Annotated in this window: 50 protein-coding genes, 3 pseudogenes and 1 riboswitch (2 of these 54 cut by a window edge); of the genes and pseudogenes, 51 read left to right on the top strand and 2 right to left on the bottom strand. The window is 39.3% G+C overall.

The features are described 5' to 3' along the window. The 10 genes from topA to QEZ38_RS02230 form a co-directional block, all read left to right on the top strand. Positions 1 to 797, top strand: the end of a protein-coding gene (topA, locus tag QEZ38_RS02275) for a type I DNA topoisomerase (RefSeq protein ID WP_281334901.1). 1291 nt of this gene lie to the left of the window's left edge; the window shows 797 of its 2088 coding nt (coding positions 1292-2088); the start codon falls outside the window, past its left edge; its stop codon occupies positions 795 to 797. A gap of 254 nt (positions 798 to 1051) precedes the next feature. After that, positions 1052 to 1411, top strand: coding sequence for a YbaN family protein (locus QEZ38_RS02270; protein WP_045763427.1), 360 nt, complete (start codon positions 1052 to 1054; stop codon positions 1409 to 1411). Positions 1412 to 1504: 93 nt separating this feature from the next. Further along, positions 1505 to 2137: a copper homeostasis protein CutC gene (locus tag QEZ38_RS02265; protein ID WP_281334900.1), complete on the top strand. Its 633-nt coding sequence runs from the start codon at positions 1505 to 1507 to the stop codon at positions 2135 to 2137. A gap of 43 nt (positions 2138 to 2180) precedes the next feature. Continuing rightward, positions 2181 to 2837 carry an MmcQ/YjbR family DNA-binding protein gene (locus QEZ38_RS02260; protein ID WP_281334899.1) on the top strand — a complete coding sequence of 219 codons (657 nt, stop codon included), beginning with the start codon at positions 2181 to 2183 and terminating at the stop codon, positions 2835 to 2837. A 314-nt stretch (positions 2838 to 3151) separates the two neighbouring features. Continuing rightward, positions 3152 to 4714 carry a 2-isopropylmalate synthase gene (locus tag QEZ38_RS02255; RefSeq protein WP_281334898.1) on the top strand — a complete coding sequence of 521 codons (1563 nt, stop codon included), beginning with the start codon at positions 3152 to 3154 and terminating at the stop codon, positions 4712 to 4714. Positions 4715 to 4725: 11 nt separating this feature from the next. Further along, positions 4726 to 5763, top strand: a complete 1038-nt coding sequence (leuB, locus tag QEZ38_RS02250; protein ID WP_281334897.1) for a 3-isopropylmalate dehydrogenase — start codon at positions 4726 to 4728, stop codon at positions 5761 to 5763. Then, positions 5760 to 6029 carry a DUF1294 domain-containing protein gene (locus QEZ38_RS02245; protein ID WP_075231611.1) on the top strand — a complete coding sequence of 90 codons (270 nt, stop codon included), beginning with the start codon at positions 5760 to 5762 and terminating at the stop codon, positions 6027 to 6029. Before leuB ends, QEZ38_RS02245 begins: the two co-directional genes overlap by 4 nt. A gap of 3 nt (positions 6030 to 6032) precedes the next feature. Continuing rightward, complete coding sequence (gene leuC, locus QEZ38_RS02240) at positions 6033 to 7412, top strand: 3-isopropylmalate dehydratase large subunit (protein ID WP_248034378.1); 1380 nt, start codon at positions 6033 to 6035, stop codon at positions 7410 to 7412. A gap of 12 nt (positions 7413 to 7424) precedes the next feature. Continuing rightward, positions 7425 to 8018, top strand: a complete 594-nt coding sequence (gene leuD, locus QEZ38_RS02235) for a 3-isopropylmalate dehydratase small subunit (RefSeq protein ID WP_248034377.1) — start codon at positions 7425 to 7427, stop codon at positions 8016 to 8018. A 24-nt stretch (positions 8019 to 8042) separates the two neighbouring features. Continuing rightward, complete coding sequence (locus QEZ38_RS02230; RefSeq protein ID WP_248034376.1) at positions 8043 to 8822, top strand: L-threonylcarbamoyladenylate synthase; 780 nt, start codon at positions 8043 to 8045, stop codon at positions 8820 to 8822. Between the two features lie 352 nt (positions 8823 to 9174). On the opposite strand, the gene QEZ38_RS02225 is transcribed toward QEZ38_RS02230, so the two are convergent. Further along, on the bottom strand, positions 9175 to 10878 hold the full coding sequence (locus tag QEZ38_RS02225) for a thiol-activated cytolysin family protein (RefSeq protein ID WP_153225765.1): 1704 nt from the start codon (positions 10876 to 10878) through the stop codon (positions 9175 to 9177). 183 nt (positions 10879 to 11061) lie between these two features. On the opposite strand from QEZ38_RS02225, the pseudogene QEZ38_RS02220 reads away from it, so the two are divergent. From QEZ38_RS02220 to QEZ38_RS02160, 13 genes and pseudogenes are all read left to right on the top strand, one after another. Beyond that, positions 11062 to 11844: pseudogene (locus tag QEZ38_RS02220) on the top strand (5-methylcytosine restriction system specificity protein McrC); the annotation flags it as partial. A 171-nt stretch (positions 11845 to 12015) separates the two neighbouring features. Then, a complete protein-coding gene (gene guaC / locus QEZ38_RS02215) occupies positions 12016 to 12999 on the top strand; it encodes a GMP reductase (protein WP_248034375.1) in 984 nt (327 codons plus the stop codon). Then, positions 12992 to 13088, top strand: a riboswitch (purine riboswitch). Its footprint overlaps the gene before it by 8 nt. Before the next feature lie 76 nt (positions 13089 to 13164). Further along, positions 13165 to 13746, top strand: a complete 582-nt coding sequence (locus tag QEZ38_RS02210) for a xanthine phosphoribosyltransferase (protein WP_248034374.1) — start codon at positions 13165 to 13167, stop codon at positions 13744 to 13746. Then, positions 13746 to 15005 carry a nucleobase:cation symporter-2 family protein gene (locus tag QEZ38_RS02205; RefSeq protein ID WP_049504130.1) on the top strand — a complete coding sequence of 420 codons (1260 nt, stop codon included), beginning with the start codon at positions 13746 to 13748 and terminating at the stop codon, positions 15003 to 15005. Before QEZ38_RS02210 ends, QEZ38_RS02205 begins: the two co-directional genes overlap by 1 nt. A gap of 92 nt (positions 15006 to 15097) precedes the next feature. Beyond that, entirely contained in the window at positions 15098 to 17056 is a 1959-nt protein-coding gene (gene ligA, locus QEZ38_RS02200) for an NAD-dependent DNA ligase LigA (RefSeq protein WP_281334896.1), read from the top strand. A gap of 3 nt (positions 17057 to 17059) precedes the next feature. Next, positions 17060 to 18010, top strand: coding sequence for a diacylglycerol kinase family lipid kinase (locus QEZ38_RS02195; protein WP_281334895.1), 951 nt, complete (start codon positions 17060 to 17062; stop codon positions 18008 to 18010). A 31-nt stretch (positions 18011 to 18041) separates the two neighbouring features. Further along, on the top strand, positions 18042 to 20324 hold the full coding sequence (gene pulA, locus QEZ38_RS02190; protein WP_281334894.1) for a type I pullulanase: 2283 nt from the start codon (positions 18042 to 18044) through the stop codon (positions 20322 to 20324). A 397-nt stretch (positions 20325 to 20721) separates the two neighbouring features. Then, entirely contained in the window at positions 20722 to 22650 is a 1929-nt protein-coding gene (glgB, locus tag QEZ38_RS02185) for a 1,4-alpha-glucan branching protein GlgB (RefSeq protein WP_281334893.1), read from the top strand. Continuing rightward, positions 22640 to 23782 (top strand): glucose-1-phosphate adenylyltransferase, encoded by a 1143-nt coding sequence (locus tag QEZ38_RS02180; protein WP_281334892.1) that lies wholly within the window; start codon positions 22640 to 22642, stop codon positions 23780 to 23782. Before glgB ends, QEZ38_RS02180 begins: the two co-directional genes overlap by 11 nt. Next, entirely contained in the window at positions 23772 to 24911 is a 1140-nt protein-coding gene (glgD, locus tag QEZ38_RS02175; protein WP_281334891.1) for a glucose-1-phosphate adenylyltransferase subunit GlgD, read from the top strand. The genes QEZ38_RS02180 and glgD overlap by 11 nt, the downstream gene beginning before the upstream one ends. Continuing rightward, positions 24908 to 26341 carry a glycogen synthase GlgA gene (gene glgA, locus QEZ38_RS02170; RefSeq protein ID WP_075231597.1) on the top strand — a complete coding sequence of 478 codons (1434 nt, stop codon included), beginning with the start codon at positions 24908 to 24910 and terminating at the stop codon, positions 26339 to 26341. Before glgD ends, glgA begins: the two co-directional genes overlap by 4 nt. A 62-nt stretch (positions 26342 to 26403) precedes the next feature. Beyond that, on the top strand, positions 26404 to 27045 hold the full coding sequence (serB, locus tag QEZ38_RS02165) for a phosphoserine phosphatase SerB (protein WP_281334890.1): 642 nt from the start codon (positions 26404 to 26406) through the stop codon (positions 27043 to 27045). Between the two features lie 16 nt (positions 27046 to 27061). Then, entirely contained in the window at positions 27062 to 28177 is a 1116-nt protein-coding gene (locus QEZ38_RS02160; protein ID WP_281334889.1) for a glycerate kinase, read from the top strand. On the opposite strand, the gene QEZ38_RS02155 is transcribed toward QEZ38_RS02160, so the two are convergent. Next, entirely contained in the window at positions 28174 to 28620 is a 447-nt protein-coding gene (locus tag QEZ38_RS02155) for a DUF1694 domain-containing protein (protein ID WP_248034364.1), read from the bottom strand. The two genes, QEZ38_RS02160 and QEZ38_RS02155, sit on opposite strands and share 4 nt — an antisense overlap. A 164-nt stretch (positions 28621 to 28784) precedes the next feature. Between QEZ38_RS02155 and eno the strand changes: the two genes are divergently transcribed. The 28 genes and pseudogenes from eno to QEZ38_RS02020 form a co-directional block, all read left to right on the top strand. Beyond that, positions 28785 to 30089 (top strand): surface-displayed alpha-enolase, encoded by a 1305-nt coding sequence (gene eno / locus QEZ38_RS02150; RefSeq protein ID WP_000022825.1) that lies wholly within the window; start codon positions 28785 to 28787, stop codon positions 30087 to 30089. A 261-nt stretch (positions 30090 to 30350) separates the two neighbouring features. Further along, positions 30351 to 31691 carry an exodeoxyribonuclease VII large subunit gene (gene xseA / locus QEZ38_RS02145; protein ID WP_281334888.1) on the top strand — a complete coding sequence of 447 codons (1341 nt, stop codon included), beginning with the start codon at positions 30351 to 30353 and terminating at the stop codon, positions 31689 to 31691. Further along, entirely contained in the window at positions 31669 to 31881 is a 213-nt protein-coding gene (locus tag QEZ38_RS02140) for an exodeoxyribonuclease VII small subunit (protein ID WP_281334887.1), read from the top strand. Before xseA ends, QEZ38_RS02140 begins: the two co-directional genes overlap by 23 nt. After that, the gene (locus tag QEZ38_RS02135; RefSeq protein ID WP_281334886.1) at positions 31878 to 32753 is read left to right on the top strand and encodes a polyprenyl synthetase family protein; all 876 of its coding nucleotides are present in this window, start codon (positions 31878 to 31880) and stop codon (positions 32751 to 32753) included. Before QEZ38_RS02140 ends, QEZ38_RS02135 begins: the two co-directional genes overlap by 4 nt. Continuing rightward, the gene (locus QEZ38_RS02130; protein WP_281334885.1) at positions 32746 to 33561 is read left to right on the top strand and encodes a TlyA family RNA methyltransferase; all 816 of its coding nucleotides are present in this window, start codon (positions 32746 to 32748) and stop codon (positions 33559 to 33561) included. The genes QEZ38_RS02135 and QEZ38_RS02130 overlap by 8 nt, the downstream gene beginning before the upstream one ends. Then, positions 33554 to 33985, top strand: coding sequence for an arginine repressor (locus tag QEZ38_RS02125; protein WP_049526273.1), 432 nt, complete (start codon positions 33554 to 33556; stop codon positions 33983 to 33985). Before QEZ38_RS02130 ends, QEZ38_RS02125 begins: the two co-directional genes overlap by 8 nt. A 6-nt stretch (positions 33986 to 33991) precedes the next feature. Further along, a complete protein-coding gene (gene recN / locus QEZ38_RS02120) occupies positions 33992 to 35659 on the top strand; it encodes a DNA repair protein RecN (protein WP_281334884.1) in 1668 nt (555 codons plus the stop codon). Beyond that, positions 35660 to 36388 carry a metallophosphoesterase family protein gene (locus QEZ38_RS02115; protein WP_281334883.1) on the top strand — a complete coding sequence of 243 codons (729 nt, stop codon included), beginning with the start codon at positions 35660 to 35662 and terminating at the stop codon, positions 36386 to 36388. A 78-nt stretch (positions 36389 to 36466) separates the two neighbouring features. After that, a complete protein-coding gene (gene lepA / locus QEZ38_RS02110) occupies positions 36467 to 38290 on the top strand; it encodes a translation elongation factor 4 (RefSeq protein ID WP_281334882.1) in 1824 nt (607 codons plus the stop codon). Between the two features lie 292 nt (positions 38291 to 38582). After that, positions 38583 to 38804: pseudogene (locus QEZ38_RS02105) on the top strand (transposase); the annotation flags it as partial. Positions 38805 to 39018: 214 nt separating this feature from the next. Next, positions 39019 to 39216 (top strand): hypothetical protein, encoded by a 198-nt coding sequence (locus tag QEZ38_RS09780; protein ID WP_075230276.1) that lies wholly within the window; start codon positions 39019 to 39021, stop codon positions 39214 to 39216. 219 nt (positions 39217 to 39435) lie between these two features. Next, a pseudogene (locus tag QEZ38_RS02100) lies at positions 39436 to 39828 on the top strand (hypothetical protein); the annotation flags it as partial. 255 nt (positions 39829 to 40083) lie between these two features. Further along, entirely contained in the window at positions 40084 to 40560 is a 477-nt protein-coding gene (locus tag QEZ38_RS02095; RefSeq protein ID WP_061863128.1) for a PTS sugar transporter subunit IIA, read from the top strand. 39 nt (positions 40561 to 40599) lie between these two features. After that, the gene (locus QEZ38_RS02090; RefSeq protein ID WP_000590576.1) at positions 40600 to 40905 is read left to right on the top strand and encodes a PTS sugar transporter subunit IIB; all 306 of its coding nucleotides are present in this window, start codon (positions 40600 to 40602) and stop codon (positions 40903 to 40905) included. 44 nt (positions 40906 to 40949) lie between these two features. Further along, positions 40950 to 42425, top strand: coding sequence for a PTS galactitol transporter subunit IIC (locus QEZ38_RS02085; protein ID WP_248034357.1), 1476 nt, complete (start codon positions 40950 to 40952; stop codon positions 42423 to 42425). Positions 42426 to 42528: 103 nt separating this feature from the next. Continuing rightward, positions 42529 to 43422, top strand: coding sequence for an aldose 1-epimerase family protein (locus QEZ38_RS02080; protein ID WP_248034356.1), 894 nt, complete (start codon positions 42529 to 42531; stop codon positions 43420 to 43422). Positions 43423 to 43680: 258 nt separating this feature from the next. Next, a complete protein-coding gene (gene lacA, locus QEZ38_RS02075) occupies positions 43681 to 44106 on the top strand; it encodes a galactose-6-phosphate isomerase subunit LacA (protein ID WP_000029280.1) in 426 nt (141 codons plus the stop codon). 148 nt (positions 44107 to 44254) lie between these two features. Further along, complete coding sequence (gene lacB, locus QEZ38_RS02070; RefSeq protein WP_001216925.1) at positions 44255 to 44770, top strand: galactose-6-phosphate isomerase subunit LacB; 516 nt, start codon at positions 44255 to 44257, stop codon at positions 44768 to 44770. Between the two features lie 10 nt (positions 44771 to 44780). Then, on the top strand, positions 44781 to 45710 hold the full coding sequence (locus QEZ38_RS02065) for a tagatose-6-phosphate kinase (RefSeq protein WP_248034355.1): 930 nt from the start codon (positions 44781 to 44783) through the stop codon (positions 45708 to 45710). Between the two features lies 1 nt (position 45711). After that, a complete protein-coding gene (gene lacD / locus QEZ38_RS02060; RefSeq protein ID WP_281334881.1) occupies positions 45712 to 46692 on the top strand; it encodes a tagatose-bisphosphate aldolase in 981 nt (326 codons plus the stop codon). 234 nt (positions 46693 to 46926) lie between these two features. After that, entirely contained in the window at positions 46927 to 47763 is an 837-nt protein-coding gene (locus QEZ38_RS02055; protein ID WP_248034353.1) for a PRD domain-containing protein, read from the top strand. 34 nt (positions 47764 to 47797) lie between these two features. Then, positions 47798 to 48115 (top strand): PTS lactose/cellobiose transporter subunit IIA, encoded by a 318-nt coding sequence (locus QEZ38_RS02050; protein WP_248034352.1) that lies wholly within the window; start codon positions 47798 to 47800, stop codon positions 48113 to 48115. Further along, on the top strand, positions 48115 to 49806 hold the full coding sequence (locus tag QEZ38_RS02045; RefSeq protein ID WP_248034351.1) for a lactose-specific PTS transporter subunit EIIC: 1692 nt from the start codon (positions 48115 to 48117) through the stop codon (positions 49804 to 49806). The genes QEZ38_RS02050 and QEZ38_RS02045 overlap by 1 nt, the downstream gene beginning before the upstream one ends. A 282-nt stretch (positions 49807 to 50088) precedes the next feature. Then, complete coding sequence (lacG, locus tag QEZ38_RS02040; protein ID WP_281334880.1) at positions 50089 to 51495, top strand: 6-phospho-beta-galactosidase; 1407 nt, start codon at positions 50089 to 50091, stop codon at positions 51493 to 51495. 42 nt (positions 51496 to 51537) lie between these two features. Beyond that, positions 51538 to 51792, top strand: a complete 255-nt coding sequence (locus QEZ38_RS02035; protein ID WP_281334879.1) for a DUF3884 family protein — start codon at positions 51538 to 51540, stop codon at positions 51790 to 51792. A gap of 309 nt (positions 51793 to 52101) precedes the next feature. Beyond that, on the top strand, positions 52102 to 54585 hold the full coding sequence (locus QEZ38_RS02030; RefSeq protein ID WP_281334878.1) for a pneumococcal-type histidine triad protein: 2484 nt from the start codon (positions 52102 to 52104) through the stop codon (positions 54583 to 54585). Positions 54586 to 54740: 155 nt separating this feature from the next. Beyond that, a complete protein-coding gene (locus tag QEZ38_RS02025) occupies positions 54741 to 55670 on the top strand; it encodes a metal ABC transporter solute-binding protein, Zn/Mn family (RefSeq protein WP_281334877.1) in 930 nt (309 codons plus the stop codon). Positions 55671 to 55677: 7 nt separating this feature from the next. Further along, positions 55678 to 57671: the 5' portion of a pneumococcal-type histidine triad protein gene (locus tag QEZ38_RS02020; protein ID WP_281334876.1), read on the top strand. The gene runs 1306 nt beyond the window's last position; only the first 1994 of its 3300 coding nucleotides appear in the window; its start codon is at positions 55678 to 55680; its stop codon lies off the right edge, out of view.

The raw sequence follows: 57671 nt of genomic DNA, 5'->3' as shown, positions 1-57671 counted from the left end.
ATAAGAATAAGATGTTGCCGGATATGGCAGTTGGTGATGTCGTCAAGCAGGTCAATAGTAAATCTGAGCAGCACTTCACTCAACCACCAGCACGATATTCGGAAGCAACACTGATTAAGACTTTGGAAGAAAATGGTGTTGGACGTCCATCAACTTATGCACCTACCATTGAAACTATTCAAAAGCGCTATTATGTGCGTTTGGCAGCCAAGCGTTTTGAACCGACAGAGTTGGGAGAAATTGTTAACAAGCTCATCGTTGAATATTTCCCTGATATCGTCAATGTAACCTTTACAGCTGAAATGGAAGGTAAACTGGATGATGTCGAAGTTGGAAAAGAGCAGTGGCAACGAGTCATTGATGAATTTTACAAACCCTTCTCTAAAGAGGTTGCCAAAGCCGAAGAGGAAATGGAAAAAATCCAAATCAAGGATGAGCCAGCAGGATTTGATTGTGAAGAGTGTGGCAGTCCGATGGTCATTAAACTTGGTCGTTTTGGTAAGTTCTATGCTTGTAGCAATTTCCCAGATTGCCGTCATACACAGGCTATCGTGAAAGAGATTGGTGTTGAGTGTCCAAGCTGTCATCAAGGTCAAATTATTGAACGAAAAACCAAGCGTAATCGTATCTTTTATGGTTGCAATCGCTATCCAGAGTGTGAATTCACTTCTTGGGACAAGCCTGTTGGCCGAGATTGTCCAAAATGTGGCAACTTCCTCATGGAGAAAAAAGTCCGTGGTGGCGGTAAGCAGATCGTTTGTAGCAATGGTGATTACGAAGAAGAAAAAATCAAATAAAAAAATGAGTCCTGAAAGTAAATTTCAGGCTCTTTTTAGTAAAGGTTTGACAAAATTCATCATTGTATGCGAAACTAGAAGAAGATTATTTTATACTCAATGAAAATCAAAGAGCAAACTAGGAAGCTAGCCGCAAGCTGCTCAAAGCACTGCTTTGAGGTTGTAGATAGAACTGACGAAGTCAGTAACATATATACGGTAAGGCGACGCTGACGTGGGAAGAGATTTTCGAAGAGTATTAACTAGGAGAAGTTATGCGTATTATCTATCTGATTATTGGATTTCTGTCATTAGCTCTGGCTATTGTTGGAGTTGTCTTGCCTTTGTTGCCCACGACTCCTTTTCTTCTGTTGTCTATTGCTTGTTTTTCGAGAAGTTCCAAGCGTTTTGAAGATTGGCTTTATCATACCAAACTTTATCAGACTTACGTAGCGGACTTTCGTGAGACCAAGTCTATTGCGCGTGAACGTAAGAAAAAAATTATTGTATCGATTTATATCTTGATGGGAATTTCCATTTATTTTGCGCCTCTTTTACCAGTCAAAATCGGTTTGGGATGTTTAACCATCTTTATCACCTACTATCTTTTTAAGGTGATTCCTGATAAAGAATAGCTTTAATAAGTAACGATTTTCCTTGATAAAAACAAAAACATATTCGAAATAGTATGATATAATAAATTTAAAGTAATCTTCAAGGAGAATCAAATGATTTACGAATTTTGTGCTGAAAATGTAACCTTGCTTGAAAAAGCTATGCAGGCAGGAGCTCGCCGTATCGAGCTCTGTGATAATCTAGCAGTTGGTGGAACAACTCCAAGCTACGGAGTAACCAAGGCAGCTGTGAAGCTGGCGGCCGACTACGATACGACCATTATGACTATGATTCGTCCACGTGGTGGTGACTTTGTTTACAATGATCTAGAAATTGCCATCATGCTTGAGGATATTGCTCTAACTGCTCAAGCAGGAAGTCAGGGAGTTGTCTTTGGTGTCTTAACAGCTGATAAGAAGTTGGACAAGGCCAATCTTGAAAAGTTGATTGCTGCATCTAAAGGTATGGAAATTGTTTTCCATATGGCATTTGATGAATTGAGCGAACAAGATCAGTTAGAAGCTATTGATTGGCTCAGCCAAGCTGGAGTGACACGCATTCTGACTCGTGCTGGTGTATCTGGCGACTCGTTAGAGAAACGCTTTGCTCATTATCATAGAATTCTAGAACACGCTGCAGGAAAAATTGAAATTTTACCTGGTGGAGGGATTGACATGGACAACCGTCAAACCTTTATTGACCAACTGGGCGTGACACAATTACATGGAACTAAGGTTGTCTTTTAATAATTAGAAAGGAACTGCTAGCTTTTGGTAGCAGTTTTCGCTTATGTTTGAAATTTTTAAAGCTTATCAGTTTAATAGTAAAAAGGCTAAAGAGTATGGATTTGTAGAAAATCAAGGCGTATGGAACCATAGTTCAACTATCTTGCACGGAGATTTTCTCATGAGAGTTATAGTTGTGGACGGAGACTTATCTTTTCAAGTTTTTGACAAGGAAATTGGCGATCTTTATCCTCAAGTTCATATGGCAAGTATGAGAGGTACGTTTGTTGGAACTGTTCGAGAGGCTTGTTTAGAAGTTCTTTATGAAATCCGAAAGGCCTGTTTTGACGTACAGGGATTTCTCTGTCCTCAGACCAAGAGAATCATGGCAGTTGTTCAAGAAAAGTATGAAAATCAATTAGAATACTTATGGGAGAAATCCCCTGATACAGCTGTTTTGCGCCATGAGGGCAATCAAAAGTGGTATGCTGTTTTGATGAAAATCTCTTGGGATAAGCTTGAAAAGGGCAGAGAAGGACTAGTGGAAGCAGTCAATCTCAAACATGATCAAGTATCTGATTTGTTGGTAAAAAAAGTGATTTATCCAGCTTTTCATATGAATAAGCGCTACTGGATTAGTGTGCCACTGGATGACAGTTTAGCAGATGAAGAGCTGCTAGAATTGATCGAAAAAAGTTGGAACTTGACCTTGAAAAAGTAATTAGATTTACTTGATTTTTCAAATACTTTCAATTAGCAAAATATTCTTTACTGAAGAAATTTTCAGAAAATATTGGATTTTTTCTTGACATGTGTTTTTTCCTATGCTAAAATACTAAACAAGATATCAAACGAAGGAGAAAGTCAAACATGAAAACAGCTAAGTTTAATCAATTTGCTTTGTTGTTGAGGTACTCGGACTAGTGCAAAAGCATTAGTCCTGTTTGGCTTATCAAGCGGGAGTAAATCAACATCTCGCTTGGAACTCCGAGCGAGATGTTTTTTTAAAACCGAATTTAGAAAAGGGGAAATCTTATGAGAACAGTTGAATTTCTAGATACTAGCCTTCGAGATGGTGAGCAGACACCAGGTGTTAATTTTTCGATCAAGGAAAAGATTGCCATTGCAAGACAACTGGAAAAATGGGGAATTTCGGCAATTGAAGCTGGTTTTCCAGCAGCTAGTCCAGACTCATTTACTGCAGTTCAGGAAATCGCTAAAGTCTTGAAGAAAACAGCGGTGACTGGTTTAGCTCGCTCTGTTAAATCAGATATAGATGCTTGTTATGAAGCGCTAAAGAATGCTAAGTATCCACAAATCCATGTTTTTATCGCTACTAGTCCTATTCATCGTGAATTTAAGTTGAATAAAAGCAAAGAGGAAATATTGGAAGCTATTAAAGAGCATGTTTCCTATGCACGTAGTAAATTTGAAGTGGTAGAATTTTCTCCTGAAGATGCGACTAGAACTGAGCTGGACTTTCTCCTACAAGTCGTTCAAACAGCGGTAGACGCAGGTGCAACCTATATCAATATTCCTGACACGGTTGGTTTTACCACACCAGAGGAATATGGGAATATCTTCAAGTATCTGATTGACAATGTTAAAACTGATCGTCAGATTATCTATTCGCCTCACTGTCACGATGACCTTGGAATGGCAGTTGCCAATAGCCTTGCTGCTATCAAGAATGGGGCAGGACGTGTTGAAGGAACCATTAATGGTATTGGAGAACGAGCTGGGAATGCTGCTTTAGAAGAAATAGCGGTGGCCCTCAATATTCGCCAAGATTATTACCAAGCAGAGACAAGTATTGTCCTAAATGAAACCATCAATACGTCTGAAATGGTTTCTCGTTTCTCAGGAATTCCAGTTCCAAAAAACAAGGCGGTTGTTGGAGGAAATGCCTTCTCTCACGAATCAGGTATTCACCAAGATGGTGTTCTTAAAAATCCTCTCACTTATGAAATCATTACACCTGAATTGGTTGGTGCCAAGAGTAATAGTCTTCCACTCGGTAAATTGTCTGGTCGCCATGCTTTTGTTGAGAAACTAAGATATTTGGCTCTAGACTATACAGACGAAGATATCAAGCCACTCTTTACTAAGTTCAAGGCCTTGGCAGATAAGAAGCAAGAAATCACAGATGCTGATATTCGAGCTCTGGTAGCTGGTACCATGGTTGAAAATCCAGAAGGCTTCCACTTTGATGACTTGCAACTTCAAACCCATTCTGAAAATGACATTGAAGCGACAGTTAGATTAGCTAATTTTGATGGTGAGAAAGTTGAATTTAATGCAACAGGTCAGGGTTCTGTTGAAGCTATTTTCAATGCTATTGATAAATTCTTTAATCAATCTGTTCGCTTGGTATCCTATACGATTGATGCGGTAACTGATGGGATTGATGCCCAGGCACGTGTATTGGTAACTGTTGAAAACAGAGATACAGAGACTATCTTTAACGCAGCTGGACTTGATTTCGATGTGTTGAAGGCTTCGGCTATTGCCTACATTAATGCCAATACCTTTGTTCAAAAAGAGAATGCTGGTGAGATGGGAACAACAGTTTCCTATCGCGACATGCCTACCGTATAAAGGAGAAAGCTATGACAAGAAAAATAGTTGCCCTAGCAGGTGATGGTATAGGCCCAGAAATCATGGAAGCTGGTTTAGAAGTTTTGGAGGCTCTAGCTGAAAAAACAGGTTTTGACTATGAGATTGACAGACGACCTTTTGGAGGGGCGGGTATTGATGCTGCAGGACATCCCTTGCCAGACGAAACGCTCAAGGCTTCTAGAGAAGCGGATGCTATTCTACTCGCTGCAATCGGTAGTCCTCAGTATGACGATGCTCCAGTTCGACCAGAACAAGGGCTTCTGGCCCTTCGAAAGGAACTCAATCTCTATGCCAATATTCGTCCTGTAAAAATCTTTGACAGTCTCAAGCATTTGTCACCACTCAAACCAGAACGAATTGCTGGTGTAGACTTTGTGGTAGTGCGTGAGTTGACAGGCGGGATTTACTTTGGAGATCATATCCTTGAAGAGCGCAAAGCGCGTGATATCAACGACTATAGCTATGAGGAAGTAGAGCGGATTATGCGCAAGGCCTTTGAAATTGCAAGAAATCGGAGAAAACTCGTTACTAATATCGATAAGCAAAACGTTCTAGCGACATCAAAACTCTGGCGAAAAGTAGCTGAGGAAGTTGCGCAGGATTTCCCAGATGTTACCTTGGAACACCAGTTGGTGGACTCAGCTGCTATGCTTATGATTACCAATCCTGCTAAGTTTGATGTCATCGTGACAGAGAATCTTTTCGGAGATATCTTATCTGATGAATCAAGCGTTCTATCAGGCACTCTGGGTGTTATGCCATCAGCCAGTCATTCTGAAAAGGGGCCAAGTCTTTATGAGCCTATTCATGGTTCAGCGCCTGATATTGCAGGTCAAGGAATTGCCAATCCTATTTCCATGATTTTATCTGTTGCTATGATGTTGAGAGATAGCTTTGGACGTTATGAGGATGCGGAGCGTATTGAGCGTGCTGTTGAAGCTAGTTTAGCGGCTGGTGTTTTAACGAGAGATATTGGAGGACAGGCTTCGACCAAGGAAATGACAGAAGCCATCATTGAAAGATTATGAAGATAAATGAAGGAATCACGCTTGCCCTCTTGGTTTGGAATTTGCTTGTTTTCTTGATTTATGGCATTGACAAATCCAAGGCAAGAAGAGGTGCTTGGCGCGTTCCAGAGAAAATCTTACTCATTTTAGCCTTTACTTGTGCTGGATTTGGTGCCTGGTTAGCAGGAATGACCTTTCACCACAAGACTAGAAAATGGTACTTTAAAACAGTTTGGTTTCTTGGGATGGTGACCACGTTAGTAGCTTTATATTTTGTATGGAGGTAATGAATGGAAGGAAAATCAATTTTTGATAAATTATGGGACCTCCATGTGATCACAGGAGAAGAGGGACAACCTCAGCTTATGTATGTGGATCAACACTATATTCACGAGGTGACCAGTCCTCAGGCTTTTCAAGGATTGCGAGATGCAGGGCGTAGATTGAGAAGACCGGATTTAACATTTGGCACTTTTGACCACAATGTCCCGACGGTCAATATCTACGATATTCGAGATGTAATTTCCAAGGCTCAAATTGATAAGTTGGCAGAAAATGTTGAGGAATTCGGGATTGAACATGCGGCCCATGGTTCTGAAAAACAGGGCATCGTTCACATGGTTGGTCCAGAAACAGGACGAACACAACCAGGAAAATTCATCGTCTGCGGAGATAGCCATACGGCTACTCATGGAGCTTTTGGAGCGATTGCATTTGGAATTGGAACCAGTGAGGTCGAGCACGTCTTTGCAACTCAAACCATTTGGCAGGTCAAACCCAAGAAAATGCTGGTAGAATTCACTGGAGTTCCTCAAAAGGGAGTTTATTCCAAGGATTTCATTCTAGCCTTGATTGCCAAGTATGGTGTTGCATGTGGTGTTGGCTATGTGGTGGAATATCGTGGTCAAGCGATTGATGTACTCAGTATGGAAGAGAGAATGACTATCTGCAATATGTCCATTGAATTTGGCTCTAAGATGGGAATCATGAATCCAGATCAGACCACCTATGACTATCTTGAGGGACGTGAGTGTGTTCCCAAGGATTTTGATGCAGCAGTTGCTGATTGGAAAAGGCTGGTTAGTGATGACGATGCCGTTTATGACAAGGTTATCCGAATGGATGTCTCTGAATTGGCTCCTATGGTGACTTGGGGAACCAATCCAGCTATGGGTGTTGATTTTGATAGTAGCTTCCCAGAAATAAAGGATATGAATGATGAACGTGCTTATCATTACATGGATTTACAACCAGGTCAGAAACCAGCAGATATCCAACTTGGCTATGTCTTTATCGGTTCTTGTACCAATGCTCGACTTAGCGATTTACAATTGGCTGCTCGATTTGTTGAAGGGAAGAAAATTGCCCCTAACTTAACAGCTATTGTGGTACCTGGTTCTCGACCAGTCAAGCGAGCTGCTGAAAAGTTGGGCTTGGATAAGGTTTTCCAAGATGCCGGCTTTGAGTGGAGAGACCCAGGTTGCTCCATGTGTCTAGGGATGAATCCTGACAAGGTACCAGATGGTGTTCACTGCGCCTCAACTAGCAATCGTAACTTTGAAGATCGCCAGGGATTTGGTGCTAAAACTCATCTTTGCAGTCCAGCCATGGCTGCTGCGGCAGCAATTGCAGGGCGCTTCGTAGATGTTCGGAAAATGCCTGAAGCCTAGTAAGGAGAGGATATGGAAAAATTTACAGTTTATACAGGAACAACGGTTCCTCTTATGAATGATAATATTGATACCGACCAAATCCTACCCAAGCAGTTTCTAAAGTTAATTGATAAAAAAGGCTTTGGTAAGTACCTCATGTATGCTTGGCGTTATCTGGATGACAAGTATACGGAGGATCCAGACTTTGTTTTTAACCGACCTGAATATCGCAAAGCTAGTATTCTCATCACAGGGGATAACTTTGGCGCAGGGTCTTCAAGGGAACACGCAGCTTGGGCGCTAGCAGACTATGGCTTTAAGGTCGTGATTGCAGGATCTTTTGGAGATATTCATTACAATAATGAGCTCAATAATGGAATGTTGCCTATTGTTCAGCCTAGGGAGGTTAGAGAAAAGATAGCCCGATTGAAACCAACTGACCAGGTAACTGTGGACTTGGAACAACAAACAATCATCACACCAGTTGGAGAATTCACTTTCGAAATTGATAGCGAGTGGAAACACAAGCTCTTAAATGGTTTGGATGATATCGGTATTACCTTGCAGTATGAAGACTTGATTGCTGCTTACGAAAAACAACGACCAGCCTACTGGCAAGAATAAAAAAATAGAAAAGGAACTAGAACTATGACAAAACACATTCAATGGAACGGAACACTTTCACAAGAAGGCTATGAAATCTTGAAAGGTGAGGGCGGATGTATCGTTTGCCCTACAAAAGTTGGTTACATTATCATGACTAGCGACAAGGCAGGACTTGAGCGCAAGTTTGAAGCCAAAGAACGTAATCGTAATAAACCAGGAGTAGTTCTCTGTGGTAGCATGGATGAGCTTCGCGCTTTAGCACAACTCAACCCAGAAATTGAAGCTTTTTACCAAAAACATTGGGACGAAGATATTCTTCTTGGTTGTATCCTTCCATGGAAACCAGAAGCCTTTGAAAAACTCAAAGCTTACGGTGATGGTCGTGAAGAACTCATGACCGATGTGCGTGGAACTAGCTGTTTTGTTATCAAGTTTGGGAAAGCTGGTGAACAATTAGCTGCCAAACTTTGGGAAGAAGGCAAAATGGTATATGCTTCATCTGCAAACCCATCAGGAAAAGGAAATCGTGGTAAGGTTGAAGGAATCGGAGAGCGTATCGAAGGAGCAGTGGACCTTGTCATTGAGGCAGACGACTACGTTGCTTCAATCCAACCAGACAAAACAGTTGAAACTCGCTACGAGCAAGGTGTGATGGTGTCTATGGTCGATAAAGACGGCAAACTCATTCCAGAACAAGGTGGAGCACGCTCAACTTCACCAGCGCCAGTTGTGATTCGTAAAGGGCTTGACATTGATAAAATAATGATGCACCTATCGGATACCTTTAACTCATGGGATTATCGTCAAGGTGAGTATTATTAGGATGTAGAAGAAGTGAGGCTTATACTCTTCGAAAATCTCTTCAAACCACGTCAGCGTCGCCTTACAGTAGATATATGTAACTGACTTCGTCAGTCTTATCTACAACCTCAAAGCAGTGCTTTGAGCAGCCTGCGGCTAGCTTCCTAGTTTGCTCTTTGATTTTAAATGAGTATTGAATTGAGATAAGTTGAGTTAATTGGATTAAGAACCTCAAAAAAACAAAAAGGAAAGCATCTCATGAAAAGATGTTTTCCTTTTATTGTATAAGTTATCGAATAGAGTTATCTTAAATTCAGAAAGGTTCAAAAATGATATTTGATGAATAATGATACTCTACATTTTAACGATTTTATTAGTTATTTTCAACTTGTTCACTATATTTTGGTCTTAGTGTGGTTCCTGAATTGATAATAGTGCGTTTTTGAACTAAAGGCAATTCTGTACGATTATAAACTGTTCTCCAAGGTTCCCAAGCAAGACCTGTTTTTTCTTGAATTTTTACGCGAAGATTGCGAACATTTCCTCTAAATTGTAGTTCAGTTTGGAAACCAGCAGTTCTATTTTTTCCATTATCTTCCCATTCACGAGAGCGGATGCTTTCAATTCCATTTTCGTCATATGTGACTTCGTCCCAGTAAACGTAGTAACGAGCGACATATCCACCCTTATGTTGCAAATTGAGATAGCCATTCTTGTAAGAGGTAATTTTAGTTTCAATATAATCAGTACTGTTTTGGATTGTTGCAACTTGATTATCTCTTAAAAAGGCAGTTTTATAAGAAATAGGGACTGCAGGATTTTGTGTACTAAAATTAGCTCCTTCTTGAATTAATTTCTTGAGATCTTCAGGTGTTCCAGTAACTACTCGAGCAGCGCCATCAGCGTTACCGCCAACAATAACAGCTGTTACAGAAGTATTTTTCAAAACACGAGCCCATTCAGATTCAGGGTTAATAGGCACACCTTTAATGACAGCATTTATAGCTGCTTTAAGTTCTGTACTTGTACTTGTTGTTTCAAATTTAACATACATTTGACGGCCATAAGACATACTAGAAACATAAACAGGAGGTGTTTGTTCATCCAAGCCACGATCTTGTAAATCGTTGACTGTTACATTATCACCAAAGACATCTCCAGGATTTTTTGGTGCATCAAAGTTAGCGGTAAAGTAAATTTGTTTAAAGTCGACAACTTCAATTTGTTTTTCACCTTTTTGTGCAGCTTCAAAGTCAATTTTTAAATCAACCCCAATTTTTTCAAAGTTGCTACCAAATTTTGCTTTTAGTTGATTCATACTATATGCTGAAGTAGAATCGTATTGCATACGAGCAGGTGCGGGATTACTTGATGCATAATTTGCATTCCATCTATTTACCAGAGTGTTAATTCCTTCCTGCATACCACTGACTGTTGTGTTTGCATCAGTATAGCTATCTGATCCAGCCATTCCTGGAAGGTCCACGCTGATTCTACCCTGTTTTCTATCAATACTAACAAGTTGAGGTTTATTTTCTAATAACCCTTGATCTGCTCGGAACAAAGCGCCTAAGAAGATGTCGCTATTACCGTTAATTGAAACATCAGCTGAATTATTAGAAATACTCTTTTTCACTTTTTCAATTACAACAAACTCATTCCCTTGTTGTTTTGAAGATGTATTTGAATAATTTTCGATTGCTTCACCTCTACGAGTTAAAATATCAATTTTGTTGTAGTTTAATCCGAAAAGATATTTATTCAAGTCCTTATCTGCCTGATTAGTAGATCTCATGAGGTTTTCCATAACATCTGCTTTTGGTGCTTCAGTTACAGTAGTGGCATCTTTTTCTTCGGTTTTTGAATTGAGGTTTGGAGTACTTTCTTGTTCGTTTACTGTAGGTTCTGTTTTTGGATTAGAACTACTTGAAATTGAGGGTTCAGTAGCTTTTACAGTATTATTTTGAATAATCGAAGCTGTACTTAATAAAAAAGTTGCAATAACTACACCACAGACACCAATGCTACGTTTTCGGATAGAATAACGAAAACCTTTTTCAAGATTATTTTGAATCATATAAAGCTCCTAGTTTATTATTTCATTTTATTATCTCTTGAATGCGCTTTCTCGGGATAAAAATATTCTAGCAGAAATAAAAATCTTATGCAATCGTTTTCTGCGGAAATTAGACATATCTTTATATATGTTTAATTTTGTTTCGAAGATTTTAGCTTTTTAGTGTAATTTTTCTTTACTTGAGAATTCACCTATGATAATCCACTCATGCAGCTGATCCGTCATACAATTGAATACATGAAGAATCAGAAAAGTATAGGGAGGGGAGTTCTTGATAATCTCTCTATTAGTCGTGAAAATGTGGCAGAAATCGTACGAGTAACGCCCTCTTATAAATTAGCTGCTCGTGCTAAGATTATCAGACTAAATCAAACCAAACCTCTTCGTCATGCATACTTTCGAGAGTACAGAAAATTGCAAGAGCTTTGCCTGATGATCCTAAATAGAGAAAAGCATGGTTTAGGATATCAAGAGCAAAAAATCCATGGTATTCTTTTTGATGCTGCTTGGCTTTGGTAAGAGTATGTTCATACTTTGTTGCTAAAAGAGTTCATCCATCCTAGAAATAAGGATAAGACGGACGGTATTTCAGTATTTTCTAATCGTGAAAGAAAAATATTTCCAGATTTTTATCATAAAGAGTTAAAAATCGTTTTAGATGCTAAATACAAAAAACTGGAATTGACTGAAAAGGGAATCAATCGTGAAGATCTATTTCAATTGATTTCTTATGCTTATATTTTACAAGCTGAGCAGGCTGGGATTGTTTTTCCAAGCGAGGACAAGGTTGTTGATAATGAGATAGGAAAGCTAGCAGGTTATGGAGCCCAGTTGAAAAAATGGTCTATTCAAATCCCTAGACAAGCCGAAAGTTATCAAGATTTTGTCAAGAGGATTGAATCCTTTGAAAGAGTCTTTATCGAAAATATTGGTAAAGATTTGAAAGGCAAGACAAATACAGGGTAAATGTCTACTTAGTTATCTAAATCAAAAATTATAAACACGAACATTATTTGTTTTCGGTCATTACAATTGACAAAAAACGGACAATATTGTAAACTTGTTAAAGTAATTGTCTGGAAAAGACGAGGCTATTCCTAACTTTAGGAAGGTCTAAACAAGAGAAATGAGAGAAATATGTTAAACGAATTTCCGATCTTTGACTATGAAGATATTCAGCTAATCCCAAATAAGTGTGTCCTTCAAAGTCGAGCAGAAGCTGATACACATGTGACCTTGGGAAAACATACCTTTAAGTTGCCAGTTGTTCCTTCCAATATGCAAACAATCCTAGATGAAGATGTTGCTGAACAACTTGCTAAGGGTGGATATTTCTATATTATGCATCGTTTTGATGAAGAAGGACGCATTCCTTTTGTCAAACGTATGCACGATCAGGGCTTGATTGCTTCAATCTCAGTAGGTGTTAAAGACTACGAGTATGATTTTGTGAGTCAATTAAAGGAAGATGCCCCAGAGTACATCACCATTGATATTGCTCATGGTCATGCGGATAGCGTCATTTCAATGATTCAGCACATCAAGAAAGAATTACCTGATACTTTTGTCATCGCTGGTAATGTTGGAACTCCAGAAGCTGTACGTGAACTTGAAAATGCTGGTGCAGATGCTACTAAGGTCGGAATCGGTCCAGGTAAGGTTTGTATTACTAAGGTCAAAACTGGTTTTGGTACTGGAGGTTGGCAGTTAGCAGCCCTTCGCTGGTGTGCTAAGGCTGCGCGTAAACCGATTATTGCCGATGGTGGTATTCGTACACATGGTGATATCGCCAAATCAATTCGCTTCGGTGCAAGTATGGTCATGATTGGTTCACTGTTTGCAGGGCATATCGAAAGTCCTGGTAAAACAATTGAAGTGGACGGTAAACAATTCAAAGAATACTACGGTTCAGCTTCAGAATACCAAAAAGGTGCCTATAAGAATGTCGAAGGTAAGAAAATTCTTCTTCCTGCAAAAGGTCATTTGCAAGACACTTTAACTGAGATGGAACAGGATTTGCAAAGTTCGATTTCTTATGCTGGAGGTCGTAAGGTTGCTGATCTTCGTCACGTTGACTATGTCATTGTGAAGAACTCTATCTGGAATGGTGACGCTCACTAAAAATATGATTACTTATTTATGCCGCGAATTGGCGTGGCGTTTCTACAAGGTACCGTAAATACCTAACAATGAGTAAGCTGCAGAGATATAAGGATAGGTGTTAAATCTATTTCTTTATTTACTAGAGGCTTACTTAGTAAGTCTCTTTTTATTTCGGAGGTTATTGTGAAATTATTAGAAGAACGAATTTTAAAGGACGGAAACGTTCTTGGTGAGAATATTCTTAAGGTGGATTCCTTCTTGACCCACCAAGTTGATTATTCCTTGATGCGCGAGATTGGTCGCACTTTTGCAGAACATTTTAAAAATGCTGGTATTACCAAAGTCGTGACGATTGAGGCGTCAGGTATTGCTCCTGCCCTTTATGTGGCTGAACAGTTAGATGTTCCCATGATTTTTGCTAAGAAGGCAAAAAATATTACTATGAATGAAGGAATTTTGACTGCTGAAGTTTATTCTTTCACTAAACAAGTAACAAGTACCGTATCTATTGCAGGTAAGTTCTTATCTCCTCAAGATAAAGTATTGATTATTGATGATTTTTTGGCTAATGGCCAAGCAGCTAAAGGTCTGATTCAGATTATCGAGCAAGCTGGAGCTACAGTTGAAGCCATCGGAATTGTGATTGAAAAATCCTTCCAAGATGGTCGTGAACTGCTAGAAAAATCAGGTCATCAAGTAGTATCACTCGCGCGATTAGAGCGTTTTGAAAATGGAAAAGTTATCTTCAAGGAGGCAGATATCTAATGAAGCAACAGGAAAACCACTCACAGGCAGCCGTTCTTGGTTTGCAACATTTGTTAGCCATGTACTCAGGTTCAATCCTGGTACCAATCATGATTGCAAGTGCTTTAGGGTATTCAGCTCAACAGTTGACCTACCTTATTTCAACAGATATCTTTATGTGTGGGGTGGCAACTCTTTTACAATTGCAACTCAATAAACATTTTGGTGTCGGTTTGCCTATTGTTCTTGGGGTAGCCTTCCAGTCTGTTGCTCCTCTTATCATGATTGGTCAGAGTCATGGTAGCGGTGCTATGTTCGGAGCTTTGATTGCTTCAGGGATTTATGTTATCCTGATTTCAGGTATCTTCTCTAAGGTTGCCAATCTTTTCCCTGCAATCGTAACTGGTTCTGTTATCACAACAATCGGATTGACCTTGATTCCAGTTGCCATCGGAAATATGGGAAATAACGTTGAAAAACCAACTGGTCAAAGTTTAGCCTTGGCAATGATTACTGTTCTCATTATTCTTTTAGTTAATATTCTTACAAAAGGATTTATCAAATCTATTTCCATTTTGATCGGTTTGATTGCAGGTACCATTATTGCTGCTACTATGGGCTTGGTTGACTTCTCTCCAGTAGCAGAAGCTCCACTCGTTCATATCCCAACTCCATTCTACTTCGGTGCTCCACAATTTGAGATTTCTTCTATTGTAATGATGTGTATCATCGCTACTGTATCTATGGTAGAATCAACTGGTGTGTATCTTGCCCTTTCTGATATTACTAAAGATCCAATCGATAGCACTCGTCTTCGTAATGGTTATCGCGCTGAAGGTCTTGCTGTCTTACTTGGTGGACTTTTCAATACCTTCCCTTATACAGGATTTTCACAAAACGTAGGCTTGGTGAAACTTTCAGGTATTCGTACTCGTTTGCCAATCTACTATGCAGCTGGTTTCCTTATCTTACTTGGTCTTTTGCCTAAGTTCGGTGCCTTGGCACAGATTATTCCAAGCCCTGTTCTTGGTGGAGCTATGCTCGTCATGTTTGGTTTTGTTTCGCTACAAGGGATGCAAATCTTGGCGCGTGTAGACTTCGAACACAATGAACACAACTTCCTCATTGCAGCAGTTTCTATTTCTGCTGGAGTGGGATTAAACGGAAGCAATCTCTTCAATACTTTACCGACTGAATTACAAATGTTCTTCTCAAATGGTATTGTCATTGCAAGTACAGTAGCCATCGTCTTGAATGCTATTTTGAATCGTAAAAAATAAAAATAAGTGAGAAGGATAGAAATATCCTTCTCATTTTCTTTTTTAGAGCTTGAGTATTGTTTATAGAGTCCTTTTTATGGTAAAATGGTTCTATGAATGAAAGAATGAAAGAGCTCGTTGAACTGCTCAATCGCTATGCGACAGAGTATTATACAAGTGATAATCCATCTGTATCTGATAGTGAGTATGACCGTCTTTATCGTGAATTGGTAGAGTTAGAAAAAGCTCATCCTGACCAAGTTTTACCAGAAAGTCCGACACATCGTGTTGGTGGAAAGATTCTTGATGGGTTTGAGAAATATAGTCATCAGTATCCTCTTTATAGTTTGCAGGATGCTTTTTCACGTGAAGAACTGGATGCCTTTGATGCGCGTGTTCGTAAAGAATTGGATGATGTCACTTATATTTGTGAGTTGAAGATTGATGGTTTATCGATTTCCTTGACTTATGAGCAGGGAATTTTTGTTGCTGGGGCAACTCGAGGTGATGGCTCCATCGGTGAAAACATCACTGAAAATCTTAAACGAGTGAAAGACATTCCGTTATCATTACCAGAAAAATTAGATATTACTGTTCGTGGTGAATGTTATATGCCGAGAGCTTCTTTTGACCAGGTCAATCAATCTCGTCAAGAAAATGGGGAGCCAGAATTTGCCAACCCAAGAAATGCTGCTGCAGGAACCCTTCGTCAGTTAGATACAGCAGTAGTATCCAAACGTAATCTTGCAACCTTCCTTTATCAGGAAGCTAGTCCTTCAACTCGGGATAGTCAAGAGAAGGTTTTGAAACATTTAGAACAATTAGGCTTTGTGGTTAATCAAAGACGTCTATTAGCTCATAGTATGGATGAGGTTTGGGCGTTTATTCAAGAAATTGGTCGAGAAAGAGATCAGTTGCCTTATGATATCGATGGAGTTGTGATTAAGGTCAATGATCTAGCTGGTCAGGAGCAACTAGGATTTACAGTCAAAGCACCTAAGTGGGCAGTCGCTTATAAATTCCCAGCAGAAGAAAAAGAAGCGAAACTTCTTTCTGTTGACTGGACAGTAGGACGTACAGGAGTTGTGACTCCGACTGCTAATCTTACTCCAGTGCAACTTGCAGGTACAACTGTAAGTCGTGCAACTCTTCATAATGTTGACTATATCGCTGAAAAGGATATCCGTAAGGATGACACAGTCATTGTCTATAAGGCAGGGGATATCATTCCAGCTGTTCTACGAGTGGTAGAATCCAAGCGAGTGTCAGAGGAAAGACTAGATATTCCAACAAACTGTCCAAGTTGTGACAGTAAGCTTTTGCATTTTGAAGATGAGGTTGCCCTTCGTTGTATCAATCCGCGATGCCCTGCTCAAATCAAGGAAGGCTTGACGCACTTCGCATCCCGTGATGCTATGAATATCTCTGGCCTTGGTCCATCAATCGTTGAGAAACTATTTGCAGCCGATTTGGTTAAGGATGTTGCAGATATTTATCATTTGACTGTGGAAGATTTGCTCTTGCTAGATGGTATCAAGGAAAAATCTGCTCAAAAGCTCTACCAGGCTATTCAAGCATCCAAAGAAAATTCTGCGGAAAAACTCTTGTTTGGTTTGGGGATTCGTCATGTAGGAAGTAAGGCAAGTCAGTTGCTTTTACAAAACTTCCACTCAATCGAATCACTAGCACAAGCTAATCCTGAAGAAATTGCAAGTATCGAAAGTTTGGGAAGTGTCATTGCCCAAAGCCTACAGACCTATTTTGCTACAGAGGGTTCTGAAATCCTTTTAAGGGAATTGAAAGAATCAGGTGTTAATCTAGACTACAAAGGACAGACAGTTGCAGCAAATGCAGCCTTGTCTGGTCTAACTGTCGTATTGACAGGAAAGCTAGAGCGTCTTAATCGCTCAGAAGCTAAAAATAAATTAGAAAGTCTAGGAGCCAAGGTTACTGGTAGTGTGTCGAAAAAAACAGACCTTGTTGTAGCAGGAGCAGATGCTGGTAGCAAGCTCCAGAAAGCACAAGAGTTGGGAATAGAGATTCGTGATGAAGCATGGCTTGAGAGTTTATAAGCTATGAAAGAAGTAAGAAAACGCGCACGTCTCATTTATAATCCAACATCAGGCCAGGAAATTATCAAGCAAAATATCGCAGAAGTTCTAGAAGTGTTAGAAGGACTAGGCTATGAAACTAGTGCTTTTCAGACCAAGCCTGACCCTTTATCGGCCCAGAAAGAAGCAGAAAGAGCTGCAAAAGCTGACTTTGATTTGGTTTTGGTAGCTGGTGGCGATGGTACTATCAATGAAGTGGTTAATGGAATTGCACCTCTGGAACATCGTCCAAAGATAGCCATCATTCCTACTGGAACTACCAATGATTATGCAAGAGCATTGAAAATCCCTATGGGGGATCCAGTTGCTGCAGCGAAGATCATTGCTAAAAATGAAACCAAGCAAATTGATATTGGTCGTGCCTTTGGTGATAAGTATTTCATCAATATTGCTGCGGCAGGAGCTCTTACGGAGTTAACTTTTAGTGTTCCGAGTGAACTAAAGACGCGTTTGGGTTATCTGGCCTATGTTGCTAAAGGCATCGAGATGTTCCCAAAATCCAAAGCACGTCCTGTTCGTATTTACCATGATTGGGGAATTTTTACAGGAGAAGTTTCTCTTGTCTTTGTTGCCTTGACCAATTCTATTGGTGGATTTGAACAATTCGCACCTGATAGCAAGCTGGATGATGGCAATTTTACGCTTATTCTAGTAAAGACAGATAAAATCCTAGATATGTTGAGTCTACTAGTTCAGGCCATAAACGGAGGCCAACACGTATCAGATGTCAATGTTGAATATCTGAAAACTAGTAAACTCCGAATTGAAACTTTGGATCAGGAAGAGCCGTTTATGCTTAATCTTGATGGCGAATACGGTGGCGATACACCAGTAGATTTGGAAGTGTGCCATAATCACATTGAGTTTTTTGTGAATCGTGAGGCGATTGATCAAGGAATTATTCATGAAATATAAAATCAAATTAATTTAGAAATTAGGGAGAACCATGTACAATTATCCTGTACTTATTCATTATCATCGGAAGGATGAAGCCTATGAGGCTTGCAGTTTCAGTAAAAAGCCTCTAGATTCAGTAGAGCTTATCAAAGAAGAAGAATATTTTGGAGCTAAATTTTCACTGACTCAACCTGGTGAAGTGGTACTTGAGACCATGACTTTTACTGTTGAAAAAGATGGTGTCAGCAAAGAATATCCTATTCGCTTCAATTATTATCCGCTTTTGACAGAGGTTTGGATTTTGGATGGAGATGATACTGTTTATTATTCTGAAAATCCAGCCATTGCAAGTCCCCACTATAAAGACCAAAATCCTTTTGCCTTCGACAAGGCTATTAATAGTGCTAGTTTTGACCATCACTGGGGTTATCAAGGAGACTTGGGATGTCAGGTTACTGAAACTGAAACAAGCTTTAGCCTATGGGCACCAACAGCTACAGCTGTCCAAGTAGTAGTCTATGAATCTGCAAGCAATGACGCCCCTATCCTTAAAACTTTTGAAATGGAGCGTGGAAATAGTTATTCCTATAGCCACAAGTATAATACCATTGGAGTTTGGGGTTTAACAGTCCCAGAAAGCCTAGCAGGACGTGCCTACCACTACCAGATTGATTTTCCTCATCACCAGTCATTAACTCGTGATCCTTACACCATTGCAACGAGTCCTGATGGAAAACGTTCAGCCATTGTCTCAAATCAAGATCGTCATGTCGAAGGTTTTGAGGTTAAGCATGGTACAGAAGCAACTTGGCGCTTGGAAAATCCTTGCCAGGCTGTAGTCTATGAAATGCATATCCGTGATTTGACTAAGTCTGAAACTTCTGGTGTTACACCAGAATTAAGAGGGACCTTTTTAGGTGCAGCGCAAACTGGAACGGTCAACCAATTTGGTCAGTCAACTGCGTTTGACTACATCAAAGAACTTGGTGTCAACTATGTTCAGCTACAACCAATCGCTGACCGTCATAAAGAATATGAAGCTAATGGAAATGTAACTTATAACTGGGGATATGATCCACAAAACTACAATGCTCCAGAAACTAGCATGTCTACCAATCCAAATGATCCAGGTCAAGCTATCCGTGATTTGAAGGCTATGGTCCAAGCTTATCACGATGCTGGTATCGGTGTTATTATGGATGTTGTTTACAATCATACCTTCTCAACGGTGGATGCGCCATTCCAAACAACGGTTCCTGATTATTATTATCGAATGAACCATGATGGAACCTACCAAAATGGAACAGGAGTCGGTAACGAAACTGCCAGTGAGCACGAAATGTTCCGTAAATATATGATTGATTCTCTTCTCTACTGGGTAAAAGAATATAATATTGACGGTTTCCGCTTTGATTTGATGGGAATTCATGACGTCAAAACCATGCAAATGATTCGTTGGGCTATGGACGAAGTCGATCCGAAAATCATCCTGTATGGAGAAGGTTGGGATATGGGAACAGGTCTTGCTCCTTATGACAAGGCTAAGAAAGACAATGCCTACCAATTGCCAAACATTGGATTCTTTAATGATAATCAACGTGATGCGGTCAAAGGTTGTGAAGTCTATGGCTCTATCAAATCTGGCTTCGTCAGTGGAGCAGGTACTGAGCCGATTGTCGCAAAGGCTATCCTTGGAAGCCGAGAGCTTGGTTCATACCTTAGTCCAAACCAAGTCTTGAACTATGTAGAAGCCCACGATAACTACAATTTACATGATTTACTTAAAACCCTTCATCCGATGGAGGGTGATAAATGCATCATGAAGAAAGTAGAAACAGCAACGGCTATGAACCTCCTCATGCAAGGGATGGCCTTCATGGAACTGGGGCAAGAATTTGGCCGTACTAAACTCGTAGCTACAGGCGAAAATGGAGAATTGACTCACGCAGATCGTGAGCGAGCAATGAACAGTTACAATGCTCCTGATAGCGTCAACCAAGTCAACTGGAATTTGATCAATGAGCGTCAAGATAGTATCGAGTTTGTTCGTCAGATTATCCGACTTAAAACACAAACCAGTGCCTTTTCCTACCCTACTTATGAAGAAGTCTACCGTCATGTCTTTGTTCACACAGCCATTGAAAATAGTGGTTGGATTGTCTACGAGATTCATGGTGGCGAAGAGCACTTCTTGGTTGTATTCAATGCCAAAGGAGCTTCATATTACTATGAAAATGCAGGAAATCTTGAAATGCTAGTTACAAATAGCCGTTCTAACCAAGAAAATGTTATTGACGACGTCAGTGTGGCAGTTATGAATGTTTTATCCTAAAAAATAACCTAAAACTCAAGATTTATGCTTGAGTTTTTTAATATTTCTAGACATAAAAATAAAAATGGAACAATTACTAAAAATAGTTGAAAATTTCAGAAAATTTGGTAAAATTATATAAAAAGAGTTATCTACGAATATTATGTTATCAAAATCTAAAAATGTTCAGTTTTTAAGTAAGTTGTTTTATATATAGATAATGAGAGTTATTATTGTAATAGTAGCTAATAGAAAATTCCATCGCTTATTATCATTTATGAAAATTTTAGAAATGTTAAGATAACTATATGAAGATTTTCGAAAAAAATTTTAGGAGAATTCGGAAATTAGTTGAAAGTTTTCTTAAAAGGTAGTATAATAGAAATATAGAAAACGCTTACAATAAAAGGGGGATTCAATGGATAAATTTGAGGCTTTAAGAACTTTTACTAGTGGCGAAAATTTTCATCTTCAGCACTATTTGGGAGCGCATCGTGAAGAAAGAGACGGTGAGTATGGCTATACATTCCGTGTCTGGGCGCCAAATGCGCAGGCTGTCCATCTAGTTGGTGATTTTACTAACTGGGCTGAAAATCAAATCCCCATGGTTCGTAATGAATCTGGAGTTTGGGAAGTTTTTACAACTTTAGCTCAAGAGGGACATATTTATAAATATCATATTACTCGTGCTAACGGGCATCAGCTTATGAAGATTGATCCCTTGGCAGTACGCTATGAAGCTCGTCCGGGAACAGGAGCTGTTTTAACAGAGATACCTGAGAAAAAATGGAAGGACGGTCTCTGGTTAGCTCGTAGAAAACGTTGGAGATTTTTCGAAAGACCGGTCAATATCTACGAGGTGCATGCAGGATCTTGGAAGAGAAATCCTGATGGAACACCTTATAGTTTTGCTCAACTCAAAGAAGAGCTCATTCCCTATCTTGTTGAGATGAACTATACTCATATCGAGTTTATGCCTTTGATGGCTCACCCACTTGGTTTGAGTTGGGGTTATCAGCTCATGGGCTACTTTGCTTTAGAGCATGCCTATGGTCGTCCAGAAGAATTTCAAGACTTCGTTGAGGAATGTCACATCAACAATATCGGTGTAATTGTGGATTGGGTGCCAGGTCACTTTACAATCAATGATGATGCTTTGGCATACTACGACGGCACACCGACTTTCGAATACCAGGATCATAATAAGGCTAACAACTACGGTTGGGGAGCACTCAACTTTGACCTTGGTAAAAATGAAGTCCAATCTTTCTTGATTTCTAGCATTAAGTTCTGGATTGATTTCTATCACCTAGATGGTATTCGTGTTGATGCTGTAAGTAATATTCTCTATCTAGATTATGACAATGCTCCATGGACACCAAATAAAGACGGCGGCAATCTCAACTATGAAGGCTATTATTTCCTACAACGTTTGAACGATGTGATTAAACTTGCTCATCCGGATGTTATGATGATTGCAGAAGAGTCTTCTTCAGGTACCAAGATTACTGGCATGAAGGAAATGGGTGGACTTGGATTTGACTACAAGTGGAACATGGGTTGGATGAATGATATCTTACGTTTCTACGAAGAAGATCCCATTTATCGCAAGTATGACTTTAATCTTGTGACCTTCAGCTTCATGTATGTCTTTAATGAAAATTATCTCCTACCATTCTCACATGATGAGGTTGTCCACGGTAAGAAGAGTATGATGCATAAGATGTGGGGGGATCGTTACAATCAATTTGCAGGCCTGAGAAATCTCTACACCTATCAAATTTGTCACCCAGGTAAGAAATTACTCTTCATGGGTAGCGAATTTGGTCAATTCTTAGAGTGGAAGTCAGAAGAGCAATTAGAGTGGTCTAACCTAGAAGACCCAATGAATGCTAAGATGAAATATTTCACATCACAGCTTAATCAATTCTACAAAGACCACCGTTGTCTTTGGGAAGTGGATACAAGCTATGATGGGATTGAAATCATCGATGCAGATAATAGAGACCAAAGCGTTCTATCCTTTATCCGAAAAGGTAAGAAAGGCGAGATGCTAGTCTGTGTCTTCAATATGGCACCAGTTGAACGTCCTGATTTTACAATTGGTCTTCCAGTTGCAGGGATTTATGAAGAAATTTGGAATACAGAGTTAGAACAATGGGGTGGTGTGTGGAAAGAGCATAACCAAACAGTTCAAACTCAAGAAGGATTGTGGAAGGATTATGAGCAGACTTTGACATTTACCTTGCCAGCTATGGGAGCAAGTATTTGGAAAATCAAACGTCGCATCAAACCTACTAAAAAAGTCGCTAATAAAACTCAAAAAGGAGTAGAAAATGAAGAATGAAATGCTAGCTTTAATCCTTGCTGGTGGGCAAGGAACTCGTCTCGGTAAACTCACTCAAAGCATTGCTAAACCTGCCGTGCAATTTGGTGGGCGCTACCGTATCATTGACTTCGCTCTTTCAAACTGTGCCAACTCTGGTATCCATAATGTTGGGGTTATTACACAGTATCAACCACTAGCTCTCAACAGCCACATTGGTAATGGTTCTAGTTGGGGTCTAGATGGTATTGACACAGGTGTTTCTATCCTTCAACCCTACTCTGCAAGTGAAGGAAACCGTTGGTTTGAAGGTACAAGTCATGCCATTTACCAAAACATCGACTATATCGACAGCATCAATCCTGAGTATGTTTTGATCCTTTCAGGTGACCATATCTACAAGATGGACTATGATGATATGCTCCAATCACACAAGGACAATAATGCCAGTTTGACAGTTGCTGTCTTAGATGTGCCACTTAAAGAAGCTAGCCGTTTTGGTATCATGAATACAGATGCTAATAATCGTATTGTTGAGTTTGAAGAAAAACCAGCTGAACCAAAATCAACTAAGGCATCAATGGGTATCTATATCTTTGACTGGAAACGACTTCGCAATATGTTAGTTGCAGCTGAAAAGGCCAACCTAGACATGTCAGACTTCGGTAAAAATGTTATTCCAAACTATCTTGAAACAGGTGAAAGTGTCTATGCCTATGAATTCAATGGATACTGGAAGGACGTTGGTACTATCGAATCACTCTGGGAAGCAAATATGGAATACATCTCTCCAGAGAATGCTCTAGATAGCCGTAACCGTCAATGGAAAATTTATTCTCGTAACCTTATCGCTCCACCAAACTTCCTTGGAGAATATGCTCAGGTAGAAGACTCTCTTGTAGTAGATGGATGTTATGTAAATGGTACGGTGAAGCATTCAATCCTATCTACAGCAGCTCAAGTTCGTAAGGGAGCAGAAGTTGTTGATTCGGTTATCATGAGTGGAGCAGTTATTGGTAGAGGTGCTAAAATTACACGTGCAATCATCGGTGAAGGTGCAGTCATCGCTGATGGTGTTGAAATTGATGGTACAGAAGAAGTACAAGTAGTCGGATATAACGAAGTAGTGGGGGTAGCAACAGATGAAGATTGATAAATATTCAGCAATTTTAGGAAATACCGTTGGTTTCCATGATATGTCAACCTTGACAAGTAACCGTCCAGTGGCAACTTTACCATTTGGAGGAAAGTATCGTTTGATTGACTTCCCGCTTTCAAGTTTAGCTAATGCAGGCGTTCGTAGTATCTTTGGAATTTTCCAACAAGATAACATCAGCTCTGTATTTGACCATATTCGTTCAGGACGTGAGTGGGGTTTGAATACCCTTCTTAGCCACTACTATCTTGGAATCTACAATACTCGTGTAGAAAGCAGTACAGTTGGTAAAGAGTACTATCAACAACTCTTAACTTACTTAAAACGTTCAGGTTCAGACCAAACAGTATCCTTGAACTGTGATGTTTTGGTGAATATCGATCTCAATCAAGTTTTCCATTTGCATAATACAACAAAATCACCAATCACGGTAGTTTATAAGAAATTGCCTAAGAAGGACATTTCAGAAGTAAATGCAATCCTTGATATCGATGAAACTGACCACGTGCTTTCTCACAAACTCTTTGATAAAAAATCAAACCAAGAATACTACAACATGTCGACAGATATCTTTGTTGTAGACACTCAATGGTTGATTAAACGTTTGGAAGAAGAAGCTCAAAAAGAATATCCAGAAAAATTACGTTATGTTCTTCGTGATTTGGCAGCCAAAGAAGGTGCTTTTGCATATGAATATACAGGTTACCTAGCAAATATTCATTCAGTAGAAACATACTATCAAGCTAATTTAGATATGCTTGATCAGCATAAATTCTACTCATTGTTCTCTCCAAATCAAAAGATTCATACTAAAGTTAAAAACGAAGAACCTACCTACTACGCATCTGGTTCAAAAGTGAACACCTCTCAATTTGCTTCTGGTAGTATCATTGAAGGTGAAGTGGATAAATCTATTATTTCGCGTAATGTTCGTATCAATAAAGACAGCTTGGTTAAAGAGTCTCTTATCTTCCCTCGTGTTGTCGTTGGAAAAGGTGCACAAGTTGAGTATGCAATTATCGATAAGGGTGCTGAAATAGCTGAGGGAGTTGTTATTCGAGGTACAGCAGAAAACCCTGTTGTCATCAAAAAAGGCGAAAAAGTAACAGAGGATGTCCTTTCATGAAAATTTTATTTGTAGCAGCAGAGGGCGCTCCCTTTTCAAAAACAGGTGGATTGGGAGACGTTATCGGAGCACTTCCAAAATCATTAGTAAAAGCTGGGCATGAGGTTGCTGTTATCTTACCTTACTATGACATGGTAGAAGCCAAGTTTGGTGATCAGATTGAAGATGTCCTTCAATTCGAAGTCTATGTTGGTTGGCGGAGACAATTTTGTGGAATTAAGAAAACAGTTCTAAATGGTGTTACCTTCTACTTCATTGACAATCAATATTATTTCTTCCGTGGACATGTTTATGGAGACTTCGATGATGGTGAACGCTTTGCCTTCTTCCAACTTGCTGCCCTTGAAGCTATGGAGCGTATTGGATTCATACCTGACGTCCTCCATGCTCATGATTACCATACAGCAATGATTCCGTTCTTGTTAAAAGAAAAATACAGATGGATTCAAGCTTACCAAGGAATCAAGACTGTTTTGACCATTCATAACTTGGAATTTCAGGGTCAATTCTCTGAAAGCATGCTTTGGGACTTGTTCAGGGTTGGATTTGAGCGCTATGCTGATGGAACAGTTCGTTGGAATGATTGTCTTAACTGGATGAAGGCAGGTATTCTCTATGCAGATCGTGTATCAACCGTGTCACCGAGCTATGCTTATGAGATCATGACTACAGAATTTGGTTGCGGTATTGATCAGATTCTTCGTATGGAATCTGGTAAGGTTTCTGGTATTGTTAATGGTATTGATACTGATTTATACAATCCAGAGACGGATGCTTTACTCGAGTATCATTTTAATAAAACTGATTTGTCAGGAAAAGCTCAAAATAAAGCGAAACTTCAAGAAAGAGTTGGTCTTCCAGTACGTCAAGATGTTCCAATGATTGGTATCGTGTCACGTTTGACTCGTCAGAAGGGCTTTGATGTGGTGGTTGAAAGCCTGCATCGTATGCTTCAAGAGGATATTCAAATTGTTCTCTTGGGTACTGGAGATCCAGGATTTGAACAAGCCTTCTCTTGGTTTAGTCAAGTATTCCCAGAAAAACTTTCTGCCAATATTACTTTCGATGTGAAATTAGCTCAAGAGATTTATGCAGCGTGTGATATTTTCCTCATGCCGAGTCGCTTTGAACCGTGTGGACTTTCACAAATGATGGCCATGAGATATGGTACGCTTCCTTTAGTAAACGAGGTGGGTGGACTTAGAGATACTGTTCAAGCCTTTAATCCAATTGAAGGAACAGGTACAGGCTTTAGCTTTAACAACCTAACTCCATACTGGCTCAACTGGGCATTGCAAACTGCTTTGGACGTTTATCATAACCATCCTGACGTATGGAAAAACATGCAAGTTCAGGCTATGGAATGTGATTTCTCTTGGGATACAGCTTGCAAGTCATATCTTGATTTGTATCATAGCTTAGCAAACTAAATAGTTAAAATCGTATGATACCTTCATACGATTTTTTGAGATTATGAAAGTAAGGCAATTATATGAAAAAAATTAAAGGACTCTGTGTACTGGATGTTGATGGGACACTGATAGAAGAGGAAGTTATTGATTTGTTGGGGAAAGAAGCAGAGTGTGAAGAAGAAGTAGCCCTACTGACTGCCCAAGCTATGAGGGGAGAACTAGATTTTGAAGAAAGCCTGAGAAAACGTGTTTCCCTTCTAAAAGGACTTTCTATAGATACTTTTGATAAGATTTATCATGAACTACACCTTAGTAAAAATGCTGCGCAATTTATTAACACTCTGCAAAAAAATCAGATAGAAGTGGGTTTAGTTTCGGGTGGATTTACACCTGTGGTTGAAAGAATAGCAAAAGATTTAGGGATTTCATTATTTTCTGCTAATCAACTGGAAATCAGAGATGGTCATTTAACTGGAAATCTTGTTGGTCCTATTATAAGCAGAGAAGTTAAAAAAGAAACCCTAATAAGATGGGCTGATGAATTAGAGGTACCAATTGATAGAACAATTGCTATTGGAGATGGAGCTAATGATTTAGCAATGTTGAAGAGAGCTGGAATCGGCATTGGCTTCTGTGCCAAAGAAATCGTGAAAGAGGAAATTCCCCTTCAAATTGAAGAAAGAGATTTAACAAAAGTATTGAATCTGATAGATTTCCTTTGATGAGAAAGATGAGTGTATGAAAATTGTAATAGCACCTGACTCTTTTAAGGAGAGTCTCCCTGCAAGTGAAGTAGCTAAAGCTATTAAACGAGGCCTTAAAAAGGCTCTACCTGAATCGAAATGTTTTCTCTTACCTGTTGGCGATGGAGGGGAAGGAACAGTGGATGCCATTAAAAATTCACTTGGTCTTGTAGAAAAAACTGCTTTAGTGACAGGTCCCTTTGGAGATGAGGTTCAAATGACTTATGTTCAAAAAGGAGAACTTGCTCTTTTCGAGGTGGCTGATTTAGTTGGGCTTGCTAAAATTCCTATTGAAAAACGAAATCCCCTGAAGATTCAAACAAAGGGAATTGGTCAACTGATCCTATATTTACTCGAACAAGGAATGAAAGAGATCTATATAGGAGTTGGTGGGACATCCAGTAACGATGGCGGTATTGGAATTGCCTCAGGACTTGGTTACCAGTTCTATGACAAAAATGGAGATGAACTTCTAGCTATTGGTCAGTCTTTGTTTGAAATTACTGATATCTCAAAGGAGAAAGTTATATCTATTCCTTCTGATGTACGAATTAAAATCTTGGCAGATGTTACCAATCCACTCTGTGGAATTAACGGTGCTACCTATACATTTGGGAAGCAAAAAGGGTTGGAACCAGCTAAATTCCAAGACGTTGATATTGCTATTGAAAACTTTTACCGCAAAGTTGCACCTGAAATGTTAAAATTGGATGGTGCTGGAGCAGGTGGTGGCATTGCGGCTGGTTTGTGTGCCTTTGCAGGAGCAGAGATTGTATCTGGTATTCAAACCTGTTTAGATTTAATAAACTTCGATGAACAGGTTGCAGATGCAGATCTAGTTATTGTCGGTGAAGGTAGGTTAGATTCTCAAAGTTTATCTGGTAAGGCTCCAATCGGAGTAGCAAAAAGTACACCAAATGGTGTTCCAGTTATTGCTATTTGTGGGAGTCTGTCAGAGGATTTACCGCCCTTGCCATATGAAAATCTCGTTGCTGCCTTTTCAATACTAGAAAAAAGCGAACCGCTTGAGGATAGTCTAAAAAATGCAGCTATCTATTTAGAAGATACAGCTGCAAACATTGGTCAAATTTTAGCTTTGAAGAAAAATTAACCAAACCACTTTTTCCAAAGAGAAGTAGGAGCTTTTTTCATCTCTTTTTCCTGCCATAAGTCTGAAAAGGCCTTTCTGAGGTCTTTTTCACTTGTTTGAACAGGGGCATCGCTATGGATAACTAGGCCAAAAGGAGAAGAGTTATGATCTTCAGAAACGATGGTCGCTTGGCAGTCAGCATCTTTGGATTGTTTTAGATAAAAAACTTGTTTATCAAACTCTACCTGAGGAGAAATTTTGACAAATAGAGGTTGAGTCTCTTTTTTAAAGGTTTCTATAATTGTTAAAAATCCATTTTTAAATTTATCATCATCAGCTGTTTCAAGGTCCGCGTAGCCAAGGACACGTTCCTCAAATGTTCCGAGAAAACGTCTTTGTTCATCAGGATTTAGTTTAAGACCACCATTGGCCTTTTCTAGGATTTGTTTAGATAGATCAGTCATAAAAATAGTATATCATAAAATAAAGGAGAAAACAGATGAAAGAAAGCGATTACTTTATAAACTTAAGGAAAATTTGCACAAAGATAACGTTTTTCCTTGAAAAAGGTGTCTTTTTAAGGTATCATAGAGGTGTAAAAAATTTAACTCAATAAGGAGAGTAAAAAATGTCAATTATTACTGATGTTTACGCTCGCGAAGTCCTAGACTCACGCGGTAACCCAACACTTGAAGTAGAAGTTTACACTGAATCAGGTGCTTTCGGACGTGGTATGGTTCCATCTGGAGCTTCTACTGGTGAACACGAAGCAGTTGAACTTCGTGATGGTGACAAATCTCGTTACGGTGGTCTTGGTACACAAAAAGCTGTTGACAACGTAAACAACATCATCGCTGAAGCAATCATCGGCTACGATGTACGTGACCAACAAGCTATCGACCGTGCTATGATCGCACTTGACGGAACTCCTAACAAAGGTAAATTGGGTGCTAACGCAATCCTTGGTGTGTCTATCGCTGTAGCTCGTGCTGCTGCTGACTACCTTGAAATCCCACTTTACAGCTACCTTGGTGGATTCAACACTAAAGTTCTTCCAACTCCTATGATGAACATCATCAACGGTGGATCTCACTCAGATGCTCCAATCGCTTTCCAAGAATTCATGATCGTACCTGCTGGTGCACCAACATTCAAAGAAGCTCTTCGTTGGGGTGCTGAAATCTTCCACGCTCTTAAGAAAATCCTTAAATCTCGTGGTCTTGAAACAGCCGTAGGTGACGAAGGTGGATTCGCTCCTCGTTTCGAAGGAACTGAAGACGGTGTTGAAACTATCCTTGCTGCTATCGAAGCTGCTGGTTATGTTCCAGGTAAAGACGTATTTATCGGATTTGACTGTGCATCATCAGAATTCTACGATAAAGAACGTAAAGTTTACGACTACACTAAATTCGAAGGTGAAGGAGCAGCTGTTCGTACTTCTGCAGAACAAATCGACTACCTTGAAGAATTGGTAAACAAATACCCAATCATCACTATCGAAGATGGTATGGACGAAAACGACTGGGATGGATGGAAAGCTCTTACTGAACGTCTTGGTGGTAAAGTTCAATTGGTTGGTGACGACTTCTTCGTAACAAACACTGCTTACCTTGAAAGAGGTATCGCTGAAGGCGCTGCTAACTCAATCCTTATCAAAGTTAACCAAATCGGTACTCTTACTGAAACATTCGACGCTATCGAAATGGCTAAAGAAGCTGGTTACACTGCAGTTGTATCACACCGTTCAGGTGAAACTGAAGATTCAACAATCGCTGACATCGCAGTTGCAACAAACGCAGGACAAATCAAGACTGGTTCACTTTCACGTACAGACCGTATCGCTAAATACAACCAATTGCTTCGTATCGAAGATCAACTTGGTGAAGTAGCTGAATACCGTGGATTGAAATCATTCTACAACCTTAAAAAATAAAATAGTTCAGTGAACTATTTTATCCCGAACCTTGAAACTCAAAAGTTCGGCCGTTGATTTAACAACGTTTTAAGCCCCTCGGATTTTATCCGAAGGGCTTTTTTTCTGTTCAGGGGGCATAAAAGGGGCAAAACTTTTAAGAAATTATTTCACACATAAATTCTCTGTATTTTCACTAATCTAGGTTGAAAATAAAGATTTTTAAGCATATTTTTGGTATAATAATACCCAGGAAAAACTAGAGAAAAGAAGGAGGTAGAGATGGAAAAGTATTTATCTGTTACAACTTTGACTAAGTATTTAAAAATGAAATTCGATAAAGACCCCTACTTGGAACGGGTCTATTTAACTGGTCAAGTCTCTAACTTCCGTAAGCGTCCAACCCATCAGTATTTTTCTCTTAAAGATGACCGAGCGGTTATTCAGGCGACCATTTGGTCGGGTGTCTACCAACGTTTGGGATTTGACTTGGAAGAAGGGATGAAAATTAATGTAGTTGGTCGTGTCCAAGTCTATGAGCCAAGTGGAAGTTACTCGATCATTATTGAAAAAGCTGAACCAGACGGTGTTGGTGCCTTGGCTATCCAATTTGAACAGCTTAAGAAGAAACTGGCAGAAGAAGGTCTTTTTCAAGAGCGATTTAAACAATCTTTACCACAATTTTCAAAAAAAATAGGGGTGGTGACCAGTCGAAGTGGTGCTGTGATTCAAGATATCATCACTACAGTCAGTAGACGCTTCCCTGGTGTGGAAATTGTCTTATATCCTACTAAAGTTCAAGGTGAGGGTGCTGCAGAGGAAATTGCTCGTAACATAACTCGAGCCAATGAACGCGATGACTTAGATGTTCTGATTATCGGTCGTGGGGGAGGTTCTATTGAAGACCTTTGGGCCTTTAACGAAGAAATTGTAGTTCGAGCAATTTTTGAATCTCGTTTACCGATTATTTCGAGTGTAGGTCATGAAACAGATGTCACCTTGGCTGATTTTGTTGCTGATAAGAGAGCGGCAACGCCGACAGCTGCTGCTGAACTCGCTACACCAGTAACTAAGTTAGATCTTTTGACCTATCTTCAGAATCAAGAAAAACGCATGACTACAGCGGTTAAGCATACTTTGTCAAAGAAACAAGAAGCTTTGAGAATCCTCAGTCAATCGGTCATCTTCAGACAACCAGAGCGTTTATATGACGGTTATCTACAACGCTTGGATCAGTTACAGCTGCGACTGAAGCAAGGACTGAATGCTGAATTGGTTCGAAATCAACAAAAGGTGCAAGAACAAGTCCACCGTTTGGAACAATTATCACCAACCATCAAGATTCAGCGTTATCAGGATCGTATCCAACAATTAAAGAAACTGCTGCGAAGCCAGATGGCTGTGACCTATGATGCAAAAGTAGCAGAAGTAAAACGACTATCAGAAGCTCTCCTTATGCTAGATACTAGTCGAATTGTAGCCAGAGGTTATGCAATTGTCAAAAAGGGAGAAGTCGTAGTGGCTTCTGCGAAAGATTTGAAAGAAAATGACCAAGTATCACTGTTGATGCGGGACGGTCAAGTAGAATTAGAGGTAAGAAATGTCAAAACAAAAGAAATTTGAGGAAAATTTAGCAGAGCTTGAGACTATTGTTCAAAGTTTGGAAAATGGGGAAATTGCACTAGAAGATGCCATTGCTGCTTTTCAAAAGGGAATGCTCTTGTCAAAAGAATTGCAAGCTACTCTTGACAAGGCTGAAAAGACCTTGGTCAAAGTCATGCAAGAAGATGGAACAGAAAGCGAACTCCTATGAACAAGCAGGAAAAACTAGCTTTGGTCGAGTCAGCTCTTGAAGACTTTTATGGCAACCAACAATTTGCGTCCAGTTTAAGAGAAGCTGTTCTTTATTCCATACATGCAGGTGGAAAAAGGATTCGTCCTTATTTGCTTTTAGAAGTTTTGGACTCCTTGCAAGTGCCTATCACTCAGGAACATGCTCAAGTTGCAGCGGCACTAGAAATGATTCATACAGGAAGTTTGATCCATGATGATCTTCCTGCTATGGATAATGATGATTTTCGTCGGGGGCGTTTGACCAACCATAAGGTGTATGGTGAAGCTTTAGCTATTTTAGCAGGGGATGCGCTTTTTTTGGATCCCTATGCTTTAATTGCTCAAGCTAATTTACCGAGTCAAACAAAGGTAGATTTAATATCTAATTTATCCCTTGCTTCTGGAAGTATGGGGATGGTAGCTGGTCAAGTGTTAGATATGGAAGGTGAAGGTCAACAGTTAAGTCTAGAGGAACTTCAGACTATCCATGCTAATAAAACGGGTAAACTTTTAGCTTTTCCTTTCCAAGCGGCTGGAATCATTGCTGGATTGGATGAAAATCTTCAGAGGCAGCTTAAAACAGTTGGTGAGTTGATTGGCCTGGCTTTCCAAGTGAGAGATGATGTGCTTGATGTTACCGCTAGCTTTGAGGAAATCGGCAAAACACCCCAGAAAGATTTGCAAGCAGAGAAGTCAACCTATCCTGCATTGTTGGGATTAGATCAGGCGATAGCATTTTGCAATCAAACTTTGGATCAAGCTAATGCGAAACTTGAAGAGATTAGCCAAGTTGTGAGCTTTGACAAAGAACCAATTGTGAAAATAGTAGAAAGTTTGAGAATCAATGGCTAAGGAAAGAGTAGATGTATTAGCTTACAAACAGGGCTTGTTTGAAACGAGAGAACAAGCCAAACGTGGTGTTATGGCAGGTTTGGTAGTCGCTGTTTTAAATGGCGAACGATTTGATAAACCAGGAGAAAAAATTCCTGACGATACAGAGTTGAAACTCAAGGGCGAGAAACTTAAGTATGTTAGTCGTGGTGGCTTGAAACTTGAGAAGGCGTTAGATATTTTTGATCTATCAGTTGAGGGACAAACGACCATTGATATCGGAGCTTCAACAGGTGGCTTTACTGACGTCATGTTGCAAAATGGTGCTAAACTAGTTTTTGCAGTTGATGTTGGTACTAACCAACTGGCATGGAAATTACGTCAAGACCCTCGTGTGGTTAGCATGGAACAGTTTAACTTCCGCTATGCGGAAAAAACTGATTTTGAACAGGAACCAAGTTTTGCCAGTATCGATGTCAGTTTTATTTCCCTAGGCCTCATTTTACCAGCCTTGCACCGAGTTTTAGCTGCTCAAGGTCAGGTTGTAGCTTTAGTTAAGCCTCAATTTGAGGCTGGTCGAGAACAGATTGGTAAAAATGGAATTATCAGAGATGCCAAAGTTCACCAAAATGTTTTAGAATCAGTTACTAAAATGGCAGTTGATGAAGGATTTTCAGTCTTAGGATTGGACTATTCTCCTATTCAAGGTGGTCATGGGAATATCGAGTTTTTGGCCTATTTGCGAAAAGAAGATCACGCAATCAATCAGGTTACTTCTGAAATAGAAAAAATAGTGGAGAAAGCACATAGAGAATTTAAAGATGAATAAAAAAGAGAGACTTGAGAAGATTAGAAGATTTGTTACAGATTATCAAATCGGAACACAGGAAGAAATCGTTGAACACTTGAGAGAAGCGGGTATCTCTGCTACTCAAGCAACAGTCTCCCGAGATATTAAAGAATTAGGTATTGTAAAAATTCCATTGAAGGACAATACTTACATCTATGAATTACCAAAATCAATCGTTAGAAGCTTGCAGTTGGCAGAAAACAATATTATTCATGCTGAACGCATGGGGCATATGATCAATTTGCAAGTTATTCCAGGGAATACTATTTTCGTCAAGAGTCAGTTGATGACTGTTTTTTCTGACCAAATTTTTAGCTGTATTGCTGATGATAATTCCATCTTGATGGTATTGAGAAGTGAAGAAACAGCCAAAGATATTTTTGAGCAAGTTAAAAATTGGTAGGATTATATGTTACTGGAAATTTCGATTAAAAATTTTGCTATCATCGAATCAATTTCTTTGAACTTTGAACAAGGGATGACAGTTTTAACTGGTGAAACAGGTGCGGGTAAATCAATCATCATCGATGCTATGAATATGATGTTGGGAGCTCGAGCTACAACAGAAGTTATTCGTCATGGGGCTCCAAAAGCGGAAATTGAAGGTCTTTTTTCAATTGAAAGTAATCGCGCACTAGAAGAAATTTTTGATGAACAAGGATTAGAATTGAGTGATGAAATCATTATTCGTCGCGAAATTTTACAAAACGGTCGGAGCATCAGTCGTGTCAATGGACAGATGGTTAATCTTTCAGTATTAAGGACGATTGGTCAACAGCTAGTTGATATCCATGGTCAACATGACCAAGAGGAGTTAATGCGCCCCCATCGACATATCCAGATGTTGGATGAGTTTGGGGATGCTTCTTTCTTTGAATTAAAAGAAGCCTATCAGATGAGCTTTGACAACTATCGTCGTATGCGCAAGCAAGTGCTTGACATCAAAAAAAATCAGCAAGAACATAAGGCACGAATTGAGATGTTGGAATTTCAGATGGCTGAGATTGAAGCAGCTAATTTGAAAGCTGGTGAAGATGTTACTCTCAATCAAGAAAGAGACAGACTACTGAACCATAAACATATCGCTGATACTTTGACTAACGCATACAGTATGTTGGATAATGAAGAGTTTTCTAGTCTGGCAAATGTTCGTTCGGCTATGAATGATATGGAAAGTCTTGAAGAGTTTGATCAAGAGTATCGTGAGATTTCAAGTTCCCTTTCTGAATCCTATTATGTTCTAGAAGATATCACCAAGCGCTTGGAATCCATTATTGATGATTTAGATTTTGACGGTAATCGTCTGATGCAGGTTGAAAGCCGACTAGATTTGATTCACACCATTACCCGTAAGTATGGTGGTAGTGTAGATGATGTCCTAGAATACTTTGCCAAGATTACAGACGAATACAATCTTCTAACAGGAAATAATCTATCTTCTGAAGATATGGAAATCGAACTCAAGAAACTTGAAAAAAATCTTGTGGACCTAGCAGGTCAAGTTGCTCAAGCTCGCCATAAAATAGCGCAGGACTTAGAAGATGAAATCAAGCAAGAATTGCAAGACCTTTACATGGAGAAAGCACAATTTCAAGTTCGTTTTAGTCAAGGAAAATTCAGTCGTGAAGGTAATGAGAGTGTTGAATTTTACATCTCCACCAATCCTGGAGAAGATTTTAAACCTTTAGTAAAAGTAGCTTCTGGTGGAGAGTTATCTCGTCTCATGTTAGCTATCAAGTCCGCTTTTTCTCGTAAGGAAGGCAAGACCAGTATCGTCTTTGATGAGGTGGATACGGGAGTTTCAGGTCGTGTAGCTCAAGCCATCGCGCAAAAAATTCACAAAATTGGACAGCACGGTCAAGTATTAGCTATTTCTCACCTTCCGCAAGTTATTGCGATTGCAGATTATCAGTTCTTCATCGAAAAGATTAGCAATGAACATTCAACCGTTTCAACAGTTCGCTTGTTAACAGTTGAAGAAAGGATTGAAGAAGTCGCTAAGATGTTGGCTGGGGAGAATGTGACAGAAGCAGCATTGACTCAAGCGAGAGAATTATTACAAAGTAAGGAGAAATAAATGACAGACTATTATGTAATTGGTGATGTCCACGGAAAAGCTGGAATGTTAGAAGATTTACTTAAAACATGGGATGGCAAGACTCAATTACTTTTTCTTGGAGATTTGATTGATAGAGGAGAAGATAGCCGCCGTGTTCTTGAAATGGTCAAGGATTTGGTAGATAACCAAGGAGCTATCTGCTTATCAGGGAACCACGAGTATATGTTTTTAACTTGGTTGGATAATCCTGAAGAAAGCTATGACCACTATCGTCGTAATGGTGGGGATACAACCATTAATTCCATTTTAGGCCGTCCACTAGATGCACCAGTAGATGGAGTAGCAGATGCTAAGCGTGTTGAAACAGAAGCAGCCGACTTAGTGGAGTTTATCCGTCAGATGCCTTTTATCATTGAAACAGATAAGTATATTTTTGTTCATGCAGGTATTGATTTGACCTTGGAAGATTGGCATGATACCACAGATTATAAGAAAGTCTGGCTCAGAAAACCCTTCCATGAGGCAGAAAATCATACTGGGAAAACAATTGTCTTTGGGCATACTCCTGTTTATGGTTTGTTGGATCAAAAACCTGGCACATCTGAACTCTGGATAACAGAAGATGGTAAAGTTGGTATGGATGGGGGAGCTGTCTATGGCGGTGTTCTTCACGGTATTGTCTTTACCGACCAAGGTATGACTGAGCACTATTTTATCGAAAATGACGGCTTTGTTGCTGAAGATTAGTACTCCTAACAGGGTATGGTCTTGTCAAAATGTTAAAAACAATTTATAATTAATAGATACCCTGAAAGGAAGAGAATAATGAACTTAGAAGAATTGAAAAAACGACAGGAGAAGATTCGTAACTTCTCTATTATCGCCCATATTGACCATGGAAAGTCAACACTAGCAGACCGTATTTTGGAAAAGACAGAGACAGTTTCCAGTCGTGAAATGCAGGCCCAACTATTAGATAGTATGGACCTTGAACGTGAACGTGGAATTACTATCAAGCTTAATGCTATCGAGCTTAATTATACGGCTAAGGATGGTGAGACTTATATCTTCCACTTGATTGACACACCTGGACACGTGGACTTCACTTATGAGGTATCACGTTCCCTAGCTGCCTGTGAGGGTGCTATTTTGGTGGTCGATGCTGCTCAAGGGATTGAGGCTCAAACCCTTGCTAACGTTTATCTGGCCTTGGACAATGATTTGGAAATCATGCCAGTCATTAATAAAATTGACCTGCCAGCTGCAGATCCTGAGCGCGTGCGTACTGAGATTGAGGATGTCATTGGTTTGGATGCCAGTGAAGCAGTATTGGCTTCAGCCAAGGCGGGTATCGGTATCGAAGAAATTCTCGAGCAAATCGTAGAAAAAGTTCCAGCACCAACTGGTGACGTGTCAGCACCATTGAAAGCCTTGATTTTCGACTCAGTATACGATGCCTATCGTGGAGTTATCCTCCAAGTTCGTGTCATGGATGGAGTAGTCAAACCTGATGATAAGATTCAGCTCATGAGCAATGGTAAGACCTTCGATGTAACTGAAGTCGGAATCTTCACACCTAAAGCTGTAGAACGAGATTTCCTTGCGACAGGTGACGTTGGTTATATCGCGGCTTCTATCAAGACTGTTCAGGACACACGTGTCGGTGATACAGTAACCTTGGCGACAAATCCAGCGACTGAACCACTTTCAGGATACAAGCAGATGAATCCGATGGTTTTCGCAGGTCTCTATCCAATCGAGTCAAATAAATACAACGACCTTCGTGAAGCTCTTGAAAAATTGCAACTAAATGATGCTAGCTTGCAGTTTGAACCAGAAACATCCCAGGCTCTTGGATTTGGTTTCCGTTGTGGTTTCCTTGGACTTCTTCATATGGATGTTATCCAAGAACGTTTGGAGCGTGAGTTCAATATTGACCTCATTATGACAGCTCCGTCTGTTATTTATAAGGTTAACTTGACTGACGGTGAATCAATGGATGTATCTAACCCATCCGAGTTCCCAGATCCTACAAAGATTGCGACTATTGAAGAGCCTTATGTTAAAGCTCAAATCATGGTACCGCAAGAATTCGTCGGAGCAGTAATGGAATTAGCTCAGCGCAAACGTGGTGACTTTGTGACTATGGATTATATCGATGATAATCGTGTTAATGTTATCTATCAAATCCCACTTGCTGAAATCGTCTTTGACTTCTTTGATAAGCTCAAATCTTCAACACGTGGTTATGCAAGTTTTGACTACGAGTTGTCAGAGTATCGTCCATCTAAGCTGGTGAAAATGGATATCCTTCTTAATGGTGATAAGGTGGATGCTCTTAGCTTTATTGTTCACAAAGACTTTGCTTATGAACGTGGGAAACTCATTGTTGATAAGCTCAAGAAAATCATCCCTCGTCAACAATTTGAAGTGCCGATTCAAGCAGCTATTGGGCACAAGATTGTGGCTCGTACTGATATCAAGGCTCTTCGTAAGAACGTACTTGCTAAGTGTTACGGTGGTGACGTTTCTCGTAAACGCAAACTCCTTGAAAAACAAAAAGCTGGTAAGAAACGCATGAAAGCCATCGGTTCTGTAGAAGTACCACAAGAAGCCTTCCTCAGCGTATTGAGCATGGATGAAGAATAGTTGAGCTCTCAAGAAAAAATAAGATAAATATAAAATAATGATTTTTTAAGAGGCTGGGTAAAAAGTCAATTTTCTCCGAAAATGAAAAAATATAACGCATAGTATCATCAACATCTGATATTATGCGTTTTTCTGATTTTAAAGATTTTTTGCTCAGCCTCTTTTCTTAATGTTTGACAAACGCGCCAACCTCAAGTATAGCAGATTGAACTTAGAATAGTATACTACAGATTCTAAAATATTTTTAGAAATTGATTTGACTTTCCTAATCTCTTTGTTCATATCTTATTTCAATCAACTATACAAGTTTGGGAATCGACATTTCTGGGCGGAAGGTTATTATGTGAGTACAGTAGGGCTTAATGAAGCCACAATTAAGAAATATATTCAAGAGTGAATAAATTATCCAGTGGATGATTTCTAAACGAGTATGAAAATTTGAAAATAAGTAAAGCATGATCTATCACTAGATAAATTGAGTGTAAAAGAATATGAGGATCCCTTTAGGGGATAGTAGCAAGTAATACTCACGCCTTTTTAAGAGGTAAGTGACGAGTCAAGAGCGATGAGGCTTGAACAAGGTGAAAGCCAGCGTCTTTAGGCGCTGGCTGGTAATGTGGACTTATAGCCCTAGTGCAAACCACCCGTTAGATGGGTGGTTATGTTTTTTTGATTTTTTTCAACTTTTATTATACAATAAAACCAAATAAAAAGAAAGCGGTAACAATATGCTTAATGCGAAAATTTTTTATATATTTTTATGTTTGATCGTTGTCGAAACTACAGGCTTGTTGTTGTTGAAAAACGGTCTTGAAAGAGGTTATTTAGATACAGGAGCTATCATCCTTGCAGTTTTTTCATTTGCTTTCTACAACCTATGTTCATTCGGTTGGGTCTGCTCTACAATAAAAAACAATAAAAAATAAATAGACGTATTTTTAGTCAGAACTTCTCAAAAAACGCATTTTCTTGCACCTGCTCCGTAAATGTGTTATACGGATTCTGCGAAAAAGTGATAGTTTTCTAAGCCATGAGCAATGGAAAAGCACCAGCAGTGCGAATACTGAGGCTTTTTTTACGTGGTTGCAAATCACGTCCGGCCCAGTGGCACTTAATCATCGCCTTTCTTATCTAGCCAGACATAAGAAACTCAAATAGTAGGTTCAGATGATTATGGCTATGTGAAAATTCCTAAATCATGGGTTCGTTCCAAAGAAATTGAAGGTGGAGGTGACATTCAGTACTGTGATGGGACGGATGTCAATATTGTAACTCTCAATACCTTTAAACCTTAGCAGTTTGGTATTAGTGAAAGTGAGTACGCTGCACTTGAAACTGTTCAAATTTCAACTAGCATTTATGAATCTAAACAGAAAAGTCAAGAATTTTCCAAGGTATGGGGGGCAAAATCAACTATCGGTGGCTATGAGGCCTACGTAGTAAACTGTATTGCTAAGAATGGTAAATATTTAATTATCTGGGTTTTTAAATCCGATGATGGTAAGTTTAGATATGTTTCTCTTGAAGGTGTTCCATAGGTATTAAAAAATCTCCTTCCAATGGTGGAAGAAAGTTGGACCAATAAAAAAGTTAAAATCGTGAAAACAGGAGTCATTCCTGTTTTTTTATTATACTTATTAAGAAATTTATAAAAAATATGTTTGAAATTAGCAAATGTTTAATTCGTAAACAAAAAAAATAAAAATCAAACAAAATGCAACAAAAAATATTGACAACGGTTTCATATAGTGTTATACTTATACCATAAAAGTTAAATATGAAGGGAGAAGGTCATGGGATTAGATCATTTCTTTGACAAAGACCTAGTCTTTTGCTTAGAAGCAGATAATCAAGAGCAACTTTTCGATCAAGTTGCAACCCTATTGGAAGAAAAGAAAGTTGTTACAGAGACCTATCGATCGGCCTTGATTGAACGTGAAAAATCGTTCCCAACTGGTTTGGATATGGAGTTTTTAGGGAAGGATTTGCCTAACGTAGCTATCCCCCATACTGATACAATTCATAATCTAACTGAAAATGTTGTCGTGGTTCGTCTGGAAAAACCAGTAACGTTCCACAATATGATTGCTCCTGATAAGGAAGTAGAAGTTTCATTGTTGTTCTTTATCATCAACAATTCAAGCTCAAGTCAAACAAATATTCTTGCGCAGTTGATGGACTTCTTTACAGGCAATGGTCATCTTGAAGCGCTGTCTAAGATTAAGGAACCTGAAGCTTTGTTCCAATACATCTCAGAAGCGACTGCTTAATTTGTTAATAATTTTTATATAAAAACGGAGGAAATCCAAATGATTAAAATTCTTGCTGCTTGTGGTGCAGGTGTTAACTCAAGCCACCAAATTAAAAGTGCTCTTGAAGAAGAACTTTCTAACCGTGGGTACGATGTTCAATGTGATGCTGTTATGGTAAAAGATGTCAATGAAGACTTGATTAAAGGTTATGATATCTTCACACCAATCGCTGCTACTGATTTAGGTTTTGAACCAGGTATCCCAGTTGTTGAAGCAGGACCAATCTTGTTCCGTATTCCAGCTATGAGCGCTCCAGTCTATGATAATATTGAAGCAGCTATCAAAGAACATGGTCTAAGCTAATTATTAATTTGTAAATATTCCATAAAAATAAAGGGAGGAAAATTATGGATATCATTATCGAACTAGCCAATAAGGTGTTCAAGCCTATCTTGGAAATGGGTGGACCGATCATCATGCTGATCATTTTGACACTATTGGCTCTACTTTTTGGAGTGAAATTCTCCAAGGCGCTTGAAGGTGGTATCAAACTTGCCATCGCTCTTACTGGTATCGGTGCTATCATCGGTATGTTAAATGGTGCTTTCTCAGCGTCTCTTGCAAAATTCGTTGAAAACACTGGTATTCAATTGAATATTACCGACGTTGGTTGGGCACCACTTGCTACAATCACTTGGGGTTCAGCTTGGACACTTTACTTCTTGCTTGTGATGTTGATCGTCAACATTGTGATGCTTGCAATGAAGAAAACTGATACACTTGACGTCGATATCTTTGATATCTGGCACTTGTCTATCACAGGTCTTTTGATTAAATGGTACGCTGACAACAATGGAGTTAGCCAAGGAGTTTCACTCTTCATCGCGACTGCAGCAGTTGTTCTTGTTGGGGTTCTTAAAATCATCAACTCTGACTTGATGAAACCAACATTTGATGACCTTCTTAACGCACCAAGTTCATCACCAATGACTTCAACTCACATGAACTACATGATGAACCCAGTTATCATGGTTTTGGATAAGATTTTTGATAAACTCTTCCCAGGTCTTGATAAATACGACTTTGACGCTGCTAAATTGAATAAACGAATCGGTTTCTGGGGATCTAAATTCTTCATCGGTTTCATCCTTGGTATCGTTATCGGTTTGATGGGAACTCCACATCCAGTTCCTGGTGTTGAAGGTGCTGATAAATGGGAACTTGTTATTAAAGGTTGGTTGTCACTTGGTTTGACTGCCGGTGTCTGCTTGGAGCTCTTCTCATTGATCGGTTCATGGTTTATCGCAGCCGTAGAACCACTTTCACAAGGTATTACAAACGTTGCTACTAAACGTCTTCAAGGACGTAAATTCAACATCGGTCTTGACTGGCCATTTATCGCTGGTCGTGCTGAAATCTGGGCTTGTGCCAACGTACTTGCACCAATCATGTTGGTTGAAGCAGTGCTTCTTTCAAATGTCGGAAATGGTATCTTGCCACTTGCTGGTATCATCGCAATGGGTGTAACTCCAGCTCTCTTGGTAGTTACTCGTGGTAAATTGCTCCGTATGATTATCTTCGGAACACTCTTGTTGCCACTCTTCCTTCTTTCAGGTACACTTATCGCACCATTTGCAACAGAACTTGCTAAAGGTGTAGGTGCCTTCCCAGAAGGTGTAAGCCAAACTCAATTGATTACTCACTCAACTCTTGAAGGACCAATCGAAAAACTATTTGGTTGGGCAATTGGTAACGCTACAACTGGTGATATCAAAGCAATCCTTGGCGCATTAGTATTCCTAGTATTCTACGTTGGTATCTTTGCATGGTACAGAAAACAAATGATCAAACGTAATGAAGAATACGCAGCAAACGCAAAATAATTCGCTCCTAAAAATGTAAATTGTAAAAACTAGGTTGTCAGTTTCCAAATCTGGAGTCGACAGCCTAGTTTTTTTAGGCCTTAAATAAATGGAGGTAATTCTAATGATTGAATTAAAAACAGAACAGCTAAGTGTACAGTTTCAAACTTTTGGTGGTGCACTTTCTTCAATAAAAGATAAAGATGGAATTGAGTATTTGTGGCAGGGAGATCCAACTTACTGGAGTGGACAAGCACCTGTTTTATTTCCAATCTGTGGATCCGTTAGAAATGATACTGTCTTGTATGATCAAGAAGATGGTAGTCAAGTAAAAGGTAAAATTCCACGTCATGGATTGGTTCGAAAAAAAGAATTTGAATTAGTGGAACAAACAGAGAATTCTGTCACCTTTGCGATCGAAGATGACCAAGAAATGTATGAGAATTATCCCTATCATTTTCGTCTAGAAATAACTTATACTGTTACGGGAAAGACTATTCGAACACAGTATCAAGTTACCAATAAGGAAACAGATAAGAAAATGCCTTACTTTATTGGTGGACATCCTGGCTTTAACTGTCCTTTATTTGATGATGAAGCTTATGAAGACTACTATCTTGAATTTGAAAAGTCAGAAACTTGTACAGTTCCTAAACCATTCCCAGAAACAGGGATGTTAGATTTTCAAGATAGAAGTAGCTGGTTAAAAGACCAAAAAGAATTGGATCTAAACTATGATTTCTTTAGCTATGATGCTGTGACTTTAGACGAGTTAGCCTCTCGCTCTGTTTCCTTACGGTCACGTAAGCATGATAAAGGGTTGAAACTAGACTTTAAGGAGTTTCCAAACCTCATCGTTTGGTCAACGCTTAATAAAGGTCCCTTCCTTGCTCTGGAACCTTGGTCAGGTTTGTCAACTTCACTCGAAGAGGGCGATCATCTAGAAGATAAGAAAAATGTTCGAATCTTAAATCCAGGTCAAAGTGATCAAATTGGTTTTGATATAGAAATTTTCTAAAAAATAAACAAAAACAAACATAAACTGTTGACTTTTTTAAACAATAGTAGTATATTATGTTTAGAAAGAACAATTTGTGTTTGTTTTAACAAGTTATTCTTCCAATTTCTCCAAGGAGAAGTTACAAAGAGTGATTAGATAAATCATTCTTAAACTAAAATAGTCAACAAAAACTACCAGTAACTACTTGGTAATGGTCATTTTCTTTCCAGAACCCAAAAATTTTTACTGGTCTATTATAAAAAAGGAGTATACAATATGTCTATTGTTATTGGTGCAGATGCTGCAGGTTTGAGATTGAAAGAAGTCGTTAAAGATTTCTTGGAAAAAGAAAACTTCCACGTTGTGGATGTTACAGCTGAAGGTCAAGACTTCGTTGATGTAACTCTTGCAGTTGCTGAAGAAGTTAAAAAAGAAGAACAAAACCTTGGTATTGTCATTGATGCTTATGGTGCAGGTCCATTTATGGTTGCTACTAAAATCAAGGGAATGGTTGCAGCAGAAGTATCTGACGAACGTTCAGCCTATATGACTCGTGGTCACAACAACTCACGTATGATTACTATGGGTGCTCAACTCGTTGGTGACGAATTGGCTAAAAACATTGCTAAAGGCTTTGTAAATGGTAAGTATGACGGCGGTCGTCACCAAATCAGGGTCGACATGTTGAACAAAATGTGCTAATACTCTTCAAAAATCAAGATAATCTGTCGTCAGCTCACTTTAGCTAACCTCAGTTATGCTCGCAGCTCGCTTCCTAAGCTAATCTTGATTTTTCTTGAGTAAGGATAAATGATATTAGATTTATATAATTAATCGGAGGGAATAACTAATGAGAATTGCAATTGGATGTGACCACATCGTAACTAATGAAAAAATGGCGGTTTCAGAATTTTTGAAATCAAAAGGACATGAAGTCATCGACTTTGGTACTTATGACCACGCTCGTACTCACTACCCAATCTTTGGTAAAAAAGTTGGTGAAGCAGTAGTTAGTGGCCAAGCTGATCTTGGTGTCTGTATCTGTGGTACTGGTGTAGGTATCAATAACGCTGTTAACAAAGTTCCAGGTGTTCGTTCTGCTTTGGTTCGTGATATGACAACAGCTCTATATGCAAAAGAACAATTGAATGCCAACGTTATCGGATTTGGTGGAAAAATCACTGGTGAATTGCTCATGTGTGATATCATTGAAGCTTTTATCAACGCTGAATACAAACCATCTGAAGAAAATAAAAAATTGATTGCTAAAATCCAACACGTTGAAACTCATAACGATCATCAAACGGATGCAAACTTCTTTACAGAATTCCTTGAAAAATGGGATCGCGGTGAATACCACGACTAAGAGGTGACTCATGATTTTAACAGTCACAATGAACCCATCCATTGATATATCCTATCCTTTGGATGAATTGAAAATTGACACTGTCAACCGTGTTGTCGATGTTACGAAAACAGCTGGTGGTAAAGGTCTAAATGTTACACGAGTTCTATCAGAATTTGGTGATTCTGTAGTCGCAACTGGACTTGTTGGTGGTAAACTAGGTGATTTTCTAGTTGAAAATATTGATGATCAAGTTTCGAAACGTTTCTTTTCTATCCAAGGGGAAACTCGTAACTGTATCGCAATTCTACATGGAGAAAATCAAACAGAAATCCTAGAAAAAGGTCCTGAAGTTCAAGAAAAAGAAGGACAAGATTTCTTGGCTCATTTCAAAGAACTTTTAGAAACTGTAGAGGTAGTAGCCATTTCAGGTAGTCTACCAGCAGGACTTCCTGTTGACTATTATGCTAGTCTAGTTGAACTTGCTAACCAAGCTGGTAAACCTGTTGTCTTGGACTGTTCAGGAGCTGCACTTCAGGCTGTTCTTGAATCTCCACATAAACCAACGGTTATCAAACCAAATAATGAAGAATTATCTCAACTTTTAGGAAGAGAAATTTCTAAAGACTTGGATGAATTAAAAGAGGTTCTTCAAGAGCCCCTATTTGATGGAATTGAGTGGATTATCGTTTCGTTAGGTGCTAACGGTGCCTTTGCAAAACACGGGGACACTTTCTATAAAGTGGATATTCCAAAAATTCAAGTTGTAAACCCAGTTGGATCTGGTGATTCTACAGTAGCAGGTATTGCTTCAGGATTGTTCCATAAAGAATCTGATCAAGAACTGTTGATCAAGGCAAATGTCCTTGGTATGCTTAATGCTCAAGAAAAAATGACCGGTCATGTCAATATGGCTAACTATCAAGGTCTATATGACCAATTAATCGTAAAAGAGGTATAAAATGGTTTTAACAGAAAATAAACGCGCTTGTATGCAAAAACTCTCTGATGAAAATGGTATCATCTCAGCTCTTGCTTTTGACCAACGTGGTGCTTTGAAACGCCTTATGGCTCAGTACCAAACAGAAGAGCCAACAGTAGCTCAAATGGAAGAACTTAAAGTATTGGTAGCGGATGAATTGACTAAATACGCTTCATCAATGCTTCTTGACCCTGAGTATGGACTTCCTGCTACAAAAGCACTTGCACCAAATGCAGGTCTTCTCCTCGCTTATGAAAAAACAGGATACGACACAACAAGCACAAAACGCTTGCCAGACTGCTTGGATGTTTGGTCTGCAAAACGTATCAAAGAACAAGGTGCAGATGCTGTTAAGTTCTTGCTTTACTATGACGTAGATAGCTCTGACGAACTCAACCAACAAAAACAAGCCTACATCGAACGTATTGGTTCTGAGTGTGTGGCTGAAGATATTCCATTCTTCCTTGAAATCTTGGCTTACGATGAAAAGATTGCTGATGCAGGTTCTGCAGAATACGCTAAAGTAAAACCACACAAAGTTATCGGTGCTATGAAGGTCTTCTCAGACCCACGTTTCAACATTGATGTCTTGAAAGTGGAAGTTCCAGTTAACGTGAAATACGTTGAAGGATTTGGCGATGGTGAAATCGTTCATACACGTGAAGAATCAGCTGCTTTCTTCAAAGCTCAAGACGAAGCTACTAACCTTCCATACATCTACTTGAGTGCAGGTGTATCAGCTAAGCTCTTCCAAGAAACACTTGTCTTTGCCCACGAATCAGGCGCAAACTTCAACGGCGTTCTTTGTGGACGTGCAACATGGGCTGGCTCCGTTGAAGCTTACATTAAAGATGGTGAAGCAGCAGCTCGCGAATGGCTTCGTACAACTGGATTTGAGAACATTGACGAACTCAACAAGGTTCTTAAAACAACTGCAACTTCATGGACCGAACGTGTCTAAATTTCCCCCCTTTTATGTCCTAAAACCTAGCTAAAAAACTTTAAAAAAAAGTTGTATGTAAAGGTTTACAAAATAAAAATCTTGTGCTATACTTAAGTCACAAGTTAATACAAAGTGAGTGTTACTAAGTAATATTAGGCATGATCACAGATGACTCAGAGGTATATTTTCTGAACTCATTTGTGGTCATTTTTTATGCTCACAAAACTTAAATAATAGGGCAAGGAGGTTGCCATGTATCGGATATTAAATCCAATGAATAACAATGTTTCTCTCGTGCGGAATAGCAAAGGAGAGGAGTTGATCGTAATTGGTAAGGGTATTTCATTCGGTAAGAAGAAGGGAGATTTGATTTCTGAGGATCAGGTTGAAAAAGTTTTTCGGATGAAAACAGAAGAGTCGCGAGAAAATTTTATGGCTCTTCTCAAGGATGTACCGCTTGATTTTATTACGGTCACTTATGAGATTATTGATAATCTTTCTAAAAAATATCAATATCCTGTCCAAGAGTATCTATACGTCACTCTGACAGACCATATCTATTGTTCTTATCAGGCTATTAGCCAAGGACGCTATAAGGATAGTAACTTGCCTGACATTTCTGCAAAATATCCTATCGCTTTTCAAATTGCACAAGAAGCTTTTGAAATTTATCGTCAAAAACTGACAGAAAATTTTCCTGAAGACGAAATCATTCGTATCGCTTATCACTTCATTAACGCCGAAGGTGAGAATGCAGTCGAAGTTGTTGAGTCAATTGACAAGAGAAAAGAAATATTAAAGAAGGTCGAAAGCGTTTTGAAGAGTTATAAAATCCAGCGAACACCTGAAAATAATAATTTCTACGACCGCTTTATGATTCATCTAAATTATTTTTTGGATTATCTGGATCGTAGTCGCGATGATAATCAATCCTTGCTTGATATGGAAGAACATATAAAGAATACCTATCCAGAAGCATTCGAGATTGGTAGTAAAATTTATGAGGTCATTGCTCAGGAAACTGGTCTTGACCTCTACAAGAGTGAACGAGTTTATCTTGTTCTACACATTCAACGTTTATTGTCATAACATCTACTAAAAAATATATAAGGAGAATTCTATCATGAATAGAGAAGAAGTAACATTGTTAGGTTTTGAAATCGTAGCCTATGCTGGCGATGCTCGTTCAAAATTATTGGAAGCTTTGAAGGCTGCTGAAGCTGGTGATTTTGCTAAAGCGGATAGCTTAGTTGAGGAAGCTAGTAGCTGTATCGCTGAAGCACACCACGCGCAAACGAGTCTTTTAACCAAGGAAGCTGCTGGTGACGATTTGGCTTATAGCGTGACCATGATGCATGGCCAAGATCACTTGATGACAACTATTTTGCTAAAAGATTTGATGCATCATTTAATTGAACTTTATAAAAGAGGAGCTAAATAATGAATAAGTTAATTGCCTATATCGAGAAAGGGAAGCCTTTCTTTGAAAAACTATCTCGAAATATCTATCTTCGTGCTATTCGGGATGGATTTATCGCAGGAATGCCAGTCATTCTCTTCTCAAGTATTTTTATCTTGATTGCTTTTGTTCCAAACTCTTGGGGCTTTAAATGGTCTGATGAAGTAGTAGCACTTTTGATGAAACCTTACAGCTACTCTATGGGGATTCTAGCAGTCTTGGTAGCTGGTACCACTGCTAAATCTTTAACAGACTCCGTCAATCGTAGTATGGAGAAAACCAATCAAATCAACTATATGTCAACGCTCTTAGCAGCTATTGTTGGTTTGCTGATGTTAGCAGCTGACCCAATCGAGGGTGGCTTTGCAACTGGTTTCCTTGGAACAAAAGGGTTGCTTTCAGCCTTCCTGGCAGCTTTTGTAACTGTAGCTATCTATAAGGTTTGTGTGAAGAACAACGTTACTATTCGCATGCCTGACGAAGTTCCACCCAATATCTCACAAGTCTTTAAAGATGTTATTCCGTTTACGCTTTCAGTTGTTTCTCTCTATGCTCTTGACTTGCTCGCTCGTCAATTTGTTGGTGCAAGCGTTGCAGAATCAATCGGTAAATTCTTTGCACCATTATTCTCTGCAGCTGATGGCTATCTTGGTATTACCATTATCTTTGGTGCATTTGCCTTCTTCTGGTTTGTCGGTATTCACGGCCCATCTATCGTTGAACCTGCCATTGCAGCGATTACTTATGCAAATGCCGAAGTCAACTTGAACCTTCTTCAACAAGGTATGCACGCTGATAAGATCCTTACATCTGGTACACAAATGTTTATCGTCACTATGGGTGGTACAGGAGCAACTCTTGTAGTTCCATTCATGTTTATGTGGTTGTGTAAGTCTAAGCGTAATCGTGCAATCGGACGTGCTTCAGTAGTTCCTACATTCTTCGGTGTAAACGAACCAATCTTGTTTGGTGCACCACTTGTTTTGAACCCAATCTTCTTTATTCCATTTATCTTCGCACCTATTGCAAACGTATGGATCTTTAAGTTCTTTATCGAAACTCTCGGCATGAACTCATTCACTGCCAACCTTCCATGGACTACGCCTGGGCCTCTAGGTATTGTTCTTGGTACAAACTTCCAGTTCTTGTCATTTGCTCTTGCAGCATTGTTAATCGTAGTAGATATTGTTATCTACTATCCATTCCTCAAGGTTTATGACGAACAAATTCTTGAAGAAGAACGTTCTGGTAAAGCCAACGATGAATTAAAAGAAAAAGTAGCCGCAAACTTCAATACTGCTAAAGCTGATGCTATCCTTGAAAAAGCTGGAGTAGAATCAGCACAAAATACAATTACTGAAGAAACAAACGTGCTCGTTCTTTGTGCGGGTGGAGGAACAAGTGGACTTCTTGCAAATGCTTTGAATAAAGCTGCTGCAGAATACAATGTTCCTGTGAAGGCCGCTGCTGGTGGTTACGGTGCTCACCGTGAAATGTTGCCAGAATTTGACCTTGTTATCCTTGCTCCTCAAGTAGCATCAAACTATGAGGACATGAAGGCTGAAACAGATAAACTTGGAATCAAATTGTCTAAGACTGAAGGAGCTCAATACATTAAATTGACACGCGATGGACAAGGTGCTCTTGCATTTGTTCAAGCTCAATTCGATTGATGATAGGGACTGTAAAACAGTCTCCTATCGTTACGGAAATCGCTATGGCGAATTTCCTAATCGCCTTGTTAATTCGTCGGTAAAGAAATATCGTTTTTACCTCCTCATGTCACAATTCGACTGACCTTGGGGACTGTAAAATAGTTTCCGGATTATATATTTGTTTTCCCCCTTTATGTCACTATTTGGTGACTTTGTACAAGAAGTGAGATGGAGATGGATAGCTCACTAACTCCTCTCCCCTCACTTTTCATTTTATCCAATCAAGAAATAGGTGAAAAAATGACAAAAACACTTCCTAAAGATTTTATTTTCGGTGGCGCAACAGCAGCTTATCAAGCAGAAGGTGCTACACATACAGATGGTAAAGGACCAGTTGCCTGGGACAAATACCTAGCAGATAACTATTGGTACACAGCTGAACCAGCGAGTGATTTCTACCATAAATATCCAGTAGATTTGCAGTTGGCTGAGGAATATGGGGTAAACGGTATCCGTATTTCAATTGCTTGGTCACGTATTTTTCCAACTGGTTATGGTGAAGTAAATCCAAAAGGGGTAGAATTCTATCATAACTTATTTGCAGAATGTCATAAACGCCATGTAGAACCGTTTGTTACTCTTCATCACTTTGATACACCTGAAGCTCTTCACTCAAATGGAGACTTCTTAAATCGTGAAAACATTGAACACTTTGTAGATTATGCGGCCTTCTGTTTTGAAGAATTTCCAGAAGTAAACTACTGGACAACCTTTAATGAAATTGGACCAATCGGTGACGGTCAATACTTGGTCGGTAAATTCCCACCAGGTATTCAATATGACCTTGCGAAAGTCTTCCAATCCCACCACAATATGATGGTTTCTCATGCACGTGCTGTGAAATTGTACAAAGACAAAGGCTACAAAGGTGAAATCGGGGTTGTTCACGCCCTTCCAACTAAGTATCCATTGGATCCTAAAAATCCTGCAGACGTTCGTGCTGCTGAGTTGGAAGATATCATCCACAACAAGTTTATTCTAGATGCAACCTACCTTGGACACTATTCAGATGCAACAATGGAAGGTGTAAACCACATCTTATCAGTAAATGGTGGTGAGTTGGATCTTCGTGACGAAGACTTTGCAGCACTTGAAGCAGCTAAAGATTTGAACGACTTCCTTGGAATTAACTATTACATGAGTGACTGGATGGAAGCCTTTGATGGTGAAACTGAGATCATCCACAATGGTAAAGGAGAAAAAGGAAGCTCTAAATACCAAATCAAGGGTGTTGGTCGTCGTGTAGCTCCTGACTATGTACCTCGTACTGACTGGGACTGGATCATCTATCCTCAAGGTTTGTATGACCAAATCATGCGCGTCAAGAAAGACTATCCAAACTACAAGAAAATCTACATCACTGAAAATGGACTTGGATACAAAGATGAATTTGTGGACAACACTGTTTACGATGATGGCCGTATCGATTATGTGAAACAACATTTGGAAGTATTGTCTGATGCGATTGCCGATGGTGCAAACGTCAAAGGATACTTCATCTGGTCACTCATGGACGTCTTCTCATGGTCTAATGGTTATGAAAAACGTTACGGACTCTTCTATGTGGACTTTGAAACGCAAGAACGCTATCCAAAGAAATCAGCTCACTGGTACAAGAAACTAGCTGAGACCCAAGTGATTGAATAGTACAACTAGTTATTAGGTATAGAATTTAAGCGAGGAAGGTTTATGCTCAAAGATTTTATCAAATCAATCTATGAAAAAGTTTATATTATTAACTTTGAACATTGCTCTCATGTACCATCCTTGACCAAGGAGCAACTTGCAAGTCTTGGAAAATGGTATGTCTCGACGGGTAAGGAGTGGATTTGTCATTCAGACTATGAATTTGAAGAATTTCAAAAGCTATTTTTAAATCTTGTCAACGCAGAAGATAAGGATAACATTTCCTTTGTTTCGGATTTTATGCCATTTCAACACTAAAATATTATAAAGAGGAATCTATCTCATACTAGGGGATATTCCTCTTTTTTATCTAGATTTTACCTGAAAGACAAAAAAATTCTTGACAGATTTATGTTATAGGAGTAAACTATTAACTAGTTAAATAACTGGTTAAGTACATAAAGACGTAACTCACTCGCTCAAATCTTGTTTGAAATATAGAAATAGGAGGAGGAGTTTTAAAAGTGTTTTCGTTTTTCAATTATATAATTAACCAGTTAAGGAAGTTCTTTAGGAAAAAGTGTAGTTCTTTATTTAACGAATAAATGAAATAGAAAGTGTGTTTAGATGAAAATCAATAAAAAATATGTTCTTGGTTCGGTAGCTCTTTTAGCATTAAGCCTTTCCAGCTATGAATTGGGGCGTTACCAAGCGGTACAGACTAGCAAAGAGTCTAATCGTGTGTCTTATATAGAAGGGAATCAGGCTAGTACTAAGACTGAAAATCTTACGCCAGATGAGGTTAGTCAGCGAGAAGGTATTAATGCTGAACAGATTGTCGTTAAGATTACCGATCAAGGCTACGTAACTTCACATGGGGACCATTATCATTACTTTAATGGCAAGGTTCCTTATGATGCTATTATCAGCGAAGAACTTTTGATGAAGGATTCGAATTATCAACTTCGAAATGAGGATATTGTCAACGAAGTCAAGGGTGGTTATGTCATTAAGGTTGATGGTCGTTATTATGTATACCTCAAAGATGCATCCCATGCAGAAAATATTCGTAGTAAGGATGAGATCAATCGTCAGAAGCAAGAACACGGACATGGTAGTGGAACAAAAGTTAGCAATGAAGTTACCTTAGCAAGGACTCAGGGACGTTATACAACGGATGACGGCTATGTTTTTAATGCAAGTGATATTATTGAGGATACTGGCGATGCTTACATCGTTCCACATGGCAATCACTTCCATTATATTCCTAAAAGTGACTTATCAGCTAGCGAACTTGCTGCGGCCCAAGCCTTCCTATCTGGTAAAGGTGGCCAAACAAGCTCAGTGGGGTATCGTCCTTCAACAAATTCTTCTAGCAATAGCTCATCAGAGGCATCGAATAGTAGTTCATATGGACAAACAAATCATAGTAATGTTGAGGCAAATACTAGAAGATGGGTTCCAACTGTTAGCCCACAAGTGGATAATAGTTATCAAGCAAGTCCAAGTGAAGACGTATCTAGTCTTTTGAAACAACTTTATGCCTTGCCACTCAGCCAACGACATGTGGAATCAGATGGGCTTGTCTTTGATCCAGCGCAAATTACAAGAAAAACAGTAAATGGTGTTGCAGTGCCACACGGAGATCATTACCACTTTATCCCTTATTCTCAAATGTCTGCTCTGGAAGAAAAGATTGCACGGATGATTCCAGTTAAAAATCAAGGGAATATTTCAGCGCCTGGAGCAGCTAGTTTACGGCCAAATCCTACATTAAAACCAGTTCCACAGCCCGTCCCAAATCCGCAACCAGCACCAGTTCCACTTCCTGATAACCATTCTAATGAGGAGCTTGCCAAACAAGTAGTCAGAAAAGTTGGTCAGGGATATGTCCTAGAAGAAAAGGGAGTTTTACGTTATGTCTTGACTAAGGATTTGTCTAAAGAGAATCTTATAGCTTTTGAGAAAGAACTGAATAAGGTGGCTACACCAGCGCATACCTTGGCAGATAAGAAACGTACAGTCGCTCCTAGAGATCAGGAGTTTTATGATAAGGCTTATAGTTTGTTGGAGCAAACGCATAGGAACCTACTTGAAAATAAGGGACGGCTATCTGACTTCCAGACTTTAGATCAATTGCTAGAAAGATTAAGTGATGAACATGTAAACAAGGTAGCCTTTGTAGATGATTTGCTTAAATTTATTGCACCGATTAGTCATCCAGAACGGCTTGACAAGCCGAACGCTCAAATTGAGTATAGTGAAGATGAAGTTCGTGTAGCTCAGCTAGCGGATAAGTACACAACATCGGATGGTTATATCTTTGATGCCCATGATATTATCAGTGACGAGGGAGATGCTTATGTAACGCCACATATGGGTCATAGTCATTGGATAGGTAAGGATAGTTTGTCCGATAAAGAAAAATCCGAGGCTCAAGCCTATACCAAAGAGAAAAATATCAACCCTCCATCTGAAGATAGTGCGACCCAGGCAAATCCCAATGCGGAAAGCGCAGCATCCATTTACGAACGCGTTAAAGGTGAAAAACGAATTCCATTGGTTCGTTTACCTTATAATGTTGAACATACTGTAGCAATAAAAAATGGTAATCTAATTATTCCTCACAAGGATCATTACCATAATATCAAGTTTGCTTGGTTTGACGACAAATCTTATAAGGCACCGAATGGTTATAGTCTTGAAGACTTATTTGCAACGATTAAGTACTATGTAGAACACCCAGATGAACGTCCACATTCAAATGATGGTTGGGGAAATGCTAGCGAGCATGTCTTGGGTAAAAAAGATAATAGTCAAGATCCTACTAATAACTATAAACCAGAGGAAGAACCTGAAGAGGAAAGTCCTGTTGAACCAGAAGAACCACAGGTTGAGACTGAAAAGGTAGAAGCTAAGCTCAAAGAAGCAGAGGAACTATTAAAGACAGTCACAGATGCAAACCTTAAATCCAATGCTAGCGAAACCTTGGTTGGTTTGCGAAATAATCTGACTTTGGGAACTATGGATAACAATGGTATTATGGCTCAAGCTGAAAATCTCACAGCCTTACTAAAAAATAGTAAGCCTAAAACAAGTCAAAACGATTAAAATTCGTGAGTTAAAAATAACCAGTGAGAACTGAAAATGAAATCTAGTTCTCACTTTTTTCATGAAAATGCATAAAAAATATTGACATTTTAAATTTTTAGGAGTAAAATGTTTACTAGTTAATTAAATGGTTAAATACTAGTTAAGGAGTTGTTATGAAAAACAGAAGTATCCTATGGCTCATGATTGCCTTCTTTGCTCTTGTTTTAGGAGCTTGTGGACAAAAAGCCAGTCAAGATAATAGCCATGAAACTAAAGGAATGAAGATTGTGACCAGTTTTTATCCTATCTATGCCATGGTCAAGGAAGTATCTGGTGACTTGAATGATGTTCGGATGATTCAGTCTAGTTCTGGTATCCATTCCTTCGAACCTTCTGCAAATGACATTGCGGCCATTTATGATGCTGATGTCTTCGTCTATCATTCTCATACTTTAGAGTCATGGGCGGGAAGTTTGGATCCAAGCCTACAAAAGTCCAAGGTAAAGGTGTTGGAAGCATCTGAAGGTATGACCTTGGAGCGCGTGCCTGGGTTAGAAGATATGCAGGCTGGAGATGGGATTGATGAGAAGACCTTGTACGATCCTCACACATGGTTAGATCCTGAAAAGGTTGCAGAAGAAGCACAGATTATTGCTGATAAGTTATCCGAACTGGACAGTGCCAACAAGGATACCTATCAGAAAAATGCGCAAGCCTTTATCAAAAAAGCTCAAGAATTAACTAAGAAATACCAACCCATCTTTGAAAAAGCTAATCAAAAGACTTTTGTAACCCAACACACAGCCTTTTCATATTTGGCAAAACGATTTGGACTTAATCAACTTGGGATTGCAGGGATTTCTCCTGACCAAGAACCAAGCCCAAGACAGTTAACAGAAATACAGGAATTTGTAAAGACTTATAAGGTCAAAACCATCTTTACAGAGAGCAATGCATCATCTAAGGTAGCGGACACACTTGTCAAATCAACAGGTGTGGGTCTTAAAACCCTCAATCCTTTAGAGGCAGACCCACAAAATGACAAGTCCTACTTGGAAAATTTAGAAGAAAATATGGCTATCTTAGCTGAAGAATTGAAATGAGGAGATTATGAAGATTAATAAAAAATATCTAGCGGGATCTGCAGTGGTCCTTGCCTTAAGTGTTTGTGCTTATGCTTTAAATCAACATCAAGCACCTGAGAAAAAAGATGACAACCGTGTATCCTACGTTGATGGTAAAGAGTCTGAAGCTAAAAAGAATGAAACTCTGACACCAGACCAAGTTAGCAAGAAGGAAGGCATAGAAGCTGAACAGATTGTTACCAAAATCACTGATCAAGGTTATGTGACTTCACACGGCGACCATTTCCATTACTATAATGGTAAGGTGCCTTATGATGCTATCTTTAGTGAAGAACTGGTCATGAAAGATCCAAACTATCAGCTGAAGGATGAAGATATTGTCAATGAGATTAAAGGTGGCTATATCATCAAAGTTGATGGCAAATACTATGTCTATCTAAAAGATGCTAGCCATGCAGATAATGTTCGTACCAAAGACCAAATTGAGCGTCAGAAACGGGAAGGCACATCAGACAGAGGAAATGAAACTAAGGAAGTCCTTGCTGCACGAGCTCAAGGCCGATATACAACGGATGATGGTTATGTCTTTAATGTTGCAGATATCATTGAAGATACAGGTGATGCCTATATCGTTCCTCACGGTGGACATTATCACTACGTTCCAAAGGGTGCACTTTCCTCAAGCGAGTTGGCTGCTGCACAAGCCTATCTGGCTGGCAGGAGAAGTCAACCGAGTGTGACGGACTATAAACCGAATCCAAGTGTCGAACCAAGTCCTCAAGCAGATAACTCAGCTACAAACAAACCAGTAGCTCAAGCGGACGACCTTCAAAGTCTTCTTGCTCAGTTATATGCTTTACCAGTTAGTCAACGCTATCGAGAATCTGATGGTTTGGTATTTGACCCAGCTAAAATTACCAGTCGTACACCATCAGGGGTGGCCATTCCACACGGTAATCACTACCATTTCATTCCCTATAGTAGTATGTCTGCTTTGGAACAAAAGATTGCTCGTTTGATGCCACTTTCAGGTCTTGTAACACCATCAAATCCTGTAGAAACTCCAAGTAAACCTAGTGAAGATCATGAGTACAACCATGACCATGAAGATGGAGAGAATCATGATCATGACCACCATGGACACGACCAAGAAGAGCCGGGTCATCATGGTCAGGAAGGAGAAGGACAAGGCCATGACCATGACCACAATCATGACAATCCCCACGATCACGGATTCGATACTAATCGTGTTATAAGTGAAGATGAGCAAGGTTTTATCGTTTCTCATGGGGACCACAATCATTATTTTTACAAGAAAGATTTGACGGCTCAACAGATTAAAGAAGCTCAGGAACACTTGAAAGGTAAAACCGAAGTTAAACCTAATCCATCAGATGAGCACCATGATGAAGACGGGCATGATCACCACCATGGTGAAGACCACGATCACGGATTCGATGCTGATCGAGTGATAAGTGAAGATGAGGAAGGTTTTGTCGTTTCACATGGAGATCACAATCACTATTTCTTTAAAAAGGATTTATCAACAGAGCAGATTAAGGCTGCTCAGGAGCACTTGAAGGAACATCATCAGGTAGAACCTGTTAAACCACTTGCAAAAGATGTGGAAGCTTTCTCTCGAGATGCCAGCGATGAAGAAAAGATAGCTTATATCTCTACAACATATGGTGTTCCGCTTGAAGCGATTCGTATCTCAAATGGATTCTTTGTATTTGGAAATCCAGACCAGGCTTATGACCCAACTCACATTCACCCTTATGCAGTTCGAAAGGAACATGTTCGTATTCCTCTCCAAACAGGAGATGCAGAGCTTGATTTCCTAAACGAACTCTACACAACTGCTTTACGTGATGGCGTTTCTCCTTATAGTTTGCAGGTTGAAAATGGTAGCTTCGTCATTCCTCATGGAGACCATAATCACTACATTAAGGTTCAAACTAAAGGTTATGAAGTCGCTTTGAAAAACAAAATTCCAGCATTACAGTCAACTTACCAACC

This window comes from Streptococcus taonis, assembly GCF_029948085.1.
Lineage (GTDB): Bacteria > Bacillota > Bacilli > Lactobacillales > Streptococcaceae > Streptococcus > Streptococcus taonis.
The sequence above is the reverse complement of the archived record's forward strand: the minus strand, read 5'-3'. Positions and strand labels throughout refer to the sequence as shown.

Excerpts from the sequence above, each read along its gene's own strand:
- glgA (WP_075231597.1), top strand. The coding sequence starts at position 24,908 with ATGAAAATTTTATTTGTAGCAGCAGAGGGCGCTCCCTTTTCAAAAACA.
- recN (WP_281334884.1), top strand. The coding sequence starts at position 33,992 with ATGTTACTGGAAATTTCGATTAAAAATTTTGCTATCATCGAATCAATT.
- QEZ38_RS02270 (WP_045763427.1), top strand. The coding sequence starts at position 1,052 with ATGCGTATTATCTATCTGATTATTGGATTTCTGTCATTAGCTCTGGCT.
- QEZ38_RS02255 (WP_281334898.1), top strand. The coding sequence starts at position 3,152 with ATGAGAACAGTTGAATTTCTAGATACTAGCCTTCGAGATGGTGAGCAG.
- QEZ38_RS02115 (WP_281334883.1), top strand. The coding sequence starts at position 35,660 with ATGACAGACTATTATGTAATTGGTGATGTCCACGGAAAAGCTGGAATG.
- lacD (WP_281334881.1), top strand. The coding sequence starts at position 45,712 with ATGGTTTTAACAGAAAATAAACGCGCTTGTATGCAAAAACTCTCTGAT.
- lacG (WP_281334880.1), top strand. The coding sequence starts at position 50,089 with ATGACAAAAACACTTCCTAAAGATTTTATTTTCGGTGGCGCAACAGCA.
- QEZ38_RS02135 (WP_281334886.1), top strand. The coding sequence starts at position 31,878 with ATGAACAAGCAGGAAAAACTAGCTTTGGTCGAGTCAGCTCTTGAAGAC.
- ligA (WP_281334896.1), top strand. The coding sequence starts at position 15,098 with ATGAATGAAAGAATGAAAGAGCTCGTTGAACTGCTCAATCGCTATGCG.
- QEZ38_RS02125 (WP_049526273.1), top strand. The coding sequence starts at position 33,554 with ATGAATAAAAAAGAGAGACTTGAGAAGATTAGAAGATTTGTTACAGAT.
- guaC (WP_248034375.1), top strand. The coding sequence starts at position 12,016 with ATGTTAAACGAATTTCCGATCTTTGACTATGAAGATATTCAGCTAATC.
- serB (WP_281334890.1), top strand. The coding sequence starts at position 26,404 with ATGAAAAAAATTAAAGGACTCTGTGTACTGGATGTTGATGGGACACTG.
- QEZ38_RS02025 (WP_281334877.1), top strand. The coding sequence starts at position 54,741 with ATGAAAAACAGAAGTATCCTATGGCTCATGATTGCCTTCTTTGCTCTT.
- QEZ38_RS02265 (WP_281334900.1), top strand. The coding sequence starts at position 1,505 with ATGATTTACGAATTTTGTGCTGAAAATGTAACCTTGCTTGAAAAAGCT.
- QEZ38_RS02130 (WP_281334885.1), top strand. The coding sequence starts at position 32,746 with ATGGCTAAGGAAAGAGTAGATGTATTAGCTTACAAACAGGGCTTGTTT.
- lepA (WP_281334882.1), top strand. The coding sequence starts at position 36,467 with ATGAACTTAGAAGAATTGAAAAAACGACAGGAGAAGATTCGTAACTTC.
- QEZ38_RS02050 (WP_248034352.1), top strand. The coding sequence starts at position 47,798 with ATGAATAGAGAAGAAGTAACATTGTTAGGTTTTGAAATCGTAGCCTAT.
- QEZ38_RS02055 (WP_248034353.1), top strand. The coding sequence starts at position 46,927 with ATGTATCGGATATTAAATCCAATGAATAACAATGTTTCTCTCGTGCGG.
- QEZ38_RS02080 (WP_248034356.1), top strand. The coding sequence starts at position 42,529 with ATGATTGAATTAAAAACAGAACAGCTAAGTGTACAGTTTCAAACTTTT.
- QEZ38_RS02045 (WP_248034351.1), top strand. The coding sequence starts at position 48,115 with ATGAATAAGTTAATTGCCTATATCGAGAAAGGGAAGCCTTTCTTTGAA.
- eno (WP_000022825.1), top strand. The coding sequence starts at position 28,785 with ATGTCAATTATTACTGATGTTTACGCTCGCGAAGTCCTAGACTCACGC.
- QEZ38_RS02180 (WP_281334892.1), top strand. The coding sequence starts at position 22,640 with ATGAAGAATGAAATGCTAGCTTTAATCCTTGCTGGTGGGCAAGGAACT.
- lacB (WP_001216925.1), top strand. The coding sequence starts at position 44,255 with ATGAGAATTGCAATTGGATGTGACCACATCGTAACTAATGAAAAAATG.
- lacA (WP_000029280.1), top strand. The coding sequence starts at position 43,681 with ATGTCTATTGTTATTGGTGCAGATGCTGCAGGTTTGAGATTGAAAGAA.
- QEZ38_RS02195 (WP_281334895.1), top strand. The coding sequence starts at position 17,060 with ATGAAAGAAGTAAGAAAACGCGCACGTCTCATTTATAATCCAACATCA.
- QEZ38_RS02065 (WP_248034355.1), top strand. The coding sequence starts at position 44,781 with ATGATTTTAACAGTCACAATGAACCCATCCATTGATATATCCTATCCT.
- pulA (WP_281334894.1), top strand. The coding sequence starts at position 18,042 with ATGTACAATTATCCTGTACTTATTCATTATCATCGGAAGGATGAAGCC.
- QEZ38_RS02225 (WP_153225765.1), bottom strand. The coding sequence starts at position 10,878 with ATGATTCAAAATAATCTTGAAAAAGGTTTTCGTTATTCTATCCGAAAA.
- QEZ38_RS02260 (WP_281334899.1), top strand. The coding sequence starts at position 2,181 with ATGTTTGAAATTTTTAAAGCTTATCAGTTTAATAGTAAAAAGGCTAAA.
- QEZ38_RS02085 (WP_248034357.1), top strand. The coding sequence starts at position 40,950 with ATGGATATCATTATCGAACTAGCCAATAAGGTGTTCAAGCCTATCTTG.
- leuC (WP_248034378.1), top strand. The coding sequence starts at position 6,033 with ATGGAAGGAAAATCAATTTTTGATAAATTATGGGACCTCCATGTGATC.
- xseA (WP_281334888.1), top strand. The coding sequence starts at position 30,351 with ATGGAAAAGTATTTATCTGTTACAACTTTGACTAAGTATTTAAAAATG.
- QEZ38_RS02095 (WP_061863128.1), top strand. The coding sequence starts at position 40,084 with ATGGGATTAGATCATTTCTTTGACAAAGACCTAGTCTTTTGCTTAGAA.
- QEZ38_RS02030 (WP_281334878.1), top strand. The coding sequence starts at position 52,102 with ATGAAAATCAATAAAAAATATGTTCTTGGTTCGGTAGCTCTTTTAGCA.
- glgD (WP_281334891.1), top strand. The coding sequence starts at position 23,772 with ATGAAGATTGATAAATATTCAGCAATTTTAGGAAATACCGTTGGTTTC.
- QEZ38_RS02245 (WP_075231611.1), top strand. The coding sequence starts at position 5,760 with ATGAAGATAAATGAAGGAATCACGCTTGCCCTCTTGGTTTGGAATTTG.
- QEZ38_RS02035 (WP_281334879.1), top strand. The coding sequence starts at position 51,538 with ATGCTCAAAGATTTTATCAAATCAATCTATGAAAAAGTTTATATTATT.
- QEZ38_RS02205 (WP_049504130.1), top strand. The coding sequence starts at position 13,746 with ATGAAGCAACAGGAAAACCACTCACAGGCAGCCGTTCTTGGTTTGCAA.
- leuB (WP_281334897.1), top strand. The coding sequence starts at position 4,726 with ATGACAAGAAAAATAGTTGCCCTAGCAGGTGATGGTATAGGCCCAGAA.
- QEZ38_RS02230 (WP_248034376.1), top strand. The coding sequence starts at position 8,043 with ATGACAAAACACATTCAATGGAACGGAACACTTTCACAAGAAGGCTAT.
- QEZ38_RS09780 (WP_075230276.1), top strand. The coding sequence starts at position 39,019 with ATGCTTAATGCGAAAATTTTTTATATATTTTTATGTTTGATCGTTGTC.
- QEZ38_RS02140 (WP_281334887.1), top strand. The coding sequence starts at position 31,669 with ATGTCAAAACAAAAGAAATTTGAGGAAAATTTAGCAGAGCTTGAGACT.
- QEZ38_RS02155 (WP_248034364.1), bottom strand. The coding sequence starts at position 28,620 with ATGACTGATCTATCTAAACAAATCCTAGAAAAGGCCAATGGTGGTCTT.
- QEZ38_RS02090 (WP_000590576.1), top strand. The coding sequence starts at position 40,600 with ATGATTAAAATTCTTGCTGCTTGTGGTGCAGGTGTTAACTCAAGCCAC.
- QEZ38_RS02160 (WP_281334889.1), top strand. The coding sequence starts at position 27,062 with ATGAAAATTGTAATAGCACCTGACTCTTTTAAGGAGAGTCTCCCTGCA.
- glgB (WP_281334893.1), top strand. The coding sequence starts at position 20,722 with ATGGATAAATTTGAGGCTTTAAGAACTTTTACTAGTGGCGAAAATTTT.
- leuD (WP_248034377.1), top strand. The coding sequence starts at position 7,425 with ATGGAAAAATTTACAGTTTATACAGGAACAACGGTTCCTCTTATGAAT.